This is a genomic window from Streptococcus sp. NSSLK0004 (assembly GCF_059039125.1).
The window spans coordinates 227,464-285,134 of record NZ_CM180142.1; the positions used below are offsets into that span (position 1 = coordinate 227,464).

Consider the following 57,671-nt stretch of genomic DNA (forward strand, 5'->3'; position numbering starts at 1 on the left):
AGCTGGATTAAAGCTGATGTTCGTCACTTTTTTATCTCCAGTGACAGCTACCTGTACTAAATCTTGAGCAGATTTTCCGTAGAAAGTTGTTGCTGCCAGCTCAGCCTGCTTACTTTCCATTTGTTTTTGCAACTTTTGAGCTTGTTTCATCATATTTTGCATATTCATCATAAGATTTTTTAGATTCCTTTCCTATCAAGGGTTTAGACCCTCTTGTTAAATTTTCCTTGCCTTATTATTAAAAATGACAAAGGCAGAGGCGGTTTCTTGTATAGTTTATATTATATCATGTTTAAAAAATAACTCAAAATTTGTCCAATTAAAAAAGTTAGGGCTCACTATCAAATTACATATATCAATCTATTTTTAATTTGACTTTATAAATGCTTTCTTGTATAATAAAATAAAAACTGGTTATAACCAGCAAGGAGGTCTCCTATGTTTCAGCTACCAAAGGAAAAATTAGAGAGTCTCGGTGCTATTATCACAGCGACTGAGATTTATCAACAGCCAGGATTATGGAAGGAAGCTTATCAGCTCTATCTAGATCAGCTATCAAAAATTGAAGAATTTTTAACAAGAATCCAACAGAAACATGAATTTGTCCATGTTATCTTCACAGGTGCAGGAACTTCGGACTTTGTTGGTCAGTCTATTGTCAATTATCTCAATCAAGTAAATGATTTAAAAGCTATTCGTTTTACAAGTGTTGGAACGGTTGAATTAGTTAGTCGTCCGTATGATTATCTGCAAGGAGATCTTCCAACTATCTTGGTATCCTTTGCTCGTTCAGGGAATTCTCCAGAAAGTTTGGCAGCGGTAGAAATTGCTAAGCAGCTGGTAGAGAATCTGTATCAGATTACCATTACTTGCGCAGCGGATGGTCAGTTAGCAGTGACTTCTGAAGGAGATGTAAATAATCTCTTGCTTCTCCAGCCAGCTGGCTCAAATGATAAGGGCTTTGCCATGACTGGTAGTTACACCTGTATGTCCTTGACTGCTCTACTGGTCTTTTCTCCAGCTAGCCAAGAAGAGAAGGCTACTTGGGTTGATATCATTGTTTGCTTAGGACAAGACGTTTTGGATCGCGAAGATTATGTTCAAGAGCTGGTAAATCTAGATTTTGAACGTGTAATCTATCTGGGTGCAGGTGGTTTTTATGGCTTGGCTCACGAAGCACAACTCAAGATTTTAGAGTTGACAGCAGGTAAGATTGCGACTATGTACGAATCACCTCTTGGTTTCCGTCATGGGCCTAAATCTCTCATTAACGAAAAAACCATTGTCATTCTCTTTGCGTCAAATGATGACTATACTCGTCAATATGATGTTGATTTGCTCAATGAAGTGCATGGAGATGGGATTGCAGAGCGAATCGTTGCCTTGTCTGCAGATCCACTAGCAGGAACAGAAGCACCAAACTTTGTTCTAACAACAGGTGGAGAAGATTTACCGGATGTCTTCTTGACCTTCCCTTACATCTTATTTGGACAAACCTTTGCGATTATGACAGCTATTAAGTGCAAAAACTTACCTGACACGCCGTCTCCAACAGGGACTGTGAACCGCGTAGTGCAAGGGGTGACCATTTATCCTTTAGATAAATAGATATTCAAAAACGAGTTGCAGATGCAGCTCGTTTTCATGTTTTACTGAATTGGAAGATGGATAGCAGATTGTTCCAAATCAACCGAAATGGTCCAGTCACTATTATCTCGAACAGTGCATTCAAAGTCAGTCGTGTAGAGAATGAGCTCTAGCACATCGCCTTTTTCCAATCGATAGATGGTTGGCTGTAGTTTCCAGCTCACATCCATCCATTTCTCAGGTACCACTTCTTCAATAGTCATCAGGTCCGTGCGGTTTTGAAGGTTCATAAAGCCCTTGGTGACCAAGCGTTGTGGCATATCTACATAAGGCAATTCCATCAGATTTTCTTGGGCATGGTAGCGACCATTATCTAGGCTCAATCGCGTTTTAGGTGCTGGGATTGGGGCCAGGCGTTTTTTGCTTCCCTTGTCCAATAGCTGAGCAGATAAGAGGCCTTTAGCCACACTTGAAGCGACACGGAGGTTGAGTGTGACTTGCCCATTAAGCAGGAGGTCCTCTGAGATAGGCAATTCAATGCTGATTTGGTTGGCCTTGCCTGCATAGAGGTCTTGGTGGAAACTTGGATAGGCCTTGCCGTAGCGGTCAAAATCTTCTTGGGCATACTGATTGGATATGGTTTGGTTTCCCGCTCCAAGTGGTAAAACAGTCTCCTTCTCACCACCAAACGTTTCAAGCGTTGTCCACGTTTGTTCACCGCTATTATCTTGCCAGATAACAGGAGGCAGTTGATAGTCGTTCTCATGACCAAGTAATTTCTGACTGAGCAAGGCGTTCATAGACTCGCGGAAGTCGATGGATTGCCAGTTGTTCATGTAAACGTGGGCACCGTTGTGGAAGAAGAGGTACTTCTGGATGTGGCTTGGAAGAGCATGGAACATATTCCAGACATGGATTGGCTTGACATTCCAGTCCTGAGATCCGTGGGTGAAGACCACTTCACATTTGACCTTGTCAGCGTGGAGCAGGTAGTTGCGGTCATGCCAGTATTGGTTGTAGTCGCCATTGGTACGGTCAAGGGCGGCACGTTCTGCGGTCAAGCCAGTTTCATAAATCTCTTTGTTGCGGAGGAAATCTCCTGCTTGTAGGCTCTTAGAATAGGTCAGGGCGGTCAAGCTGTCCAAGTCCTCGCCAGGATAGCCACCTGGGCTGGTTACCAGTCCGTTTTCACGGTAGTAGTCATACCAAGAGGAGATCCCTGCTTCTGCGATAACGACTTCTAATCCGTCCACGCCAGTTGTTGCCAAGGCATTGGACATGGTGCCAAGGTAAGAAAGTCCTGTCGTCGCCACCTTACCATTGGCCCAATCTGCCTTGACCTCTAGCGAGCGGGTGTGGTCTGTATAAGCCTTGGTGCGACCGTTAAGCCAGTCAATCACCGCTTTATAGCCTTCTACCTGCTGATAGTCGCCAGATGTCATGTAGCCAGTCGAGCCAAGTGTGCCGACACCAGAAATATGGAGGCTGGCGAAACCACGAGAGAGGAAGTAGTCATTGAGGGAGTAGGACGTGATGTGCCCTAGTTTTTCAGTAGCAGGGCTGATAGGTAGGTCCCGCTTATCCAATTCCAGTTTGTCAATGGTAGTCGATTGAACTTGAATCCTACCGACAGGTTTTTCAGCCAGTTCACCCTCCATTTTATGTAGAGCCTTATCGCTGGCTACATCATTAACACCTTGATGATAAGGGCTGTTGGTGATGACTGCAGGGATTTTTCCGTCAAAGTGAGGACGGAGAATGGAAACCTTGACCAAGTCTGTCTGACCACTTTTAGCTGTATCAACAGGGGTTTCGACATAGACTACTTCACGAATAAGGTTCTTGGTTGAAAAGGTTGCTAGAGACTTACCATTGAAGAAGTGGTATTGGTTATCTTCAGGAATCAGGTCATCGCTGACCAGCTGGTCAATCAAGGTATTGCCAGACTTGGTACGAGTGTTGAGGAGCTGGTAGAGATTTTCGATGATGTCTCCATAGACGATTGGAAAGTTAGTTTTTTCTACAAAGTCCATTACATCGGTGTAATCGACATTTGGCACAAAGCCCAGCAACTGAAAGGCAACCTGATAGAAAATCTGGTCAGTCAGTTCACGACCAGACTGGAAGAAGGTCAACAGGTCCGTATCCCAATCCGCAATCAAGTTGGATAGGACAAAGTTGGTGTTGGCTGTCAGGAAATGACACTTTCTAACAAATCGTTCAAGGGTATCGCGTGCTTGTTCTTGCTCATTTAAGAAAAAACCGATTGAATGGAGTTCTTCTACTTGCTTTTGAGAGTGGCTAGGGATATAGGAAAATTGATTAAAACGCATGGTTATCCTTTCTTCAGTAGCTATTTTTTCCATTATACCATAAGCTATTTTTTTCTGTTTTTACTAAGTGATTCTACGCAAAAATATTTGTCAAAAGTAGGGTTTTATAGTAAGATGGAAAGGTACGAAATGTGAGGAAACGAGATGCTTAGAGAAGAATGGATTGTACCTGTTTTGCGGATCAATAACCGATTCGTTAATCAGGAATTTTTGGAAAAAACAATCGGATTAAAAACACACCTAGAAGAAGGAGCCTTCGCCGAATTTACTGGTCATGGTTCTGGAGATGTCCGTCTGGTCTTGCAAGAGTCACCGAGTATGCGGACACGTGCTGTGAAGGGGCTGAAAAAGTTAAAGAAATTAGTTCTTAAGGTTGCTAATCCTAGAGAGGTTGAGGGGATCTTGGCCCGAGGTGGTCAGTTTACCAAGCTCTATAAAGGGAAACTTGGGTATGGATTTGAGGCAGTATCTCCAGAGGGAGATTGTTTCTTGATACATGGTGAATCATCACAGGCAGATCTTGTGGAGACTTTGCCACCTGTTGCCTTTGTGGCGCCAGAAGATTTTACCGGTTTAACTGAGTTTGTGGTGGAAGAAATTGTCATCCGAACCCCCCAAGTAGCAGTCAGCCAAGCTTTTTATCAGACTGTTTTACCAAATCAATCTGTCCTAGTCTTTGAAGAGGCAGAAGGAGTAGACCTACTGACCGCTGCGGAAGAGGTTTGGGACTTGGACAGTTTACGTGTTGCGGTAGAGGTAGATTATAACTGGGCAGACTTGGAAGATAGATTGCCGGCAGGCTATTTCAAGGATAAAAAGGATCGTTTTATCCAAACGGTTGATCCAAGCGGAATTGAATTGTGGTTTGAGAAATGAGACAAATAATTTTAGATAAGATTTCAGAGCAGATTGAACAGGGAGTTTACCCTGGTGCCAGTCTGGCTCTTTTTTCTAAGGGACAATGGCAGGAATATTATCTTGGAACACAAGATGGAGAGACTCCTGTTGAGGCAGGCCTGACTTATGATTTAGCTTCCGTTTCCAAGGTGGTCGGTGTTGGAACGGTCTTGATTAAGTTGATTCAGTCGGGGAAGGTCGAACTAGACAAGCCTTTGCAGGTCTATTATCCAGCATTTCAGGATGCCAGTGTGACCATTCGGGACTTGGTCACTCACACCTCTGGGATTGATCCCTATATTCCAAATCGGGATAGCTTGGACTTTGCGGGCTTAAAAGAGGCGATTCACCAGATAAGTGTTACGGATGACAAGGCCTTTCGTTATACAGATATTAATTTGATTTTGCTGGGCTTCATGCTTGAGGAACTCTATGGACAGGACTTGGACAAGATTTTAGATCAAGAAGTTTTTATACCTTGGGGATTGACCCAAACCAGTTTTGGTCCTGTGGTAGAGGCAGTCCCTACAGTCAAGGGAGAAGAGGCAGGTATGGTGCACGATCCCAAGGCCAAGGTGCTAGGGACACACACGGGTTCTGCGGGGCTTTTCTCGACCTTGTCAGACTTACAGGTCTTTTTAGAGTACTACCTGACAGATGATATTGCGGCAGACCTGACGGTTAATATCAGTTCGTCTAAGTCTCGTTCAATCGTCTGGAACTTAGAGGAGGGTGGTTGGCTAGACCATACAGGTTATACAGGTCCTTTTGTTTTGTTCAATCTTGACAAGCAGTTAGCGGCGGTTTTTTTGACCAATCGGACCTACTATGAGGATGATCGTCCCTTATGGATTGAGCGACGGCAGGACTTGTTTGCAGTCATCAAGTCTGCTCTGGAGGAAGAGGGAGGATACAGATGATGCGGTATGTTCTACTCTTGCGTGGCATCAATGTCGGCGGAAAAAACAAGGTGGTGATGAGCAAACTCAAGTTACTTCTGCAGGGGCTTGGCTATGAGCAGGTGACCAGCTACATCAATAGTGGCAATTTGTTTTTTACTAGCGACCGTAGTCAGATAGTCTTACAGGAGGAATTAGTGACCTTGTTTGCGGAGCACTATCCTTTTGTAGCAGCTTTTAGTCTGCTCAATCAGGAAGAATATGAGCAGGAAGTGGCTCATTTGCCAGCTTGGTGGCAGGAGGATATGGCTCGCAAAGATGTCCTCTTTTACACAGATAGAAGCCAGAAGGCTTTGATTGAGGACTGGGTGAAGCACTTGGACTTAGGTGAAGAAGTTATTCACTTTGGGCAAACCGCTCTCTTTTGGGGCAAGTGTAATGAGGGATCGTATTTGCAGACGGCCTATCATAAAAAGCTGGGCAATCAAGCTTTTTATAAGAGTCTGACCGTTCGCAATCATAAGACCTTTGCTAAGTTGGCAGAGTTTTTGAAGTAATTACTATTCTTCAAAAATCAAAATCATCTGTTTTCAGCTTGTATTGGTGAACCCTAGTTTTACATTGGGTTCTATAACACGAACAGCGGTTGTTTTATTTTCTATGATTTTCCAGATAACTGAAACTAGGTTAATTTTGATTATCATTGAATATAAGGAACCATCCCTGCTTGGCAGGGATTTTTTAATAGAGGGTGTAGCCTTTTTCTATTTTTATATAGCAAAAAGGACTTGCTACTGCAAATCCTTTTTTGTTTGATTAAGCTTGACCTGAAACTTCAGCAGCGTGGTCGTCCATTGAAAGAACTTCGTGGAAGACACGTTGAGTCAATTCAGTTTTTTGCTCTTTTGTGAGGTATTTAGTGTTTACGCAGTATCCAGAGATACGAACGATAACATCTTCACCTGCCATGATCTTATCATAAACATCGTTCAAGTCCATAACGTTCAAGTTAACGTGCTGGCCACCTTGCTCGAAGTATCCGTCAAGGATTGTTACCAAGTTGTTAACTTGCTCATCGAATGTTTTACCAAGTGCTTTAGGAGATACTTGAGTAGTCAATGAGATACCGTCATTGGCATGTTTGAAGTTAAGTTTAGAAAGTGTGTTCAAGTTTTGCAACCAACCACCACGAGATTTAGAAGTTGGGTTTGCACCTGGTGGGAAGAATTCAACTTTAGAAGTGTTTACAGAACCATCTTCGTTAAGGAATACACCGCGGTGAACTGGTGAGTTAGCTGTTTGTTTAGAGTAAGCAACGTTTGAAGTGATTGTCAAGATAGACACAGTTGCTTCAGCATTCTTATACAATTTATGCTTGTTCAAGCGAGAGAAGAATGCTTCCATGAGCCACTTAGCGATATCATCTACACGGTCATCGTCTTCACCGTAACGTGGGAAGTCACCTGTTACTTCGTAATCGTAGATGAAGCCATCTTCGTCACGGATAGGTTTAACTTGTGCGTACTTGATAGCTGACAATGAGTCAACAGTGTTTGCGAAACCACAGATACCGAAGCCCATGTTTGCACGAAGATGAGTTGGCAAGAAGGCCATTTGAACTGCTTCGTAGTTGTATTTGTCAGTCATGTAGTGGATGATGTTCATGGCATCGACATAAGTATCAGTCAACCAGTCAAGGGCTTTTTCAAAGTTAGCAATAACTTGATCGTAGTCAAAGATTTCAGAAGTGTTTGGTTCAACACCGTCAAATACTTTGTAATCTTTGTGAACATCGTCGTAACCGTTGTTCCAGCTTGAAAGAAGAGCTTTCAATACGTTTACACGCGCACCGAAGTATTGGATGTTGTGACGTTTGTCTTCGCTTTCTGGGTCAAGTGGAGATACACAGCAAGAGATACATGACATTTCACCGTATCCATCTTTCGCCATTGTTGTTACACCTTCATACTGGATAGAAGAGTGCTTGTGGCTCATTGCCATACAGTAGCGACGGAATGAATATGGAAGTTGATCAGACCAAAGAACTGTCAAGTTTGGTTCTGGTGAGTTACCGATATTGTCAAGAGTGTTCAAGAAACGGTAGTCCATCTTAGTAACACGGTGACGACCGTCGTTACCCATACCTGCCATAGATGTAGTCAAGAATGTTGGGTCACCAGAGTAGATTTCGTCGAAGGCTTTTGTACGAGCGAATTTCACTGTACGAAGTTTCAATACGAAGTCATCTACGAATTCTTGGATTTCAGATTCAGTAAATGTACCACGAGCTAAGTCACGTTCTGCGTAGATGTCAAGAACGATTGGCACACGACCAAGAGAAGTTGCGGCACCGTTGATAACACGACATACTGCCATGAAGGCGATGTTTGTCCATTGGATTGCTTCTTTGGTATTCATCGCAGGTTTGCGAACGTCAACACCGTAGTGATCACCTAAACGAACAACTTGTTGCAAGGCTTGGTACTGCATGTTGATTTCTTCGCGAAGACGGATTGATTCTTCGTCGATCTCAGTGATAGCGTTCCAATCAGCTACTTTTTCTTCCATCAAGTAGTCTGCCCCGTAAAGTGCCAAACGAGCGTACATACCGATGATACGACCACGTGAGTATGCATCTGGAAGACCAGAAACGTGGTGTGAGTGGCGAGCACGACGGATGTCAGCTGTATAGGCACGGAAGATACCGTCGTTTACAGTTGTAGTGTGTTTTGTGTAGATTTCATGAAGAAGTGGGTCAGGAGTATAGCCGTTTTCGATAAGAGTAGTTTCAGCCATACGAATACCACCACGTGGCATGAAGTTGAGTTTGAAGAGCTCATCGTTTTGAATACCGAAGATGACTTCGTTCTCTTTATCAATGAAACCTGCTGGAATATCAGCGATAGAAGTAGCACGATCTACGTCCATTGGGAAACGAGTGTCTTCGTAACCAGCTTTTGTTTCCTCAATGATTTTTTTGATATGAAGTGAACGCTCAGTTGGACCTGCAAGGAAGCTTTCATCTCCATCGTATGGAGTATAGTTGGCTTGAACGAAGCGAGTTACGCTTGCTTTATCTTGCCAGTCTGTACCTTTGAAGCCTTCCCAGGCTTGGGCGAAAATGTCTTCAGCAACATTTTTTGTTTTAACTTTTGTTGACATGAGGGTTCTCCTTTTATTCATTTGGCTTTCGCCTAGATAAGCATATTATACCACTTGCTGCCTCTTTCTACAAGGCAAAAAACCTTGAAAATAAATGAAAGGATTTTCTGGTACTTTCATCGCTTTCAAAATCTGTTTTCGAGAGAAAATAACTAGAAATTGATATAATAGAGTAAAGGAGACAAGATGCTGATATTTCCACTTATCAATGATACATCTCGAAAAATTATTCATATTGATATGGATGCCTTTTTTGCAGCCATTGAGGTCAGGGATAATCCTGATTTAAAAGGCAAACCTGTTGTTATAGGAGCAGATCCGAGGTTGTCCGGTGGTCGGGGAGTGGTGTCGACTTGTAGCTACGAGGCGCGTGCCTTTGGGATTCACTCGGCCATGTCTTCGAAAGAGGCTTATGAACGTTGTCCACAAGCCATCTTTATTTCTGGAAATTATGAAAAGTACCAGGAAGTGGGGCGACAAGTAAGAGAAATCTTCCATCGCTATACTGACTTGGTGGAGCCTATGTCGATTGACGAGGCTTACTTGGATGTGACAGAAAACAAGCTGGGCTTGACTTCGGCAGTCAAGATTGCTAAGCTCATTCAATACGATATCTGGAATGAACTTCATCTGACAGCCTCTGCGGGTGTTTCTTATAATAAATTTCTCGCCAAAATTGCCTCCGATATGGAAAAACCGCATGGTCTGACCTTGATTTTGCCAGAAGAGGCGGTCAGTGTTCTTGCTTCCTTGCCTGTTGAAAAATTTCACGGTGTGGGTAAGAAAACAGTGGAACGCTTGCATCATATGGGTGTTTATACTGGGCAGGATTTGCTGGAAATACCAGAGATGGTTTTGATTGATACGTTTGGACGCTTTGGCTATGATTTATATCGTAAGGCAAGGGGCATTTCAAATAGTCCAGTGAAACCTAATCGAGTGCGCAAGTCTATCGGTAAGGAAAGAACCTATCGCAAGCTTCTTTATCGTGATGAAGATGTGATGAAAGAGTTGGTCAGCCTTTGTCAGCGGGTGGCTGCTAGTTTGGAAAGAAATGAGAAAAAGGGTCGCACAGTTGTGCTGAAAGTTCGTTATGGTGATTTTTCTACCTTGACAAAACGCCATAGTCTAGATGAGTACACTGATCAAGTGGATGTGATTGAAAAAGAGGTTCGTCAGTTAATTGAAGAGATTGGACAGCTTGAAAAGGGTATTCGCTTGCTCGGTGTGACTGTGACCAATTTTCAAACTTGAGTTCTGATGAGGTCTGTGATAGACTGAAAAAAAGGAGAAAAAATGCAAATTTCAAGTCGATTTACCATTGCCAGTCATATCTTGGTGTTGCTGGCTCTAGAGGGAGAAAAAGAAAAACAGACCAGCACCAGCATTGCAGGCAGTGTCGGTGTTAATCCTGTCATTATTCGAAATATTTTGGCGCAGCTCAAACAGGCTAGATTGGTTCAAGTGGCGCGTGGTGTTGGTGGCGCTCGTTTGGCTCAAGCCCCAGAAGACATCACTCTCTTACAGGTTTATCAAGCAGTTGAGCTATTTGGAGAAAAAGGTCAACTCTTTGCCTTTCATGAACAGCCCAATCCGAAGTGTCAAGTAGGACGAAATATCCACCCTCTGTTAGATAATCGTTTAGAGGAGGCTCAGCATGCCTTGGAAAAGGAACTTGGCAAGACGACAATCGCTGATTTATTGGCGGAATTATAAACTGAGTATTCAAATAAAGTCATCTTTTTGATGATTTTTTTAAAAACTTCAGTTGTAATACTTGACATTACAACTGAATAAGGTTATACTGTCGTTGTAAACAAAATTATTACAACAAAAGTGAGGAAAAAATTATGAAATTAGCTATTATCGCAGCAAACGGTCAAGCAGGTCAATCCATTGCCAAAGAGGCAGTGAAACGCGGTCATCAAGTCACAGCCATTGTGCGTTCTGAAAACAAAAGTGCTGCTCAAGAAGTTCTTCAAAAAGACGCCTTTGCTTTGACTAAGGAAGATCTAGCAGGTTTTGATGTGGTCATTAACGCTTTTGGTGCATGGACACCAGAAACACTTCCAGATCACGCCCGTCTTGCTAGCCACCTAACAACTATCCTTGCTGATAGCCCAACTCGTCTTTTGGTGGTAGGTGGAGCAGGTAGCCTTTACCTTGATGAGAGCCAGACCGCTATGCTCAAGGATGCACCAGATTTCCCAGCAGACTATCTTCCAATCGCTGAGGCCATGGGTGCAGGTCTTGATATTTACCGTCAGGCGACAGCTGTCAACTGGACCTATATCAGCCCAGCAGCAGATTTTGATGCCCAAGGACCAAAAACTGGTAACTACACACTTGCTGGTGAAGTTTTCCAAGTCAATGCCCAAGGTGAAAGCCACATTAGTTATGTAGACTATGCTTTAGCCCTAGTAGATATTGTGGAAAAAGGTGGCTACCAACAAGAACGTATTTCCGTATTTGCATAATGATTGTAGAAAAGATAGTTCCTATTTGGAATTATCTTTTTTATCCCATCAAAAAATGATATAATAACATATATAAAACAAAAAACAGGAGAAGAAATATGATTCACTTGATTTGCCCAAATCCAGCCTTGGACCGTACCTTGCTGATCGATAAGATTGAAAAAAACATTCCCCTACGTCCGACGGAGGTCAAAGATTATCCTGGTGGGAAGAGTTTTAACGTTGCCTATGCTCTGCGTGAAAATGGGGTGACCGACTACACTATTCATACCATTTTAGGTGGACAGATTGGTCGCTACATCCAAGACCTCAATGCTGAGAAAGGAAATGCCTTGCAGGTCCTTGAAAATAGTCAGAACACGCGGACTTGCAACATTTATGTAGAAACCAGTACAGGCGATGTCGTGCTTTTCTATGAAAAAGGGTTTGAATTAACACCTGAGCTATTGGAGCAATTCACAAAACAGATAGAAAATAGCCTACAAGCAGGGGATATCTTGGTCTTCTCAGGTAGCCTGATGAAAGGCATGCCAGATGATTATATAAAAAGCTTTATTGAAAAATATCCAGAGGTCATGACTATTGTTGATACCAGTGGACCAGCTTTACAGGCAGCCTATCAAGCTAGGCCAGCCCTTATTAAAATCAATAATGAAGAGCTCAAAGACATTTATCCAGACTTAGATGAAGAAAGTCCAGAGGATATTTTACGGATACTGAAAGAAGTTACACCGCATGAAAATATCATTATTACTATGGGAGGAAAAGGCAGCTTAGCCAAGAGCGGTCAGCGTTTCTTCCGTATTCAATCCCCTAAGAAAGAAACACGCAATCCAATTGCGGCAGGGGATTTTTATCTGGGGTTGCTAGTAAAAGGAATCAGCCAAGGGCAAGAGCCAGAAATTTTCTTGAAGGAAGCGGCAGCCTTTGCGACAGCTAATTGTTTGAATTATTTTCCAGAGGTCCAAGCAGAACAGTTTGAGGAGATTTTTGGAAAAGTGGAGCTAGAGGAGCTTTAGTTTTATTCACTTTCTTGACCCTCGGATTGTTAGCATAGTGAAAAATGAGGAAAAGTAAATGAGCCGTGGTTGATGATAAAAGAGTAAAAACCAGCAAATCTACTCTGACTTGCTGGTTTCTATGTTTTAAAAAATTCTTCAATATCTTCCTGACGAATTCCTATCATAGGGTCTATGGTCAACAGGTTGTCTACAGTCAAAATGTATTCTGTGGGTTGCTTATTTGTTGTTTCTGGCTCATCTTGGTCAAGAAGGGAGAGTTGTTGGCCGTTTTCTTCAGCAGGTTTAACTTGTTTTTTACTTTCTGGCTGAGAAGCGGTCTTGGTTGGGCTAGGTTGAATTGTTTTGCTTTCCAAATCATCAACCACTTGTTTTTCGCTACCTTGCTCTGCCATTTCCCCTTGGAAACGTGGAACCAGGTAAGTTTTTCGGATAGTCCCAGCGTTTTTGACAGCGTAGTCGAAGGCGGAGATTTCGCCTAGGAGAATGAGCTTGCTCTTGGAGCGGGTGATGGCTGTGTAAACCAAATTGCGCTGGAGCATGCGATGGCTGGAACGAGTGATGGGGAGGATGACCACCTGAAACTCACTACCTTGAGATTTGTGGATGGACATAGCATAGGCCAAAGTAATCTTGTACCATTCGTTGCGGGGGTAGGTCACCTCGCTACCGTCAAAGTTGATGGTAATTTCGTCCTGTTTAGAGTCGGTGTACTTGGCAGGGAGAAGGTCGGTGATGTAGCCCAAGTCGCCGTTAAAGACATTGGCTTCAGCATCGTTAACTAGATGGATAACACGGTCACCTTGGCGAAGGGCTTGCTCGTTGTGTAGGAACTCTAGTTCGCCATCTTCTAGAGGATTGAGCAGGGCTTGGGTCATGGTGTTGAGTTGGTCAATGCCTGCGGCCCCTCGGTACATGGGAGCGAGGATTTGTACCTCGTTTGCAGGGATACCTGATTTGATAGCTGCGCCGACAATACGTTCAATCATGGTTGGAATTTGTTCGTTTTGAGCTTCAAAATAGGAGCGGTCAGCCTTTTTCTCACGGAAATCGCTTGGCAAAGCCCCTTGACGAATCTGGCTAGCTAGAGTGACAATTGTCGAATCATCGGATTGGCGATAGATGCGTTCTAAGGTAATGCTAGGTAGTTTATCAATCTTTAAGAGGTCAGCTAGGACTTGTCCAGGACTGACAGAAGGTAATTGCTCAGCATCTCCAACGATGAGAACTTGGGTTTGTGAAGAGATGTTCTGGAAAAGTTGATTAGCAAGCCAAGTATCCACCATGGAAAATTCATCCACGATGATAAAATCAGCTTCCAAATAATCATCTCGGTAGGATTCTTCCTGTCCTTCTACCAGACCAAGATGGCGGTGGATGGTGGCAGAAGGTAACCCAGTCAATTCATTCATGCGTCTGGCTGCTCGACCTGTTGGAGCAGCAAGGAGAACGGGGCATTCTTCACGGTTTCGTGTCAGGTCAATCTTATGCAAGATGGCATAAACAGCGATAATGCCATTGATAACCGTTGTTTTGCCTGTACCAGGCCCACCTGTTAGGATAAAGAGGGGATTGGTGATGGCTTGTACAATGGCTTCTTTTTGGATGTCATCATAGGTCAGGGAGGACCTGCTTTCCAGCTCTGCTATGGCAGCCTCGACGTCTGCGCGTGGAAAGGGTTTGAAACCGTTTTTCCCCATCAGGCGTGTTAAGTTTGTATGAATGCCTTGCTCGGCAAAGTAGAGGCTGTTGTCGAAAATTTTCGTTCCTTCCTGCTGGACCTTGCCATCTTCTATCAGACCAGTCAATTCTTGGGCGACAGCAGCAGGGTCTAACTCAAGATGGCGGGATTTTTCCAGCAGTTCAAGGGTAGCCTCCAGCAAATCTCTGGCCTCCACATAGGTATCACCTGTTTCCATGGAGCGATGAATGAGGCTAAAGAGCATGCCAGCCCTGAAACGCTGGGGCGAGTCGCTAGCAATTCCTAGGTTCTCAGCAATCCTATCGGCAATAGTAAAGCCAAGCCCTTGGACATCCTCGACTAGTTGGTAGGGATTTTCCTCGATGATTTGGAGTGTTTTTTCCTTATATTGGTCTTGGATTTGAAAGGCTAGTTTATTGGGAATGCCGTATTCGGCCAGCTTGGCTAGTATCAATTCTGTTCCATAATTCAGACGGAGTTTTTCAACGAAAGCCTGCATGTTTTTGCTGGAAAGACCTGTGATTTGGGTCAATTTTTCAGGCTCGGCTAAAATCTTGTCAATGGTGTCCTCACCATAGAGATCGACGATTTTCTCAGCAGTTTTTCGACCAATTCCCTTGAAATGGTCACTGGAGAAATACTTGACTAGACCAGCGGAGGTAGGCTTGCTGCGTTCGTAACGGATAATTTGCAGTTGCTGGCCGTATTTGGGATGGGTGACAAGGTTACCATAAAAACGATAATCCTCTCCCTCAATGACATCGGCAATAGTCCCAGTTACAATGATTTCATAGTCGTCATAGTCGGCGTTAGTTTCCTCTATTTCTAGGAGGAGAATTTTATAGAAATTACTAGGATTTTCAAAAATAATCCGGTCAATGGTACCAGTAAAATAAACTTCGTTCATAGAAAATAGTTCCTAAAATAGTGAAAAAATAAGTTTGGAACGGACTTGCTCCAAACTTAGAACCTGTATTAGTCGACAGTTCCGATACGGTTAAGGGGCCATATACGGAAGAGGATTTCTCCTTTGATTGCATCAGCTTTAAAGTTACCGACATAGCGACTATCTTTGGATACGAGACGGTCATCTCCGATCAAGAAATATTCTCCTTCAGCTACGGTTACAGAAAAACTAGCGTTTCCAGCTGCGTCAATTGTAAAAGCACTGGCTTTGGATGCGATTTCTTGAAATTGTTTATTGTAGGAATAGGTAGATTGGAGTTTGTCTTTTTGAAATGCGGCTAGATATTCATCTAAGTAGGGTTCGTCTACTTCTTTGTCATTGACATAGAGAACATCGTTTTCATATCGGATGGTATCACCTGGCATGCCGATGACGCGCTTAACAATCAGTTTTTCTGTGCCGTTTTCATCTGTTTCACTGGCGACAACAATATCGAAACGTTGAATAGAGCTCGTCTTAATCATGAGAAGTTTTTCCTGATCTTGAAGAGTAGGATCCATGGAGTGTCCATCAACAGAGACAGGACTCCAAATGTAGATACGAGATAAGAGAAAGGCAGTGATGAAGAAGATGAAGAGTCCCCATTCGGCTAAGAAGGTGAAGAGGAAAAATTTTCCATTTGATTCGTTTGACATAGAGTTAGAAACCTCGTTTTTAGTTTACAATTTTTGGGCTTTTTGTGTATTGGCAAAGTGGAGTTTGGCAGTCTCATTGAGGCCAGCCATACCATATTGTTTTAAAATACGTGCTGCGACTTGGTCTGACTTACTACCAGCACCGGATGGTAGTGTCAATCCAACTACTTGTCCTAGTTGTTCCAAATTCTCCAGAAACATGCTTCTTGCAATGATGGATGAAACGGCAACAGCTAGATATTTCCCTTCGGCTTTTTCTTCCAGAGTAACCGGGTTGGTAAATTGATTTGCCTCATTCTTCAAATATTTTTTATAATTTTGGCTAGAAGTAAAGGCGTCAATGACAATTTTCTCAGGCCGAGCTCCTTTTTGTAGGAGGAGGTAGATAGCCTGATTGTGTAGGGCGACCTTGACTGACACTGCATTATAGCCCTGCTCGATAACCTCGTTATATTTTTTCGGGGACAATAGCAGAGCTTGGTGGAGGATTTTTTCTTTTAAGAGTGGTGCGATTTGGCAGATTTTTTGGTCTGTCATCTTTTTGGAATCATCCACACCAAGCGACTTGAGAAAGGCATGGTCTTCTGGACGGACAAAACTAGCAACGACTGCCAAACCTCCAAAATAAGACCCGTTTCCAACCTCATCGGTCCCAATCATGGGCAGGTTTTGACCAGGATTGGTCGTCTGTTCAGAGCCTTCTGGTTCATAGCCCCAGAGTCCTGCTTCCTGCTCTGCCATTTCCCCCTGAAAAACGACTTTTCCAGAAGTGTAGATGGACAGGCTGGCACCAGTCAGTTTGAAAAATGCTTCTATGTAAGGATTTTTGCTGGTCTGCCGATAGCGGTCATAGTGAGCCATCATGGCTTGTTTTTGCTGGCTAGATGCCTTTAGTACAACGGTATTCATGTTCTTATTGTAACACAAATGCTAGTTAGAGTGTGCAGAAAAGGGTGGAATTTACTATAATGGTAGAAGAAAGTGAGGTACACTATGGAAGTGCAAATGAAGTATAAATGGGCGACTCTGGGAACAGGTGTTATTGCTAATGAACTGGTTCAGGCTTTACAGGCTATGGGAGGAAATCTTTATTCGGTAGCCAACCGCACCTATGATAAGGGTGTGGAATTTGCACAGAAATACGGAATTGAGAAGGTCTATCAGGAAATCGATGAAGTGTTCGAGGATCCTGAGGTAGACATCATTTACATCTCTACGCCGCACAATACCCATATTAACTATTTACGCAAGGCTTTGGCAGCAGGCAAGCACGTTCTGTGTGAAAAATCGATTACGCTTAATGCAGAAGAATTGGCAGAAGCCATTCAGTTGGCAGAAGAAAATCAGGTGATCTTGGCAGAAGCCATGACTATTTTCCACATGCCAATTTATCGTCAGTTGAGCCAAGTGGTTGCCAGTGGCAAGCTTGGAGATTTGAAGATGATTCAGATGAACTTTGGCAGCTACAAGGAATACGACATGACCAACCGTTTTTTCAATAGGAACTTGGCAGGCGGGGCCCTCTTGGATATTGGTGTTTACGCTCTGTCCTTTGTCCGTTGGTTTATGACAGAAAAGCCTAGCCAGGTCTTGTCACAGGTTAAATTGGCTCCGACAGGTGTTGACGAACAGGTAGGTATCTTGCTCAGCAATGATGCAGGAGAAATGGCGACCATCGCTCTGACCCTTCATGCCAAACAGCCAAAACGGGGCACTATTGCCTACGACAAGGGCTACATCGAGCTTTACGAGTATCCTCGTGGGCAGAAAGCGGTGATTACCTACACAGAAGATGGTCATCAGGAAGTGATTGAGGCTGGCGAAACAGCCAAGGCCCTTGCCTATGAAGTGGCCGATATGGAAAAAGCTGTCGCGGGCATCGAAAACACTATGCACCTAGCATTTACCCAAGATGTCATGGAGATCATGACCCAACTCCGTAAAGAATGGGGCTTGGTTTATCCAGAGGAGATGTGAGCCGAATTGGCGTGTCTTCATAAGTTTATTTAAATTAGAAAAGAGGGAAAATGAAACTAATCATCCGTCCTGAGAATGCTGAAATTTTACAAAATAAGCTTCTTTTACCTAGTCTTATACATATGATAATGTTGAAACATTCGTCAATCACACAAAGGCCTCTTTATCAAGAACCGCTTATAGAAGATGATGCTATTTCCATACGGTTAGTCACAGAAAAAGAATTGTCCAGTGAACAAGATGAGGAAGTGAGAACGAAGATATTTAATCTACTGAACTACTTTTTTATCATGAGTGAGGAAAAAGTAGAGATTCTATGGGAGAATTGAATAGGGAAGGTTCAGTTTTGTTTAAGCAAACTGGCTTATACTATACCTATCCTAAAATTTTTCTTTTTCATAATCTCCTAGAAACATCTCCGATTTAGTCGGGGGTGTTTCGTTTTTATCTATTAGTCCTTCTCGTTTTCTAAGTAGGACCAAACTTACCATATTTTCTGGTGCTTTCCTGAGGATTGTTGTATACTGATGGTAGATTACAAATAGTTGGAGGTAGTTGCTATGTATTTTAAAAAAGAATATATATTATTTATGTCCCTTGTTTTAACTGGGGTCATGTTTCTCTGTACAAGTGCCATTCTATTTTATCTGACAAATATGCATATTATAGCGGACGATGTATTTGGATTTGTAGGTATTCTTATTTCATTGAGTTTTACGACTTTTCTACTACCTACACTATTTCTACTATCCGGAATTACAGTATTATACGCTTCAATCAAACTGTACAAAAAATATGACACTCTTTTTGGATGCTTTCATCTGACCAATGGATCTATCTAACCTTGGCATATTAGCTAGTTATCCCTTGTTTATCAGTTTCACCTTTTAGTTTTGTTTAAGCAAACAGGCTTATACTATACCTATCCTAAATTTTTCTTTTTCATTCTCTCCTAAAATAAGCCCTGATTTAATCAGGGCTTGTTTTGTTTTATAGTCTAGGTCACATGCCTATCTCCAAAACTTATCGTAACCCTTTTTTTCTTCCATATTAAAGGCGATGATAGAGCGGAGTAGGTCCCAGTTGACTTCTTGGTCTTCCTTAATTTTGAAGAGGTTGGAAGTTGCTTCGTAGCCTGCTTCCTTGATGTCCTTGGCAAAGGCCTCCATAGTAACCGTTTCAGGTGCGATAGAAATATGGGCCTTGGCTGCGGAGAAGCCGATGATAAAGGTCCCGTCCATGATGAACATGGGCTGGTTCCACTTAATCTCTGTTGTCAGGCTAGGAAATTCCTTCTGAATCTGCTGGAAGATGGTTTCTAGTTTATCTTGCAGGATCGGATTGTTGACCTTGTTCAAAAATTCTTGGAGCATAATTGTTTCCTTTACGATTTTTATTTTTATTCTATCATAAAAGAGGAGCGAACTCCTCTTTTGTTGATTATTTGACTAAAATCGCCAATGCTTGATAGGGCTTGAGGGTGATTTTCTTACCGAGTTTGTTATCAGGGTAGTTGCTGATGAGGACTTGGCCGTGGGCGTAGTCGTCTGCCAAATCTAGTTCAACCTCTTCTGCGAAGAAATTGTTGAGGACCAACAGTTTTTCGCCATTTAGCAAGCGTTCAAAGGCATAGACTTTCTGGCTATCCTTATAGGCTGCCTTGTAGTCCCCTTCTGAAATCAGAGGGAGTTCTTTCCGCAATCGGATCAGTTCTTGATAGAAGGTAAAGATTGGGCCTGTTTTTTCCTGTTCAACGTTAATGGTTGGATAGGATTTGCCAGCTTTCAGCCAAGGAGTTCCTGTTGAGAAGCCAGCATTTTCAGAAGCATCCCATTGCATCGGTGTGCGAGAGTTGTCGCGTGATTTAGCTTGAATAATTTTGAAAGCCTGTTCTGGTGTATGACCTTGATTCAAAAGCATTTGATAGGCATTGATTGACTCCACATCCACATAGTCTTCCATACTATCGTAGTCAGGGTCAATCATACCGATTTCCTCACCCATGTAGATGTAAGGTGTGCCACGAGAGAGGTGGATGGAAGCGGCTAGCATGGTTGCCCCTTCGTTGCGGAAGTTTTTAACATCAACAAAGCGGTTGAGGGCGCGTGGTTGGTCATGGTTGTTGTAGAATAGAGCATTCCAACCATTTCCGATAGACATTTCTTCCCCCCAAGTATGGAAGAGGCGTTTGAGTTCCTCAAAATCAAAGTCCATAATGGTCCATTTTTGACCGTCCTTGTAGTCGACTTTCAAATGGTGGAAGTTGAAAGCCATAGACAATTCTTCCCGTTCAGGAGCCGTATAGAGAATGCAGTTCTCAATAGTAGTAGCAGACATTTCCCCAACAGTCATGAATCCTTTTTCTGCTCCAAAAGTAGCATTGTTCATCATCTTGAGGTAGTCGTGAGTAATCGGACGGTCGGTATAGGCAGGCTTACCGTCGTTAATTGGACAGTCTTCCAAAACTTCATCCTTACCAATCAAGTTAATCACATCAAAGCGGAAGCCCTTGACTCCCTTGTCTTTCCAGAAGTTGACCACCTTGAACAGCTCTTCACGCACATGAGGATTACGCCAGTTGAGGTCAGCTTGGGTCACATCAAAGAGGTGGAGATAGTATTTCCCTGTGTCACCAAAAGGTGCCCAGGCATTGCCACCAAATTTGGATATCCAGTCTGTTGGTTGGTCACGCAAAATGAAGAAGTCTTGGTAATAGGTATCGCCAGCTAGGGCTTTTTGGAACCATTCGTGGTCTGTTGAGCAGTGGTTGAGAACCATATCCAACATGAAGTCGATACCCAATTCTTTGCCGACAGAGACCATTTCTTCAAAGTCTGCCATGGTACCGAAGTCAGGGTTGACCGCTGTATAGTTTGAAATGTCATAGCCGTTGTCACGCTGTGGACTTGGGTAGAAGGGATTGAGCCAAATCATATCAATGCCTAGCTCTTTTAGATAAGGGAGTTTTTCAATAATCCCACGAAGATCCCCTACTCCATTTCCGGTAGTGTCTTTGTAAGATTTAGGATAGATTTGATAAACAACTTTTCGTTTGTCGATGGTCATGGTTTTGTTACCAAGAATATTTATAAAAGACGAATGTCAATTAGTTATTCTAGTACCTTTCTATAGGATTTGTTTGTATCAATGGCAAAGAGTTGGGGTCACCAACTCTTTACTCTTATTTTGTTTTATGCTTTTGTTGCTGTTAAAATCGCTTGACCGCGTTCTACTGAGCGAGGAAGGTCGCCAATCACTTCTGTAGTGAAATCAGTTTGGTTGGTTACGATAACTGGAGTTTCAACGACAAGACCAGCTGCTTTGATGACTTCGATGTCAAAGCTAATCAATTTATCGCCAGCTTTGACCTTGTCACCTTGTTTGACATGGGCTGTGAAGCCTTTGCCTTCCAATCCAACTGTATCCATACCAATGTGCATAAGAAGTTCAACACCATTTGCAGCAGTGATACCAACGGCGTGGTGAGTAGGGAAGAGGACGGATACCTCACCGTCAACTGGAGCAACCAAGACACCTTCGCTCGGATCAATAAGGACACCCTGTCCCATGACACCTGATGCAAATACTGGGTCAGTAGCTTGTGACAATTCTTTGGCTTGACCAGTAAGTGGGCTGATCAATTCGATAGCAGAACCAGTTTCAACGATGGTTTCTGTTACTACGACAGTTTCTTCAACTACTTCTTCTTTTTTTGAAAATGCACCTGTACGTTTGAAAACAGCTGTCAACACCATTGGGACAACAATCGCAACTGCCATTGCAATTAAGAATGCACCCCAGTATTCAGCTTTGATAGACAAGATACCTGGAAGACCGCCGATACCGATAGAAGCAGCTTGAATGTTAAAGGTAACAGAGAGAAGGCCAGCAATACTTGAACCAATCATCGCAGCTACAAATGGGTAAACGTATTTAACGTTAACACCGAAGAGGGCTGGTTCAGTAACACCGAGATAAGCAGAAATAGTTGCAGGAAGTGAGACTTGAGCCTCTTTTTCATTGTGACGGTTCATAAGGAAGTAAGCAAATACTGCAGAGCCTTGAGCGATGTTTGAAAGAGCAATCATTGGCCATAGACCAGTACCACCAGCGTCCGCAATCAATTGTGTATCAATAGCGTTTGTCATGTGGTGAAGACCAGTGATAACGAATGGAGCGTAAAGGGCACCAAATACCGCACCGAAGAGCCATTTCAATGGACCAGTCAAACCAGCCAAGACAATTGTTGATAACCATTGGCCGATTGTCCAACCGATAGGACCAAGAACAGTGTGGGCCAAAATGATAGCTGGAAGAAGGGATAGGAATGGTACGAAAATCATGGATACCACTTCTGGAACAACCTTACGCCAGAAGATTTCTAGGTAAGAAAGGGTCAAACCTGCAAGGAGGGCAGGGATAACCTGCGCTTGGTAACCGATACGGGCAACGCTAAATGCACCGAAATTCCAAGACCATTCGCTAGCAATGGTTGCGGCGTCTGTACTTGGCACAGCGTAGGCATTGAGCAACTGCGGAGAAACCAAACAGATACCAAGTACGATACCAAGGATTTGTGAAGTTCCCATTTTACGAGATACAGACCAAGTGATACCTACTGGCAAGAAGTGGAAGATAGCCTCACCTGGCAACCAGAGGAAGTGGTTGACACCATTCCAGAATGGAGAAACCTGAACAATGGTATTCCATACAGGATTGCCCTCTTTATCAAAAACCAGCTTCCCATCTTCCATAGCTTGTCCAAGCCACTCCATCTGAACGCCTTCCAAGACGTTACGGAAACCGAGAATCAAACCGCCGACGATAAGAGCAGGAATGATTGGAGTGAAGATTTCCGCCAACATAGTCATGACACGCTGGATGGCATTTTGGTTGCTCTTAGCGGCAGATTTAGCAGCCTCTTTTGATACGCCTTCAATACCAGATACAGCTGTGAAGTCATTGTAGAAGATTGGCACATCGTTACCAATGATAACTTGGAATTGACCTGCGTTTGTAAAGGTTCCTTTTACAGCAGGAATGTCTTCAATGACCTTGACATTTGCTTTTTTCTCATCAGCGAGAACAAAGCGCATACGAGTCGCACAGTGCGTTACTGCATTGACGTTTTCTTTTCCGCCAATCGCGTCTAAGAGCTGTTTAGCTTCTTTTTCAAATTTTCCCATATATTTTTCCTTCTAGACGGCTTATGGAATCCGTCACCCTATATTTTATTTTTAGACATATCCCCGAAAGTATGTCTTTTTTAAAATTTGTACGTACAAATTTCGTTTGCGTTTTTATTGTATCCGATTTCAAAAAATAATGCAAGCCTTTTTTTAAATTTTTTAAAAAAATTGTTATAATAGTGATGTCGTAAGATAGAACGTAGTCAATAGATGAGGTTTTAGAATGAAAAAATACCAAGAAATATATAGTGATTTAAAAGATAAAATCCGTACAAATATTTATCCAGCAGGAAGTTCCTTACCAACGGAGATGGAATTGCGAAACCAATATGGTGTTAGTCGTGATACGATTCGAAAAGCACTGTCTCTGCTAACGGAGGCTGGTTTTATTCAAAAGGTGCAGGGGCGAGGTTCGCTGGTGCTCAAACAAGAGCTCCTTAACTTTCCAATTTCTGGCCTGACATCTTATCACGAATTATCTCAAGCTCTCCATTTGTCGAGTCAGACACAAGTTGTCAGCTTAGAGAAAATTGTAATGAATAGTAATTTATCTCAGCTAACTGGTTTTGAGACTTATAGTCAGGTTTGGAAGGTTGTTAGGACTCGGTCTATTAACGGAAAGGTATCCGTACTTGATACAGACTACCTTTCCTGTGAACTGGTTCCTGATTTGATGTTGGCCATAGCGGAGCGGTCCATTTATGAATATCTAGAAAATGAGTTAGGTCTTGATATTGCATATGCTCAAAAAGAAATTACAGTTGAACCTACTAGTCGAGAAGAACGAGAGTTGATGCAGATTCAAGATGATTTCTTGGTGCTAATCAAATCGAAAGTCTACTTGGGAGATACACGACAGTTCCAATACACAGAAAGTAGACATAAGATTGATAAATTCCGTTTTGTTGATTTTGCCCGTCGTAAGCATTCGCTCTAAATGGTCAAATTTCATATTTTAGGGTATAATAGGAAACGAGGTATATTTTAATTATGGCAAACTTAAATCGATATAAATTTACATTTGGCGAGAAGCAATTGACATTAACAACAGAACATGACAATCTTTTTATGGAAGAGATTGAGCGTGTAGCCCAGGAAAAGTATCAGGCATTACAAGAAAAAATGCCGACAGCAGATTCAGAAACCTTGGCTTTACTTTTAGCTATCAATGCACTGTCTGTACAATTGACACGAGAACAGGTCTTTGAGAAGACAGAAATTGAGCTAGCTGGTATGAAGGAAAAAGTTTTGAAGAAGAATCTGACGTTGGTCGATTTGGACGAGCTTGAGGATTAGGCTATGGTATCATTAATCATTCTTATCATCTTAGCTTGGTCTTTCTACATCGGTTATAGTCGTGGGTTAGTCTTGCAAGTTTATTACACTTTCTCAAGTATTTTAGCCTTAATTGTCGCGACGATGTCGTATAAGAATCTGGCGGGTCTACTCTATCTTTGGGTTCCGTTTGCTAATGCAACGGAGGGAGCAGAGAATTATTTCTTTGCTGAAAACTATTTGTTTGATTTAGATAGTATTTTTTATGCTGGCTTAGCTTTTCTAGTTCTTTATATAGTTGTCTATATTGTGATGCGCTTTATAGGTATCTTTGTCCACCTTTTAGAATTTGCTAATCCAGACAGTCAAATGACAAATCTGATTAGTGGGGGACTGTCGGTCCTTGTAACTTTGATTTCAATTCAGATTGTACTGACAATTTTCGCAACTATTCCAATATCAACTGTCCAGAATGTATTACACGATAGTTTTTTGGCCAATGCCATTATTCAGTACACACCAATTACCAGTAGCTTTTACAAGCAACTTTGGATTGCAAATATTAGTGGGTAAGGTTAAACCTTACTCTTTTTGATAGGAAAAATATGAATAATAAAATTATTGAAACCCTTGAATTTCACAAGGTTAGACAAAAAATTGAGCCCTATCTCCTAACAGAGCAGGGCTTAGAAGAGTTGCGGCAGTTGGAGCCCATGGTGGAGGTTCACCGTATCCAACAGGCTTTTGATGAATTGACAGATATAGCGCAGATTTTTGTAGAAAATCCTTATTTTAGTTTGTCTGCTACCACTGACATCAATCCAGCCATGCGCCGCTTGGAATTGGATACAGACCTCAATATCACGGAGCTATTAGCAGTGAAAAAGGTCTTGGAAGTGTCTAAATCACTCTTGGATTTTTATGGGAATCTGGAAAATGTCAGCCTTAGTCAGCTAGACAAACTATTTGAGAAAATTGAACTTTTCCCTCACTTACAGGGTTCTCTTCAGTCCATCAATGATGCTGGTTTTGTAGAGGACTTTGCTTCTGAAAAACTGGCTCGTATTCGTAGAAAAATCCGTGAGGCCGAAGACCAAGTTCGTCAGGTCATGCAGGATATTTTGAAGAACAAGAGCGATATGTTGTCGGATAGCATTTTGGCTAGTCGTAATGGGCGCAATGTCCTTCCTGTCAAAAATACTTATCGCAATAAAATTGCAGGTGTTGTCCATGATATTTCATCGTCTGGTTCGACTGTTTATATCGAGCCTCGTGCTGTGGTGGCCTTGAACGAGGAAATCAGTCACCTGCGTGCGGAAGAACGCCATGAACTCAATCGTATTTTGCAGGAATTGTCAGATATGCTCCGTCCACATAGTGGTGTGATTCGTAACAACGCTTGGATTATTGGACATTTGGATTTTGTCCGTGCTAAACATCTTTTTGCGCGTGACCATCAAGCAGTTGTGCCAAAACTATCTGAGAAGCAGGATATTGCTTTGCTCAATGTTCGCCATCCTCTGATTGCTCAGCCTGTTCCAAACGACCTCTATTTCGGTAGCCAGTTGACGGCTATTGTGATCACAGGTCCCAACACGGGTGGTAAGACTATCATGCTTAAAACCTTGGGGCTCACCCATTTGATGGCTCAATCTGGCTTGCCAATCTTAGCAGACAAGGGCAGTCGAGTTGCTATTTTCAAGGAAATTTTTGCAGATATTGGTGATGAGCAATCCATTGAACAGAGCTTGTCCACCTTCTCTAGTCACATGACCCATACGGTGCAGATTTTAGCGGAAGCAGATCAAGATTCTCTCATTCTCTTTGACGAGTTGGGGGCTGGTACCGATCCTCAGGAGGGGGCGTCATTGGCGATGGCGATTTTAGACGACCTTCGTTTGCGGGGAATCAAGACCATGGCAACCACCCACTATCCAGAGCTCAAGGCTTACGGGATAGAAACCTCTGGTATTGAAAATGCCAGCATGGAATTTGATACCAATAGCCTGCGTCCAACCTATAAGTTCATGCAGGGAGTTCCAGGTCGCTCAAACGCCTTTGAAATAGCACGACGACTCGGTCTGTCAGACCTCATCATCCAGTCTGCACAGTCTTGGACGGATACAGATGGTGATGTCAATCGCATTATCGAGAAGTTGGAACATCAAACGGTAGAAAGTCGCCGTCGCCTAGATAACATTCGAGAGGTGGAACAAGAGAATTTCAAGATGAACCGAGCTTTACGCAAGCTTTATGATGAGCTTAATCGTGAGCGAGAAAACGAGCTCAACAAGGCACGCTTGGAAGCTAAGGAAATTGTTGATATGGCATTGGCTGAAAGCGAGGACATTCTCAAAAATCTCCATGCCGCTGCTAGTCTAAAACCCCACCAGATTATTGAAGCCAAGGCAGAACTGAAAAAACTGGCACCTGAAGTGGTGGACTTGTCTAAAAATAAGGTTCTGAAGAAGGCCAAAATTCAGCGGGAGGCCAAGGTGGGCGATGATATTATCGTTACAGCTTATGGGCAACGTGGTACCTTGACTAATCAGCTTAAGGACGGTCGTTGGGAAGCTCAGGTTGGTTTGATTAAGATGACCTTGGCTAAAGATGAGTTTGAATTGGTCAAGGCGGACAAGGCAGAGCAACCTAAGAAACGCCAGGTTCACACGGTCAAACGTGCCAATGTAAGAGGTCCAAAAGCCCGCTTAGATCTCCGTGGCAAACGCTATGAAGAAGCTATGATGGAACTGGATGAATTTATCGACCAAGCTCTTCTCAACAATTTGGCGCAAGTAGATATTGTCCATGGTATCGGTACAGGGGTCATTCGTGAAGGAGTGACCAAGTACCTTCGCCGCAACAAGCAGGTCAAAGAGTTTGGCTATGCGCCACAAAATGCAGGTGGCTCAGGCTGTACCATTGTGACCTTTAAGTAAAATGAAGCTAAAAGAGGTTGATATGATTATCAGAAAATACCAAGAGAGCGATGAAAAGGGGTGGGTTTACTGCAAGGCACTTAGCTACCTCTTTTCTCCCTTCTTTGATGACCGAGAAACTGAAAAACCAGACCTACTGACAGACATTTATGACTACCGTGTGGAGTGGGTAGCAGAAGTAGACGGACAAATTGTAGGGTTGATTGATATCGATGTTTACACAGAAGAATGTAGTCAGTCCTACATTTACGCACCAAGTACGCGAACAGCTTACTTTACCAATCTAGCGGTTCACCCGGATTATCAAGGACAAGGCATTGCTCAGGCTTTATTTGAAAAAGCAGAGCAGGAATTACGTGAGCAGGCTGTTGAGAAATTGGCTATCTTTACTAGAGAGGGAGATGCAGCCAATCATTTGTATCGAAAATGGGGTGGGCAGTTGGTTTGTTCAGATTATCTAGTAGTTGGTGCGCCAAAAGATAGTCCCATCCTCCGTTTCGGAATTGATTTAGATCGCGGACGATTGACATTTTCAGATGAAACAGGACAGCCTATTCCTTACTATCTCAGAGAAGGTGTCTATGTGGTCAGCGAAGAAGCGGACTTGGATTTATTTGACATAGAGGATGTCTATCAAGAATTAACCTACGTGGTGGATTTGACAGGAAGAACCATCACCTAGCCCGCACCCGTATCCCAGCGGACCAGTTTGGCTTATCTTAGCTACATTTCAAATGGAAATTTTCACAGGATTATCTATCTTGTATTTCATCCCGTAGCAAACATTCGGTAAGCTTGTCCCCTTGCTACAAGTGAGTTTGACAAGAGAATCAACTTCCTGGTCCATACTCGCTCACTGCGAACTGGTTTGGCTTGACCAATACGTTTTTCGGGTCACCATTTTCTTAGCATACCTATCGCCTCTCCTATTACGTAGCAAATATTCGCATTCTCTTTTCTTTTGGTGTAGAATGAAGGTAGAAAACAGAAAAGGAGACAGATATGGTACAAGTAGTAACAGATGCAAACTTTGAAGTAGAAACACAAGAAGGTGTTGTTCTTGTTGATTTTTGGGCACCTTGGTGTGGCCCTTGCCGCATGCAAGCTCCAATCTTGGAACAGTTGGCAGAGGAAGTGGACGAAGATGAGCTTCGTATCTACAAAATGGATGTAGATGAGAACCCAAATATAGCCCGTCAATTCGGCATCATGTCTATCCCAACCCTCTTGTTCAAAAAAGACGGACAAGTGGTCAAGCAAGTAGCAGGTGTGCATACTAAAGACCAACTTAAAGCAATCTTGGCAGAAATAGCCTAGGATACCAAGACAGGTTGAGGTCATACTCAGCCTTTTTCTGTACAGAAAGGAAGAAATATGAAAGAGATATACTTGGCAGGAGGCTGCTTCTGGGGATTAGAGGGGTATTTTTCTCAGATTGAAGGCATTCTCGAAACAAGTGTTGGCTATGCTAATGGACAGGTGGAGACGACCAACTACCAATTACTTAAACAAACAGACCATGCGGAGACAGTCTATTTAGCCTATGATGAAAACCTGGTTACCCTTCGTGACGTTCTCCTCTATTATTTCCGTGTCATTGATCCCCTTTCGATTAATCAACAGGGTCCTGACAAAGGTCGCCAATATCGGACGGGTATTTACTATACAGATCCAGCTGATTTGCCGACCATTGAGACAGTTATGACCGAGCAGAGCCGGCTCTTTGGCGGACGCCCCCTAGCCGTTGAAGTAGAGCCTCTTGCCCACTACATCCCCGCCGAAGACTACCATCAGGACTATCTTAAGAAAAATCCCCAAGGTTACTGCCATATTGATCTTGGACAGGCCAAGGTTCCTCTTATTGATGTCACTGACTACCAAAAGCCAGACCAGCAAGTCTTGAAAGACAGCTTGACCGACCTCCAGTATCAAGTTACTCAGGAGGCGGCGACGGAAAGACCCTTCGAGAATGAGTTTTGGAATAGCGATCAAGCTGGGATCTACGTCGATATTACGACTGGTGAACCGCTCTTTCTCTCCACAGATAAGTTTGACTCAGGTTGCGGTTGGCCGTCCTTTACCAAACCAATCAGTAAGGAAGTTGCCACCTATTTTCAAGATAATTCCCACGGTATGAACCGTATCGAGGTCCGCAGTCGGACTGGTCATGCTCATTTAGGTCATGTCTTTGATGATGGACCGCGTGATAAAGGCGGTCTCCGCTACTGCATCAACTCAGCAGCCCTCCACTTCATCCCACGAGAAGAAATGGAAGAAGCAGGATATGGATTGTTTTTGGGACTTTTGTCATAATTTTCAGAAAATGCACTTGATTTTTTAGGAAAATTAGGCTAGAATAGAGACAGATAAAACTGAATAACCGGTTGATATTGGGCAGAAAGATAGCTGACTGTTCAAGGGACGGAACTCTGGAGAGACCATGAGGCACCGAAGGGGCAAGGTAGTTCTGCTTGGAAAAGTAAAACTACTGAAACTCTCAGGTAAAAGGACAGAGCGATTAGAAGATAAGGGATTATCCTTTGTTTTTCGCATTGATTCTAGAGGTTGAAGCTATTCAACCTCTTTTGTTTTTTGCAGTTTTATCTAGAAATTAGGAATAATGTAGGAGAAAATGATGTTAGGATTACTACAAGCCATTAATAATTTTGTCTGGGGACCACCGCTTTTAATCTTGTTAGTGGGAACAGGGGTTTATTTTACCTTACGTTTGAGAGTTTTTCAGATTGGTAAATTGCCGACGGCCTTTCGTTTAATTTTTGCCAGTGACCAGTCAGGTCAGGGGGATGTGTCTAGTTTTGCGGCCCTTTGTACCGCCTTGGCAGCCACTGTCGGTACTGGCAATATCGTTGGGGTGGCAACTGCTATAACAACAGGAGGTCCGGGGGCACTTTTTTGGATGTGGGTGGCAGCCTTCTTTGGAATGGCAACAAAGTATGCAGAAGGGTTTCTAGCGATTAAATATCGGACCAAAGATGCCAATGGCCAAGTGGCTGGTGGCCCCATGCATTATATCACCTTGGGGATGGGACAAAAATGGAAACCCTTGGCTATCTTTTTTGCGGTTTCAGGTGTTCTAGTCGCTCTTTTGGGAATCGGAACATTCTCACAAGTTAATTCGATTACCTCATCATTAGAAAGTAGCTTTGGTTTATCTCCTCAGTTAGTCAGCTTGCTTCTTGCGGTTTTGGTAGCAGTTGTTATTTTTGGAGGAATCGAAACGATTTCGCAAGTATCCACCAAGGTTGTACCTTTTATGGCGATACTCTATATTGTAGCGACAGTTTGCATCTTGGCAGTTCATGTGGACCAAATCTTACCAGCCTTAAAACTAGTCTTCGCCTCTGCCTTTACTCCTGCTGCAGCAGTTGGTGGTTTTGTAGGAGCGACGGTAAAAGAAGCTATTCAACGTGGGATTGCTCGTGGAGTCTTTTCAAATGAATCTGGTTTAGGTTCGGCTCCTATCGCAGCAGCGGCAGCCAAATCAGATAATCCTGTGGAGCAGGGATTGATTTCCATGACAGGTACCTTTATCGATACGCTGATTATCTGCAGTCTGACAGGGCTTTCTATTTTGGTGACGGGTCAGTGGACAACAGAAGGATTAGCTGGAGCCCCTCTAACTCAGGCAGCTTTCGCAAGTGTTTTTGGGAATCCTGGAGCCATTGCTCTGACAGTCAGTCTCGTCCTCTTTGCTTTTACAACAATTTTGGGCTGGTCTTATTACGGGGAACGCTGTATTGAATTCTTATTTGGGACCAAGTCTATCTTACCTTATCGTTTGGTCTTTGTAGCCATGGTTGGCTTAGGAGGCTTTCTCAAGTTGGATATTATTTGGATTTTGGCTGATATTGTAAATGGTCTGATGGCTTTGCCAAACTTGATTGCTTTATTGGCCTTATCTCCTGTTATTGTTAGAGAGACACATCGGTATTTTTCGAAAAATAAGTAAGGAGAGGTGGTGATAAACACTACCTCTTTTCTTAAAATTTGGTATAATGGAGAGGATAGAAAGGAGCTTTATGTCGCAATTTTTTCAGAAATACTTGGCGCAGTTTAATCTAGACAACATTCTGACAGAATTACTCAATAAAGGTTTATCGCTATTCCTTCTTTTTATAGCCTTTTTGATAGTAAAGAAGCTAGTACTTTTATCTGTAAAAAAAGTGCTAGTTCCGTCCTTAAAAATATCCACGCAAGATATTGGACGACAAAAAACCATCAGTCGCTTGGTTGAGAGTGGCCTTTCCTACTGTTTATATTTCTTGCTAATATACTGTATACTAGCAGTTCTAGGACTTCCTGTATCTAGCCTTTTTGCTGGAGCTGGAATTGCTGGAGTTGTCATCGGTCTAGGGGCGCAAGGCTTCCTGTCAGACCTGGTCAATGGATTTTTCATCCTATTAGAGAGACAGTTTGATGTAGGAGATATAGTTCGCTTGACTAATGGACCGATTACTATCGCAGGGACCATTGTTAGTGTAGGCATTCGAACAACCCAAGTAAGGGATGCAGATGGGACTCTTCATTTTATCCCTAACCGAAATATTTTGGTTGTCAGCAACCAATCACGTGGCGATATGAGAGCTCAGATTGATATTCCTCTTAGCCTGACTGCTGATTTGGAGAAGGTTTACCAAGTCATTGAAAAGGTCAATGCTAAAGAAATTTCAAAGTATGAGGCGATTAAAGGAGTAACCATATTGGGACCACAGACAACGCAGACAGGCCAATTTTCTTTCCGCGTCAATCTCTTTGTGACCAGTGGTCAGCAAGGAAAAATCTATCACCAGTTCTACGGTCTCTATCAGGAAGCCCTCTTGCAAGCTGGGATTGATTTGCCCACCCAAATGATATGAAAAAGGAGTATATTATGTTTCCAAAGGATTTTATTGTTGAAGAAGGTATTGTTTACTATCGAAAAAAACCATTATATAAACAGCCCCTATTTTGGACAACGGTAGCTGGCGTGGTTATGACATTTATTTTAGGTGTTACCTGTTTCTTCCTATTGATTGCGCTCGGTGTTAGTGAGTCTACTTCAGATGATTCTGTTTACTATTCAGACAGTTATGATAGCTATGATAGCTCGGATATTTATACCGACTATGATTTTGGTGAAACAGCAACAGGTTATTTTTCAGAAATGGATGTAACTGTTTTATCCATCGAAAAGGATAAAAGTATTGATTTGGTGGATGATTACTATTCTACAGCTATAGTGGTTACATTAGAGATAGAAAATACAACTGATGATGATTACTATTTTGATGAATATTCTTTTAGCTTAGTAGACACAACTTATGAAGATTATTATTATGTAGACGATCGAACTTTTGACGCTGATATTCCACAAAAAATAAAAGCCGGTGAGAAGGCTAAAATCAAACTTATTTATGGTGCAGATGATGTCGATAGCGTTTCCTTCCGATTTGAGGATGCTGAATGGTTCCAGACATTTGAAGACAGTTATTAATAGTGAAATAACGGTCGCAGTAATTCTAAATATGTTTAATAGGCTTGGTTCGGTACTATACTGGGCTAAGTCCTTTTTATTTATCTCTTTGCTAAGTAATACTCTTTGAAAATCAAAAACAGACCTTGTTGACTTGACTTGATGACAGGGAGTGGGAAAGAATTTGACTATTCATAGAAGAGTTCGTCAACAAGTCTTAATTTCAAGTTGTTGAGCTGAAACAGTCTATTCCTAGACTGTGAATGATGTGAACTGACTACCGTCAGTCTATATCTCCTAGCTCCAAAGGTCTCCCAGATCTTTGGAGCTAGTCTGTTTTTGGTTTTCATTGAGTATAATAATGGACTATTCTGCTTTCTTCCATTATATTGGATAAATGAGTTTCTTATTTATTTTGGAGGATAAACTCAAAGTATGTCAATCGTAAAGTACAAAAAATACCCTAACGGATAGATGTGGAATCTAACCATTGGGGTATTTTTTATTTCTCGGATTATACTAAACCTTGAGCAATCATGCTATCCGCAACTTGTTCAAAGGCTGCGATGTTGGCACCTGCAAGGTAATCTGTACCAAGGTCGTATTTCTCAGCTGTTTCTTTAGCTGTGTTGAAGATGTTTGCCATGATGTCTTTAAGACGGCCGTCAACTTCTTCACGAGTCCATGACAAGCGAAGGCTGTTTTGGCTCATTTCAAGAGCAGATACAGCTACACCACCGGCATTGGCTGCTTTAGCAAGACCGTAAAGAACACCATTTTCTTTATAGACTTTGATAGCGTCAAGGTCAGATGGCATGTTGGCACCTTCTGCCACACAGTAAACGCCATTTTTTACAAGGGCAGCAGCCTGCTCACCGTTGATTTCGTTTTGAGTCGCACATGGAAGGGCAATGTCAGCCTTGCCGTCGTAGTTCCATACAGAACCTTCGAAGTACTTAGCAGTTGCTTTTTCTGCAGCGTATTCTGTCAAACGAGCGCGGCGTTTTTCTTTGATGTCCACCAAGAGGTCAAAGTCAATACCTGTTTCGTCAATGATGTAACCATTTGAATCTGAAACAGAGATGACTTTCGCACCAAGTTCAGTCGCTTTTTGAACAGCGTATTGAGCAACGTTACCAGAACCTGAGATAAGGACTGTTTGGTCTTTGAAGGATTTACCGTTGGCTGCCAACATGTTGTCAGTGAAGTAAACCAAACCGTAACCGGTTGCTTCTGGACGAATCAATGAACCACCGAAACCAAGAGGTTTACCAGTCAAGACACCTGAATCAAATTGACGAAGGCGTTTGTACTGACCGTACATGTAACCAATTTCACGACCACCGACACCGATGTCACCAGCTGGGACGTCAAGTGAAGGACCAATATGTTTTTGCAATTCAGTCATGAAGCTTTGGCAGAAACGCATGATTTCAGCATCAGTTTTTCCTTTAGGGTCAAAGTCAGAACCACCTTTACCACCGCCGATTGGAAGACCAGTCAAGACGTTTTTGAAGATTTGTTCAAAACCGAGGAATTTCAAGATAGACTGGTTTACAGTTGGGTGGAAACGAAGACCGCCCTTGTAAGGACCAACAGCTGAGTTGAATTGTACACGGTAGCCACGGTTGACTTGTACGTTTCCGTCCTTGTCAGTCCATGGCACACGGAAGCTAATCACACGCTCAGGCTCAACGATACGAGCAAGGATATTTTCTTCGATATATTCTGGATGAGCTTCAAAAACAGGCTCAAGTGTAGAGAAGAGTTCTTCTACAGCTTGGAGGAATTCTGTTTCGTGTGGATTACGAGCTTTAACAGCTTCAAAAGATGCTTGGATATAAGCTTTTGCATTTGACATATAGGTCACCTGATTTCTTTTTTTATTTATTAAATTGTCTGACAATTTAATTTATCTGATAATTATTATAGCACCATGATTTTTAAATGTAAAGTAGAAAATAACAAATTTTCTAAATTTTCTGTACTATAGTAAATATTTCGTCTCTCTACGAATGATTCGTAGAATCGGACACTTCTACAGAATAAGACGATTTCTGTTAGAAAATAAAAATAGGATTTTAGGTGGAAAATGGAATGTGAAGAGGAGATATTTCGCACAGAAAAAAATAATTACAGAAAGAATAATGATTATTTGGATTCAAAACTCTTGCATATATTATTTTTTTTTTTATAATAGATTTGATAGTTAAAATATTTTAATTCAATTCATATTTTTTGAGGTAATTTAGATGAATAGGAAAAGTATCTTTTCGAAAGTTGCAGAAGCAGAAGGAAGACAACGGATGATACAAACGAAAGCTTATGGGCTGGTTTGTACGGTTACGCTTACCGGAGCTTTAGGTTTTTTAGGTCTTCCAAGTGTTGAAGCTGCTGAAATCAAATCTGGTCTTCAAAATACGCCGATTAATCGTGTGGCGCTAGATTCTCTATCAGATGAACAAAAGTCTCAAGTCGTTGAAGGACAGATTACAGATGTACCAATGTCATGGATTAATGATGAGACAGGGAATGTGGAGTGGATTACTGGCTTTACTCTTGTTTACAAACAAAAAGGAGAGATAGTGCCAGTCCCAGTTGAACCAGGTACAATCATTCCGCCGAAAAACGATGCCCCATCTCAAAAAGTGAGTCACATTCTTCCAAAGACAGGTACAGTAGCCTCAACAGTGCTTTCTATCGCAGGAATTGGACTTGCTAGTTTTGCAGGTTGGATAGCCTTTAGAAATAAAAAGACAAGAAAAACACTACTAATTTCTTTATTTGTAGTTGGTGGTTTAGCAAGCTCCCTAACTACTTTAGCAGCAGAAGTCGACTTTTTGTCTGTCGTTGACACGGTTTCAATTGAGCTATCCTCTCGTTTTTCACATACTGCAGCTACACATGAAGACTGGGAGTATGTGGGCTATATTCCTATTATCACTGAGGAATCAGAAACGGAAACCTCTACCACAGGTAATGTCAACATTAAATATGTGGATACAGACGGTAATGAGATTAAAGATCTTTACAACTTGGTAGCAAACGGAGTAGTGTCTACTACAACGACTACTACAACGACTATTGATGGCGTTGCAAGCTCCAAAGAAGAAACAATTGCCTCAGGTCTGACATATGATGCTACAACCCAAAAACCAACGACCATCACCTATGATGGCAAAGTATATGAGTTTGTCCAAGTCAAAGATGGCGATGTAGAGCAAGGTCTTGTTAAAGAAGGTACAACAACCGTTACTTACATCTACAAACATGTACCGCAAGTGACGACAAAAGTTAGTGAGTCAAATGTGACTGGTAGTGTCAATGTCAGGTATGTGGATACAGACGGTAATGAGATTAAAGATCTTTACAACTTGGTAGCAAACGGAGTAGTGTCTACTACAACGACTACTACAACGACTATTGATGGCGTTGCTAGCTCCAAAGAAGAAACAATTGCCTCAGGTCTGACGTATGATGCTACAACCCAAAAACCAAATCTCATCAGCTACAATGGTCAATACTATGAGTTTGTCCAAGTTCAAGATGGTGATGTAGAGCAAGGTCTTGTTAAAGAAGGTACAACGACTGTCACTTATATTTACAAACTTGCTCCAAACACGACGGAAACGACTTCCACGCCTGTAACAGGTACTGTCATCACTCGCTACGTGGATATTGATACGGGTGAAGAGATTGTTTCTGGATCAACAATCGTGGACAATGGTGTAGTTGCTAATCGGACTACAACAATTGTGCGTGATGCGGCAGGTGAAGTAGTATCTGAGACAACAGAGACTGTACCGACCGGTTTGACCTACGATACAACAGCTGATAAAACAGCGAAGAATGCAGAGATTGCTTTGATACGGCTTCCGGTTTTAGAAATGATTGATTATAATGGAAATCTCGTTACTCCGGATGCGGATGGATATGTGACTGTAACGGAAACTAAAACATGGAGTGGAGGCACAATAACAACTTCAGACTATCAAACGGTCTATGATTTTGTGGAATACCATTATATGCAGAATGTGAACCCAACGAAACTTTCTATAAAGAGTCTTGTTATTACTCCTGAAGGGGATTACTATTCTGTTACTGCTGTTGTTGAATACACATATTATATAGGAAGTAAAACAGTCGGTTATTCCTTTGTTAGCGTGGATGAGGCTGAAGAAGGTGCGGTGGAAGAAGGAACTAAAAAAATCACCTACTACTATCGTCGCCAAGCCTATGAGGCAGAAGCAACAACTGGAATAGCGATGACTATTAGGCCAGCAGAAATGACGACCTCGATGCCAGAGTAATCCAGTACTGAACCCCAAAAGCGAACAAGAGTGCCTTTTGTTATCAGAAGAGCGAACTTGTTCGCTTTTTCTACAGGAAATGAAAACAATAGACTTTAATAGAAAGTGGGAGAAGTAATGACAGTCTATACCGTCAGACGATTTATGTCGCCTAAAATATTTGGTTATGAATCCACCCAAACCTACCGGCATGCCATACTAAGAAAGCACGGCATCGCCAATAAATTTCTCATAACCACCCCCTTTGTGCTAGAGCATAGTTACCAGCGCTTGCAGTTCATGGGCTTTGATCCAGAAGATGTCGTTAACCTTCCGAGCACCTACTCGGATATGGATGTGAGGACCTTTACCTATACCCTTGCAGACTTCGAGCAGACCTTAGAGGTGGGAGCTGAGCTATTACAGGAAGGGCCTCAATATAAAATCTATAAGGTGTCCGATGGCTTCCTTGATGTTGATACTAATCCAGATGGTTTTGTAGTTGGTATCTTGCATCGCAACACCAACTTAGAAATTGTTTCGACTACCTTTTGTTCCCAAGGTCCCTATTTTACTGCCTATGGGAATCAAGAACAATCCTTTGAGTACTATAATAGAGATGGTTCTATCGCTATTTCTGGCGATTATAAGGGCCCAACGGAAAATCAAGCAGCCTCCTATTATCTGGATGGGGAAGAACTAAAAGAAGAGGACTTGGTTATGCGTTATCTGGATGAGCATGGGACTGAGAAGGATGTTATCATAAAAGATCAGCTGCAATCTCACTTTCCTGGCCTGATAGACTATGCTGAGGAGAGGGGGATTATCTATCGAGATGTCTTACACTATAACCACTATCATGGACTGGAAAACACCAGTAGCTATCATATGGATCTTCCAACTAAGCTACTGACGGCCAGTCCCTATCTCAATCAGCGACTGGTAGAAGATGGGTATGACGCTACATTTATCCATCCGGTAGGTGTGGCGGTTTCCTCTCAGCCGCCAATGGGATTGTCCTCTAACAAAGTCTTTCTTTCAAGCCACTTTAACAAGATTAAGCGGGTCGAGATGGCTATTGAAGCCTTTCGTCAGGTGCCGGAATTAGAGTTGCACATCTACGGTGGAATGGCAAATGAAGTTGAAAAGTTTAAGAAAAGTCATCAGATTCCTGACAACGTTATTCTGAAGGGCTTTGTAGATACAGCCCTTATCCCACGCCATACCTATGCGGCCTACCTTTCTTGTTCTATCAGTGAAGTGTATGCCAATGCTATGGTCGAAAGCTTGGGAGTTGGTTTGATTCCCCTTCTTTCAAAGATTGACTATGGCCATAATCAAGTTTTGGAGAAATTAGACTATGGAACGGGTTTTGATACGGTTGAAGAGTTAGTAGAACTATTGAGAAAATTTGCGACTTGGCAAGTGGACTACCGCAAGGAAATCTCAAAAAAGGTACTAGAAATCGCTCAGGAGTTTTCTCATGAAGAGGCTGAAAGAGCCTTGCTCAACTGGCTAAAATCGGTCGGCTCCAGAGATGTAAGTTGAAGACACTTTCTTTGTGAGAAGGCTTAAGCCGTTACGGTCTAACGTGTTTTTCCTTGAATATGGAATTTTTGGCAGACTGGATTAAAGAACGGGATTTTGATGAAAAAATAGATGAGGAATAGCATTGAGAAATTTAATATTTTGCCAATCTCCCTTTCAGCTTAAGGTTGCATTGGCAGTCATGCAGTTACAACCGGAGGATACCTGGGATTTGGCTATCTTCAAGAATCAGCTAGTTGCAATCAAGTGGACGCCTTTGTTGGAACAACTTCCACCAAGTGTGCAATTACACTTACTCGACCACAGTACAGATGATACATTATATCAAGGAGTTTCTTCCCTGCCGTCGGCAGTCGACTATCTCTATTTGGCTTCGCTTGATTCCGTACCGGTTTCGATTTATCTCGAATTACACCCTGATACCAAGATTAAAACCTTTGATGATGGGACAGCTTCTGTTTTAAAGTCTGGAGTTTTTGGAACTCCTGGCCAAATCGATACATTTAAGCACTTGCATCCATCTTGGAATCAAGAGCGTATAAAGGCTTCGTCCGTAGAACATTACACCGTATTTGATATTCCAAGCATTATCCCTGCACCAGTGCTTACCAAACTATCTCTAGCTTTTGAGGTGGGGGATGGAAGCGATGAGAAAAAGCCTTTGGCTCGTGTCTTCATTGGTCAAGAAATCCAAGATTCCAGAATAGATACTGCTAGCTATACTCAGGCTGCCTGTTTGCAGTTGGGGATTGATTTTTATCTAAAACATCCAAGGAGGCCGATGGATATTTCCTATGTCAATCAAGTGGAGACAGAACTTCTGGCAGAGGATTTTGTTGTTGGCCTGTTAGCTGACTACGAACGGGTGGAAGTCTATCATTATTATTCCACTACAGCCTTGTTGCTAAAAGATCTACCCAATGTGGAAATACGAGGGATTATGGTATCGGGCGCAAAGCTATTGCAAGACGAACTGGCAACTTTTGGGTTAACATTTAATAAGCTCGCCTACTATGTTTCGCTAGTAAAAGAGCAAGGGGAGAATGATGAAGCTTGAATAACTGAATGATTAGAGTTATATGAGATGTAGTGGCATTGTTGAGATTGGAGGTAAAGTGTGAGGGTAGCAATTATTCCAATGCGGTCTGGTTCCAAAGGGGTAGTACATAAAAATATTAGAACGATAGGTGGTAAGCCCTTAGTGTGTCATACGATAGATTTGGTTTTAGCCAGTCAACTGTTTGATGAAGTGGTGGTATCAACAGACTCTGAAAGCTACATGAGTCTATTGTCCTCCTATTATGGCGACAAGCTGATTTATATCAATCGTCCAAGTGAATTAGCGACAGATACTTCTCCGATGGCAGAGACCATACTGCATGTCTTTGCAGAAAGAAGTTATGCTTCGGATACAGTATTTATTGAATTTCAAGTGACATGTCCCTTGCGGTCTGTGGCTTATATTCAGGATTTTGCAAGGTCGTGGTCAGATATCTTTAGTGCCTGCATTACAGTCAAGCCATTTGATAGGAACGTATCCTTAGTAGCACCATTACTAGCAAATGGTCTATTTCACTTACCAAAGTTGGACAATATGAAAACCAATCGGCAGTCACAAGGGTTACTTTATTACCCTGATGGTTCCATGTGGATGTCTACTGTGGGTAAATTTTCTGAGAATCAGTCCTTTTACACCGCGTCTACGTTTGGTTATTTGTCACCTGGATGGTCACAGTATGATATTGATACAGAATTAGATTTCTTTGTAGTAGAGCAGTTGATGAGGAAAGTAGATGAATCGATTATCTCATAAACAATTGTCTATCATGTTTTTATATGATTTTGGTCGGTCATTGGCGGAGAATAGTTTGAAGTTAGTAACTGCTTTGCTTCTATCCCTCTATCCTGTAGCGGGGTATGCTAGTCACTATTTACCTTATGTTTCAGTGATTGATTCGCTATTGCCTTTTTTAGCTGTGACCTACACTATGGTGTGGGCGGCATTTACATCACAGTTTCCAAAGTATGTTGTGGAGCACGCCAATCCCTACATTTTCATAAAAAATGCATTGTATCTTGTATACTTGTTTCTCTTGCCTTTAAGTCTTATTCTGTTGCTTGGTTCATCAGTCATTATCAAAAGTCTAGGGTTACCTTATGAGGAAGTTTTCCCCTACTATCTTGTCTATATCTTAAGTGTTCTACTGACCAATCCGATTGGTTTGCTGATTCCTACTTATTATCGGGTGAGTTTACAATCGGGGAAGGCGGTTCTCTTGTCGTGGATGATGTGTATCGTCACCATTGTTGGTTTATTTTTTGTCATCCTAATCAAGCCGCTTGGGATAGTCGCATTTCCGATTGTATCAGCAGTTGCCAATAGCATTCCATTCGGTTATTTCTTGATTGAAAATCCTCAATTTCTAAAAGGTTTTGATTTTAACTGGGAGTTGATAAAGACAATATTTCGGCAGGCAAAGTGGGAAGTCGTTCGTTTTCTTATCCCTCGAGTAGCTAATATGTTTATAACTGTTGGTCTGTATCAGATTTCTCCTTCCTTAGCTAGTGCCAAATATATTATATCGAGTGTATTATTGATTTTAGATGGATTTGTGTCATCGTCCAGTAACGTTTCGATGATTAACATTTCTCACAATTATGGGATTGGTCATAAGGATATTCAAGAGGGGAGAAGATTTATCTTATGGCTGAGTTGGGTTTCTTTAACAGTAACTTCTATGCTTGTGATTGGGTCATCTGGCTGGTGGTTACCATTTGTTAGTAAAGACTCGGGTGCGCTTTCATCTATTACACCGATGATATGGGGACTGGGAATCGCTGAAGTAGCTTTGCGGATTCGGTATTACAATCTTCTATCTATAACCAGAGTAGCTTATTCTAAACATAATGGAGTCCTGCAATCCATGTTTGGTTTCATATCAGCATTCGGGGCAACTTTCTTGATTCCAATTTTTGCAGGACGAGAGCTTTTAGGGGCTAGTTTAATCACTTTATCTATTATGTCCATTCAGTGGTTTATTTGCGAACTATATGTAAGGTATCAAAAAATAATATAAACCCATGTTAGAGGTGGTCGGCTGATTATTAAAATAAATGAATTTCTGGAAAATAGGGTTGAAGAAGGAGTTATAATAATCTTGACAATGGGATGACTCTTTTTCTCCTGGATGAAGAAAAAGATGAGCAAGACAAACCAAAACAGTAGGGTGGTTTAAATGTTCCCTTATATAAGAAGTACAGAAAAAGTCTTTCTTGCTTACTTCGTAAATTTTAGCACGATGAAAGGAGTCCGACAGGGACTCTCTTTTTAAAATACGAACATTGACAGTGCTTTGCCTGAACTCGGGAGAAGCTATGCTATAATAAAACAAATAAAAAAGACGCTCTTAATTGTGCAAGTCAGGAAAGCAATCGTTTTTTCCTTAGTTGACTAAAAATACTTGGCATATATTGAGCGAAAATAGGAGGAAAGATGGTTTCAACAGCGACAACACTGGGTGGATTTAACTTCGATAATTGTTTGATGAATGCAGCAGGGGTTTGGTGCATGACCAAGGAAGAGTTGGAAGCGATTAAGGATTCAGCGGCAGGAACTTTTGTAACCAAGACAGCAACTTTAGATTATCGTGCGGGTAATCCTGAGCCACGCTATCAAAATGTGCCACTAGGGTCGATTAATTCCATGGGCTTGCCAAATCAGGGCTTGACTTACTACTTGGATTATCTACTAGAATTACAGGAATCGGATCCAAATCGAACATTTGTTTTGTCCTTGGTGGGTATGTCACCTGATGAGACCCATGAGATTTTGAAAACTGTTCAAGCCAGTGATTTTAAGGGTTTGACAGAATTAAATCTTTCTTGTCCAAATGTCCCAGATAAGCCACAGATTGCTTATGATTTTGAAACGACAGAAACCATCTTACGTGAGGTTTTTAGCTATTTCACTAAACCGTTGGGAATCAAATTGCCACCATATTTTGATATTGTTCATTTTGATCAGGCAGCGGCGATTTTTAATCAATTTCCTCTAAAGTTTGTCAACTGTGTGAATTCGATTGGAAATGGACTGTATATTGAAGACGAATCAGTCGTTATCAAGCCTAAAAATGGGTTTGGCGGTATCGGTGGAGAATACATCAAACCAACAGCTTTGGCCAATGTTCATGCTTTTTACCAACGCTTAAAACCTGAAATTCAGATTGTTGGAACAGGTGGTGTTTTGACAGGGCGTGATGCCTTTGAGCATATTCTTTGTGGTGCTAGTATGGTTCAAATCGGAACAACTCTTCAAAAGGAAGGGGTAGCTGCTTTTGAGCGAATCACTGCCGAATTGCAAGCAATTATGGTTGAAAAAGGCTATGAAACTATTGAAGATTTTCGTGGGAAGTTACTCTATATTGAAGAATAGTGACCTAGGACTGGAATTACTCCAGTCTTTTATTTTTTCTAGATTTTCCTTTAAAAATAGACTATACTAGAATATGAAATAGATGGACAATTAGATGGAGGTTATAATGAAAAGAAGACGAAATCGAGTTGGGAGACGACATAAGAAAAAACAGTTACACTGGGTATATATCGTTTCAAGTATTGTACTCTTGTTGGGGATAACCATTTTTGCATTCGGATGGCTTCGTCAGACAGGAAAGCAGAGTCAGGTAGTACCGAGTTCTCAGTCGACTACTGGAGAAAGTCAGTCTGCATCCAATTCGGCGAATCCTGTTCAGACAGCTCGAATTATGGCCCATGGGGACTTGCTCTACCACGATATTCTTTACATGAGTGCGGAACAGTCGGATGGTTCTTACAATTTTTCTGAGAACTTTACTTATGTTAAGCCTTGGCTTGAACAAGCAGACCTGGCAATTGCAGACTTTGAAGGAACGATTTCGCCAGATTATGGCTTGGCAGGCTATCCTCTTTTCAATGCACCAGCTGCGGTAGCGACAGCTATGGCTGAGGCGGGTTATGATGTGGTGGACTTGGCCCACAATCATATCTTAGATTCGCAATTACCAGGCTTGATTTCAACCGTCAATACTTTTAAAGAAGTTGGAATCGACTCGATTGGTGTCTATTCCGAGGGAAATAGGAGTACAGCACCCCTCTATATTCGGGAAGTCAATGGGATTAAGATTGCTATTCTAGGTTATGCTTATGGATTTAATGGTATGGAAGGTAACCTGACTCAAGAGGAATATGACGCTTATCTGTCAGATTTTTCAAAGGAAAAAATGCAGGCAGAAATTGAACGTGCAGAGCAAGAGGCAGATATTACCATTGTGATGCCGCAAGCAGGTGTAGAATATCAATTGAATCCAACAGAAGAACAAACAACTCTCTATCATGAGATGATTGTGTGGGGAGCAGATATTGTTTTAGGGGGGCATCCTCACGTTGTCGAGCCTGCAGAAATTGTCGAAAAAGATGGTCAACGTAAGTTGATTGTCTATTCCATGGGGAACTTTCTCTCCAATCAACGGATTGAAACCATGGAAGGTGTAGTTAATGCCCAGTGGACAGAGCGAGGAGTGTTGATGGATATCACGCTGGAGAAGAAGGACGGGGTGACAACTATTCAGACGGCACAGGCTCAGCCTACTTGGGTTAGCAAGGTTTCTAAGGGAACCTATTCGAAAGAAGGTCACGAGCAATTCACCTACCAGACCTTAATCTTAGCTGATTTTATTGAAGGTGGTGTTCATAGGAATCAAATTGATGAAGAAACAAAACAACGTATCGACACCGCTTATCAAGAGATGACTGCTCTTATGAACTTGAGTTGGTAGGAAGATACATGGATATTCAGTTAATTGCGACCGATATGGACGGTACATTTTTAGATGAAAAGGGGCGAGTGGATCGCGAGCGGTTTGCTAGGCTTTTGGAAAAATTGGAGGTCAGGCAGATTCCTTTCGTCATCGCAAGTGGTAATGGCATGGATCGTCTGTTGCAACTCTGCAAAGAATTTGAGAATCGCTTGATTTTCGTAGCTGATAATGGTGCCCATATTTATCAATCGGGGCAGACGCGGGTTCGTAGGGTAATGACAGAGCAGGATTTGCGAGCAGTCTTGGATTTTTTTGAAGGGAAATGGGCAACCATATGCCTCATGCTTGCCAATGATGATGTGATTTACATGCAAACTGGTGCCAACCGACCCTTTTCGGACGCAGATTTGCCAATCGAAGAAGTCCAAATGCAAGCCTTTCTAGAGCGGGTTCGTTATGTAGAGGACTTGCGGCTACTAATAGACAAGGAAACGTTTTACAAATTAGGTTTCTGGGTACCTGAATGTCAAGTAGAGGAGTGGACTAGCTCCTTCAATCAAGCCTTTGCAGGACGCTTACAGGCGGTAACTAGTGGATATGGTTCAGTAGATATTCTGCCTACCGGCATTCACAAAGCTTGGGGATTGGAGCAGGTTTTGGCAGAACTCGGACTCTCTCCAGATGCTGTTCTGGCTTTCGGGGATTCGGATAATGACCTGGAAATGCTAGAATTGGTGGGCTATTCCTATGCTATGGAGAATGCGACGGACAAGGTCAAAGCAGTCGCCAAGTATATTGCACCTGCCCATGATCAAGCTGGCGTTTTCCAAGTGATAGAGGCTTATTTAGAACAAGAAGAGGACAAGTAGATGATTCGATTAGTAGCTTTTGATATGGACGGGACCTTCCTTAACTCCCAAAACGATTACGACCGCTCACGATTTGCGATGATTTTTACGGCCTTGCAGGAGAAAGGGGTGCGGGTGGCTGCGATTTCGGGCAACCAGTACCAGCAGATTCGTTCATTTTTTCCGCAACAAGCAGAGCAGATGACCATTGTATCGGAAGTCGGAGCTGTTATCGTTGAAAATGGTATCCGTATTCAACTCTGGCATTTTGACAAGGCGACCGTAGAAGTGTTGATAGACCTATTGGCGCAGAAGAACTTACTAGACCGCTGTTCTATCAGTGGTACCAAGGCGCTCTATTATGCAAAATCAGCTCCAGAAGATTTTAAGCGTGTGATTCAAAAACACAATGATATCTGTGTGGAGATTGATAGCCTACTTAACTTACCAGATGATGAGTTCACTATTTTGACCTTGGACCTGCCAGGTCAGGACATAGCAGAGCTGGTCAGTCAGTTGAATGCTGTCAGTCAAGGAAAGGCGCGTGCAGTATCGAGTGGTTTTAATTTCATCGATATTGTACACCCCGCAGTCAACAAGGGAGTAGCTTTAGATTTTCTGGCAAAACGCTGGAATATCTCACCCGATGAAATCATGACCTTTGGTGATAGTGGCAATGACCTTGAAATGTTGGAGTATGCCACCCATTCCTATGCCATGGAAGGCAGTCCAGAAGAAGTGATGCAGGCAGCTAAGTTTGTAGCACCCTCGAACGACCAATCCGGTGTACTAGAAGTCATTGAACAAGTCATTTTGGCTGAGAAATAAAAAAACAGCTTGATACTCTCTACGAGTATCAAGCTGTTTTGTTGTTGTGGGCCGAGTTAGCGTTTATCAGGCTTTTTCTTATTTCTAAGAAAATGAATGCCTTTTAGAATACCAAACAGTCTACTCTTAATAGGTAATAGTTTTGCCTGAAAAGAAGTGTTTATACTCTCTGTGTAAATAATAGAGAGCTGGCCTCCAATATGTCAGGTGATTGCAAGGACAGTCGACTACCGTCGACCTTTATTTCCAACTTAAAGAAGTCCCTCGGACTAATCCAAATGTTAGCTAGCTTTCGCTAGCTCTCATCTCCCACTTGAGCAAGTCTATCCGTAGACTTGCTCAACCACCTACACTCGTGAACTTGGTCATGCCGTAGCGGAAGAGTTTGTAATTAATCGCAAATAGGATGAGGACAACCAGCGGTAAAATCAGTCCCCACATGGATAAATCTAGGAAGTAGAGGGCTGGGAAATAGGCTGTAAAGGCATAAGGGAAGACAAAAATCAGTAAGATTTGAATGATTTTTGGGTAGATATTGAGAGGATATTGGGCCATCTGATTGAGGGCGAAGATGCCCATGGTCAGCGGAAAGGATTCTACAATCCAAAATGCCAAAGCAGTAGGCCCAAGTTGAATGGTTGCATACAGTAGACCAATACAAAGGCTGATAAAGACGAGTAGAAGTAGTTTTTCGATAGTCCATTCCAAGCCCAATTCATTGGAAGCTTGGATAAGAGCAATAGAGCCGATCAGAGTCGTTCCGATTCCTTGTGGCTGGATTCGTTCACAAATAAGCTGAAAGAGTGGATTGACTGGCATAAGGAGGAGTCGTTCAAACTCTCCTTGTCGGATATAGCGACTGCCGAACATCCAAAGATTATCAAAGAATATCAAGTGGATGGAGCGTCCGACGGTCGCAATACCATAGATAAAGAGCATTTGACCGTAGTTGAAACCAGCAATTTCCTTGATGTTTCCAAAGAGGATGTTCAGGAAAATCAGGTAGACAATTTGTTCAATCAAGGAAGAAAAGAGTCCAATGAAGAAATCTACTCGAAAAGACATTTGCGCCATCATGTAGACTTTAATATTATACAAATAAAGACTGATATATTTTCTCATCTTACCCTCCAAAAATCACAATGCGGCGTTTGGCTTGGGACCAAAGTAGGGCGATGAAGCAGGCAAGAATCGGTATCCAGAGAATCTGCAAACTCAGGGCTGTTAGATCGCTTTCCTGTCCCAATAAAATGGAAACTGGAATGTTAACTGCATAATTATAGGGCAAGACTTTCAAAAAGTTTTCCACAGCCTGTGGATAGAAGCTGAGCGGTAAGAGAGCACCCGAAGCTAGATTAAAGAGTCCAGTCCGTAGGAGCATGACACCCCAAGCGTTGACCGTAAAAAATGCTAAAAACCCAAATGCCATATCTAAGAGTTGAACGATGAACATGCCGAGGATGGAGCTGACTAGAAAGAGCAAAATAGTTTTCCCGTCAGGTAGATAAAAGTCTTGATGGACAAGTAGGATGCCGATAAATACCAAGGCAAATTTGAAGAGTTCTAAGAGCTTATTTCCCAGGTCTTTGAAAAACAGCGCTAGGATAAAGGAATAAGGTCTGAGAAATTCCCCAGCAATGCTTCCTTGCAAAATGCTATAGGATAAATCTTGACCAAGTGAGAAGGAATTTAAACTGGCTAGTAGATTGGCAAAGATGATGTAGGTAGTAAAGGTTTGGAGGGTGAAGCCATTGACTTCTGACTGGGTAAAGAAAATAGTCTTCCAAACATAGAGAGCCACCAAGATTTTCACTGCCAGTGAAACGAAGGTGGCCACAAAGAAGGCCTTATATTGTAAGGCAGTCATCATAATCAGGCGGGTCATATAGAAATATTTACGCATGAATACCCTCCTCATAAATTTGGCGGACCATGGTTTCAATTTCCAATTCTTTCATGGTAACATCTTCCACAGTAAAGTGATTGAAGACTTGCTCAATCACCTGAGCACTGGTCCAAACTTTACTTTGGTAGTGGATTTCAAAATGAAAGTCATCTATTCGTTCAAATTCCCAGCCTTCTAGTTGCAAGACTTTTTCAATCGGCTTTTCTGTGGAAAAGAGAATGGTCTTCACTGTGGAAAAGCGTTCTTTGAGGACGGTCAGTGAACCATCGTAGACTTTCTTGCCCTTATCAATGATAAAGATCCGCTCACAGAGGCTCTCGATGTCCTTCATATCATGGGAAGTAATCAAAAAGGTGGTCTGGTATTGCTGATTCATATAGCGGATGAAGGAGCGAATGGTCTCCTTGACACTAGCATCCAAGCCGATTGTCGGTTCATCTAAGAATACAACGGCAGGCTGGTGGATAAAGATAGCAGCAAACTCACACCGAACCCGTTGACCGAGTGAAAGGTTGCGGATGGGTTGTTTCATGATGTCTGCTAAATCCAATAAGTCAATCAAGACAGCCAGTCTTTCTTTGAAGACTTTATCTGGGACATCGTATATTTTAGCATGGAGAATAAAAGACTCCTGCACAGGCAAATTCCAATCTAGATGGGATTTTTGTCCAAAAAGTACGCCGATTTGTTTGTTGACCGCCTTGCGGTGTTCTTGCGGATTGAGTCCGTTGATTTTTACTTGCCCTTGGTCTGGAAAGAGGACCCCTGTCAGCATCTTAATCGTGGTAGATTTACCAGAACCGTTGGAGCCGATATAGCCAATAATTTCTCCTTTTTTAACTTGCAAAGAAATATCTTGGACAGCAGGAATTGATTTTTTCTTAGGTTTGAAAAAAGCCTTGATAGAGCCTTTTAACCCCACTTCCTTATCAATAATCGAATAGGTTTTTGAAAGATTCTCTGCTTGGATCATGTCTAACCTCCTTGTTGAAAACGTTTGCGTAGCAATGAGACTATTATACCACTTTTTATGAAAGGTGCTAGTAGAAAATGAGGGTTACGGTAACATTTTTATCAGAAAATCAGTCATAAATTGAGGCGATTCTTTTTTACCGTTTTTTATCCATGCTTGCATGATGCCAAAGAAGGCGTGTGAAAAATAGATGTTACGGTATTCTTTCTCAGATGGTGCTAAATCTTCTTTTCCAAGTCGTTCTGCTAAGTCATTTGCGATGAGCAGACGGACTTTATTGATAAGAAACTGTTGGATTTCCTGTGTACCATTGTGAGTCAGTAGGGCAGAAAGGAGTTTTTCGCGGTAGAGTAGTTCAAAAATCTCTAGGAAAAATGTTTGGCGATTTCCATCATAGTGGTCAAATATGGTCTCTAATTTATGAAAAAGACCTTGTTGGTAGGAATCGATTAATTCGTACTTATCCTTATAGTGGGTATAAAAACTGGAGCGACTGATCCCTGCTGTCTGAGCTAGATGAGTTGTTGTGATTTCGTTAAAACCCTGTGATTCTAGGCAGGTGACCATGGCTTCTAAAATGGCTTGACGTGTTCTTTCTTTTCGATTATCTGTTCCCATGTTTTCTCCTTTTGAACATTTTTAGACACATTGTCTAAAAATGAATCTTCTGACTTGATTTTGAAATCGAGACTTGTATAATATATTTTATCAGTTTTTGGACAGTATGTCTAAAGGAGTTGCTTATGTCAGAGAAAGTAAAGAATTTTTTCAAAAAACCAATGACCTTGATTACCATTCTTGGTATTGCTTGTGTCCCAGCCTTATATAATATTAGTTTTCTAACGTCTATGTGGGATCCATACGGTCGCCTAGACCAATTGCCTGTAGCAGTTGTTAACCAAGACCAGTCGGCGACCTTTCAAGATAAGACTTTGACCATTGGCGACGATATGGTGGATAGTATGAAAGAGAGTAAGAGTCTGGATTTCCATTTTGTATCAGAAGATAATGCGGAGAAGGGTTTGGCTGAAGGGGACTATTATATGGTCATCACTCTTCCAGAAGATCTATCAGAGAAAGCCTCAAGTCTCTTGACGGATCAGCCTGAGCCACTAACAATTTCTTACCAAACTTCTAAAGGACATAGTTTTGTGGCCTCCAAAATGGGCGAGTCGGCTATGGAGAAATTAAAGGAGTCTGTCTCAGAGACTATTACTGAAACCTATACGACAGCCGTTTTTGATAGTATGGGTGAGATTCAATCTGGGATGGTTGAAGCAGTAGATGGGAGTCAACAATTGGCAGATGGTGCTGGTCAATTAGAGACAGGAAGTCAGACGCTTTCAAGCGGGTTGTCTACTTTAACGTCTTCTGGGCAAACACTTGTCACAGGAGCCAATCAATTAGCCACAGGAATTGTTACTTATACTGACGGAGTGAATCAAGCTGCAACAGGGAGTCAGACGCTTTCAACTGGTCTAACGACTTATACAAACGGTGTGGCAAGTCTTGCTTCAGGTGCGGAGCAGTTAAATGCGAATTCTTCTCAGCTTATTGCTGGAGTAGGGCAACTTCAATCAGGAGCTAGTCAAGTCGAGCAGCTTGTTACAGGAGCCAATCAATTACAGGCAGGTCTGGAGCAATTAGCTAGTTCAACTAGTCTATCAGCTGAACAGTCAAGCCAGCTACAAGCGCTCTTGACAGGGCTTCCTCAGCTACAAACTGCTATCAATCAATTAAACGATAGCGTCTCAAGTCTGGGAGGAGTTGCTGTAGATACAAGCAGTCTATCGAATTTATTGACAGAGATGGAGGCTCAAGCTCAAGGGTTGTTGACTGCAGCCCAAGCTGATAAAACAGCCAGCATTGAAGCCTTGCAAGCAACAACCACTTATCAAAACTTGACTGCTGATCAGCAGGCTGAATTGGTTAGTGCCCTTCAAAATTCTCCTTCAACAACAGCAACAGCAGCTCAAACAATTTTAGGACAGCTGTCACAACTCAGTCAAGCCTTATCTAGTTTACAAAGTCTTTCTAGTCTTGGAACTCAAGTCAGCCAATTGCAAGTGGCGGTGGGACAGATCAACACGGCTGCCAATCAAGCTCTTCCAGGAGCAACAACAGCTATCGAAAACCTATCAAATGGCTTGAGTCAGGTCAACACAGCCTTGAACCAACAAGTCTTACCGGGAACTCAAGCACTAACGAGTGGTGTTGGTCAGCTGCAAACGCAACTGTCAAGTGGAGCAAATCAACTCATGTCAGGGGTTGAAGCCTACACAGCAGGGGTTTCCCAACTAGCGACAGGTGGAGCTCAGTTGGTTGCGAACAATACTAGTATTCAATCTGGCGGAAGCCAGTTGACATCAGGGTTAGCCACCTTGGCAGCAAACTCAAGTCAACTGGTCAGTGGATCAGGACAGCTTGCTTCAGGTAGTCAGCAATTGATTTCAGGGGCTGATCAACTTTATGGCGGAAGTCAAACCTTAACCAGTGGTATTTCAACCCTTCGTACAGGTAGTGAAACCCTGACACATTCACTCAGTGATGCCAGTCAACAATTATCAGTCGTTTCTGTAGATGAGAAAAACGCTCAGGCCGTTTCTCAACCAGTCACCTTGGAACACAGTGATAAAGATGATGTGAAGACCAACGGTGTCGGTATGGCTCCGTACATGGTGTCTGTTGCGCTAATGGTTGCAGCATTATCAGCGAATGTTATTTTCGTCAAACACATTGATAATCGTTCCTATAAAAATCGTTGGGATTGGGCCAAAGGAAAACTATTACTCAATGGTACGATTGCTAGTCTAGCAGCACTTATTCTTTATGGCGTTCTTCTACTGATTGGGGTAGATCCAGCTTATCCTCTAGCAACCTTGGGAATGATTTTCCTAGCTTCTTGGACCTTTATGGCGCTCGTCACAGCCTTGGTGGGTTGGAACAATCGTTTCGGTTCCTTTGCAAGTTTAATTATCTTGCTTTTACAACTCGGTTCAAGTGCAGGTACTTACCCAATCGAGCTCAGCCCACGTTTCTTCCAAGTTATTCAGCCATATTTGCCAATGACCTATTCTGTTTCAGGACTTCGTCAAACTATTTCTATGGTTGGAGATAGTGGTCATCAAGTAGGAATGCTCAGTCTCTTCTTGATTGGATTTATGAGCCTGGGACTGGTTATTTATCAGCCATCTAAAGAGTAGTATTTTTGGACAATAGCAGAGCAAGTTACTTGTTCTGTTATTTTTTGCTTTTTTTTCCGTGTGCTCTTTACATTGTATGAAAAAAAGTGTAAACTGATAGCAATAAATTTTAGGAGGTTAAGATGTTAGAAGTTCGTCACTTATGTAAAAGTTACGGGAACAAGGAAGTCTTGAAAGATATTTCTTTCACGATTCCGTCTGGAACGATTTGTGGCCTGGTAGGAAAAAACGGTGCAGGAAAAACTACTTTTTTCCATTCTCTACTTCGTTTTGTTAGCTACGAGGGAGGGATTCTTTTGGACCAAAAGTCTGTTACGCCAGCTTTGTTCAAAAAAATCGGTTACCTACCAGAAGAACGCAGTCTGATGCCGAAACTCACGGTCTTTGAGCAGGTTCGTTATTTAGCAAGTCTCAAGGGCATGACGAGTAAAGAAGTGGCAGAAAAACTACCAGTCTGGATGGAAAAGTTGGAAGTCAAGGGAAAGGTGACGGATAAGATTAAGAGTCTGTCCAAAGGAAATCAGCAAAAAGTCCAGCTGATTGTTACCTTGATTCATGAACCAGACTTGATTATCTTGGATGAGCCTTTTTCAGGACTAGACCCTGTCAATACAGCCCTTCTCAAGCGTGTGATTTTGGAGGAAAAAGAGCGGGGAGCGACCTTGATTTTCTCTGATCATGTCATGACTAATGTGGAGGAGTTGTGTGATCAGCTCTTGATGATTCAAGATGGGCAGCTGGTGCTTAATGGAGGCATTCAGGAAATTCGTCGTCAGTTTGGACGGACTCGCTTGTTTGTGTCATCGGATGTTCCAAGGGAACGCTTAGAGGACCTGCCTCACGTTCTATCTATCCAGATGACCAATCAGGACAAGTGGCGGTTGGTCTTGGATGATGAGGCTGCAGGACCAGAATTGTTCCACCTTATTAGTGGGGGAGACTATTTGGCAACCTTTGACCAACAAGCTCCAACCATTGATGAAATCTTCAAAATGAAATCGGGGGTGGCAGAATGAACTCATTATTTCTCGTTGCAAAAGAAACCTATCTCCGTCAGGTTAAATCTTGGTCCTTTGTCTTCATGGTTTTTGCTCCCTTTATTATGATTTTCTTCTCGCTGGGGATAGGATATTTGACAGGTTCTGGCATGGACCAAGCTGGTCAAGAGATTGCTCTGATTAGTTCAGACCAGTCTGCCCAGTCTGCATTTCAGGATATGGAGGGAATTATCCTAGACTATGCTGATGAAGCCAGTGCTAAAAAAGCCCTCGAGAGTGAGGACTTGCTGGGCTACTTGACAGTAGAAGTGGTAGATGGTCGGTACCAAGCGGTCTATCACGGAAATGACTTGCCAAGTACAGAAACAGAAACTGCTATCCAGCAAACTTTGGCAGACTTACAGACTCAAAGTAATATCCTATCAGCTAACTTGACACAAGAGCAAGTGGCGACTTTGGTACAGACAGCAGACTATCAGGTCCAGTTGGTTGAAAATAAGGGCTACGAAAAACTGGCTAAGTTCATCCTATTCTTTGCTTTGATTTTCTTGCTTTATGTATTGACCATGATTTATGCTTCAACAACGGCTCAGGAAGTGGCGAGTGAGAAGGGGACCAAAATCATGGAGGTTATCTTTTCTAGTGTGCCAGCTTCCACCTATTTCTACGGACGGATTCTGGGGATTTTTATGGTGATTGCAACCCATTTGGGAATCTATGCTCTGGGAGGTTTGGGTAGTTACCAGTTTGCTTCTATGGCTCTCATCGCCGTGCAGGATAATCCTTTGGTCCAGAGTATTTTATCGGGCTTTGACTGGTTCCTTCTCTTCTTTTCTCTCTTTGGTCTAGTCTTGATTGTTGTGATAGCAGCCTTGTGTGGCTCCTTGGTGGTCCGTCAGGAAGATGTCAATAAGGCAGTCCAACCTGTCATGTATCCGATTATTTTAGGATTTATTGGGGCTATGACCTTGGGGCAGCAGGCTCAGGAGCCGATCTTGCTCAAAGTGGGATCCTACATTCCTCTTCTTTCGACCTTCTTTATGCCAATTCGTATCATTAACGGTTGGGCAAGCAGTATGGAAGTTGGAATCTCGCTGATACTACTGATTGCTACAACGGTTGCTGCGATTTACTTTATCGGTAAATCCTATGCAGGTTTGATTCTGCAGACCGATGATATCGGCTTGTGGAAGAGTTTGAAGAAAGGTTTGTCTAGTAAATAAATAAGAAAGCAAACCAGCCTAGATATCTAAGCTGGTTTTTCTTTCTTATTCTGATAGACCGAGGTTGACAATCGCATTGGTGGCTTCAATAGTCAATTTATTCTTGCTGTTTTTGTTTTCCAAGGTCAATGTTTGCTTGTCATCTTCGGTTTTGACAGGTAATTTCGCATATTTATTGGCTGTGAAGATACCGAGGCTATCTAATTGCCTTTGTAAATATGTGTCTTGGTTGAACATCTCTTCCAAATCAGCCTCATCTTCGTAGTAGTATCCTTGGGCATCTGCCAATTTTTTCTTGTCTATCTGAAGGCTGATGGACAAGTTGCTATCTGCCAAGCTCTTGTCCGTTAGGTCTAGGTTTGTCGTAGAGGAATAGGTGTCAGATGGGGTGAAGCGATTGTCACCTAGAAGGGTTACTTGTTTGCTATCAAGCTGGGTGTAGCCCTCAATGGTCACCGCCTCCAAGCTGGTGTCAGTTAGACGGAGGCTACTTCCCTGAAGGCTGACCTGTGTATCTTTGAGCTTGGACTGTGTCGCTTGAAAATAGCCGGTTTCAATCTGACCGCTGTCAAGGATTACATTGTCAAGGTGGACACCGCCAGACAGGTCTGCCTCTTTGATGTGGATATTTTCAATCGTGAAACCGCCAAAATCATAGAAGTGAAGGCTGTGTCCCTCTAATTTATTAAGGATCTCTCCTTTTGGAACTTCAATAGTTACGGAGAAGACATTGATACGACGGTGGGCCAAACTTTCTCCCAAGAACTGCATGATTCCCTCAATGGCAAATTCTTGTTCTTGTACAGAGAGGGTTAAAACGCCGTCTTTCTCACTGAGTTTGAGAGGGGGTTGGATGTTGTTATCGGAGTTGGCATAGGTTACATGGTAGTCGCTATCGTTAGACTCCTTGATGTAAACACTGTGGGGGATAAAGTCAATTTTAATGGTATTCAGATCCGTGAAGGTCTTGTGAATTTCCGTCGGAGCAGCAACCTCTTCCAAGCGGGTCACACCTCCAGTGAAAAATCCAATACCGGCTAGGATTAAGCCAGCAATCAGGCAGACAAAGCCGATGATGATTGCAATTGTTACTTTCTTTTTCATGCTCGTTTACCTCGTTTCAAGATCCATTTGAAGCAAGTCTTGACCAGTCGCCAAGACCAGTAAGCGAAAAATCCAGTCAGGATATAGAGAAGAATAGCGCCGCCAATTAAGGACAGTCCTGCGCCAAGTCCCATGAGGAAGATGCTAACCCCCTCTGATAGAAGGCTACACCCTTCCCAAATCAAGTAGCCACCGCTGGTGATGAGGACGATTCCTAGAGCAAATCCGCCAAAGATGAAGGCAAGTAGCAGGAAAATCAAGCCCAACAAACCACCTAATAAGATGAGAAGTAACGGAAGGGTGACTGGTAGGGAAACTACTGCCAAAATGGCCAGCCAGAGTGTTCGTTTGGTTTGGCTAAAGGTGCGGAAGTAGCGACCGACCAAGAAGGCACCGATCATCAGGGTAATCAGTAGTGGGATAACACCGATAAACTCCCCCATGACAAAGAGGAGGAAGAAGGAGAAGAGGGCTACCATACTTAAGCCACCCAGTCCAGCCCAGTGTTTCCAGTTGAGTGGGGCTGGTTCTTGTTGCTCTTTGTCTTCTTGGATTTGCTTATCGAGCATATTATTAATTAGCTCGCTAGCGGCTTCTTTTGGTGAGCCTAGTTCTTCGATGATGTCAGCTTCCCGCTCAGGCCCTGCTTCGTCAAAATACTCCTTGAAGAAGTTAATGGCCTCGAAGTATTCCTTGTGGGGCAGTTTTTTCAGGTGCTTTTCCAACTGCTCCATGTACTCAGTTCTTGTCATGGCGAACGCTCCCTTCTATAATCCCGTTAATCGTCGTTGTGTAGATATCCCAATCATCTTTGAGCTGGACCAGCTCTTCATGGCCCAGCTGGGTCAGGCTATAATACTTTCGCATTCGGCCTTGGTATTCTTGGGAGTAGGTGGTCAAAAAGTCTTTCTGCTCTAGCTTTTTCAGGATAGGATAGAGGGCCGACTCCTTGATGTTGGCAATGAGTTTAATGGTCTGACAGATCTCATAGCCGTAGGAATCATCGGATTCCAGAATGGCCATGATGAGAAATTCTATCAGCACTGCGGGGACTGGAAAGTGCATAGGTTTCTCCTTTCTTCGTATGTTGAAATATATTATATATAAAATTTTATTATATACTAAATATACACCTATAGACATGGATTGTCAAGTATTTATACAACCTGAATTCTGATAAATTTTCTCGTGTAAACGTTTTATGACCTTGAAAAATATTTTCAGAGTAGTAAACTTATTGTCAGAAAGAAATACCCTATCACGATGTTACAGTTGTTAACGATTGGATAGAGCTCGGAAAATCTTGGAAATAGGTCGCTTTGGAGGAGCTATGAAGTTATATGTTCAGTTTATGATCATTCTGATATTTTCGTTTTTAGGAGAAGCTATTTCTAGCTTTTTTCATCTGCCCATCCCGGGTAGTATCATTGGATTGATCTTCCTGTTTCTAGCCTTAGAATTTAAGGTCATCCGCCTGCGTCATATCAATACGGTGGGGAATTTCCTATTAGCCAATATGACCATTCTCTTTCTCCCTACTGCTGTAGGAATTATGGAGCGATTTGATGCGATTAAGAATTTCTTACTTCCTATCGTTCTGATTATTTTTGGAGCCATTTTTCTGAATATCTTAGTGATTGGTCTGGTTGTCCAATTCGTTAAGAGACAGTTTGAGGGAGATTACGTTGATATAGAGGTGAAGCATGACTGAACTTTTTTCAAATCCAATTTTTGGAATTCTGCTCTCCATAGGGGCTTACTTACTGGGGATGTTGCTCCATAGGAGATTTCCCCATCCTATTACAACGCCACTTTTAGTTGCGACGGGCTTGATTATTCTATTTTTGAAGCTGACAGGCATCTCCTATACAGATTATTATGCCGGAGGAGCCTACCTCAACACACTTATCGTTCCTTCTACAGTTGCGCTTGGTATTCCTCTGTATCGTTCGTTTCATCTGATGAAACACCATATTCGCAGTATTCTCCTGGGGATTTTTGTGGCCTGTATCGTGAATACCAGCTTTACCGCGATTGTTGCCAAATTATTCGGAATGGATTATTTCCTAGCCATCTCTCTTTTTCCAAAGTCTGTTACGACGGCCATGGCTGTTGGGATTACGGATAAAATGCAAGGGATTGCAACGGTGACCTTGGTTGTTGTCGTTGCCACAGGGATTTTGACAAGCGCCCTTGGACCTGTTTTTCTGAAAGTATTAAACATCGCAGATCCTGTCGCAGTTGGTCTCGCTCTGGGTGGGACAGGGCATGCTATCGGAACAGGTACAGCGATAAAATACGGCCGTACCCAAGGAGCCATGGCGGGGTTGGCCATTGGGATTACAGGGGTTATGTATGTCGTGATTAGTCCGATTGTTGCACAAATTATACTAAAATAAAACACTACGATTGAAATGCAACCGCA

At 42.4% G+C, this 57,671-nt stretch carries 51 protein-coding genes and 1 riboswitch (1 of these 52 running past the window's edge); of the genes, 34 read left to right on the top strand and 17 right to left on the bottom strand.

Annotated features, from left to right (window positions below; translation table 11 throughout):
* Positions 1 to 171: the 5' portion of a YbaB/EbfC family nucleoid-associated protein gene (locus AC4CS8_RS01345; RefSeq protein WP_493893189.1), read on the bottom strand. 129 nt of this gene lie to the left of the window's left edge; only the first 171 of its 300 coding nucleotides appear in the window; the start codon lies at positions 169 to 171; its stop codon lies off the left edge, out of view.
* 267 nt (positions 172 to 438) lie between these two features.
* Here AC4CS8_RS01345 and AC4CS8_RS01350 point away from each other — a divergent pair, with 267 nt between their 5' ends.
* On the top strand, positions 439 to 1,608 hold the full coding sequence (locus AC4CS8_RS01350; RefSeq protein ID WP_493893190.1) for an SIS domain-containing protein: 1,170 nt from the start codon (positions 439 to 441) through the stop codon (positions 1,606 to 1,608).
* Between the two features lie 41 nt (positions 1,609 to 1,649).
* Here AC4CS8_RS01350 and AC4CS8_RS01355 read toward each other — a convergent pair whose 3' ends face one another.
* A complete protein-coding gene (locus tag AC4CS8_RS01355; protein WP_493893858.1) occupies positions 1,650 to 3,920 on the bottom strand; it encodes a Xaa-Pro dipeptidyl-peptidase in 2,271 nt (756 codons plus the stop codon).
* Positions 3,921 to 4,064: 144 nt separating this feature from the next.
* Between AC4CS8_RS01355 and AC4CS8_RS01360 the strand changes: the two genes are divergently transcribed.
* From AC4CS8_RS01360 to AC4CS8_RS01370, 3 genes are read left to right on the top strand one after another with little or no spacing between them, the layout of a single operon-like run.
* The gene (locus AC4CS8_RS01360; RefSeq protein ID WP_493893191.1) at positions 4,065 to 4,796 is read left to right on the top strand and encodes a CppA N-terminal domain-containing protein; all 732 of its coding nucleotides are present in this window, start codon (positions 4,065 to 4,067) and stop codon (positions 4,794 to 4,796) included.
* Entirely contained in the window at positions 4,793 to 5,737 is a 945-nt protein-coding gene (locus AC4CS8_RS01365) for a serine hydrolase domain-containing protein (protein ID WP_493893192.1), read from the top strand. Before AC4CS8_RS01360 ends, AC4CS8_RS01365 begins: the two co-directional genes overlap by 4 nt.
* Positions 5,734 to 6,273 (top strand): DUF1697 domain-containing protein, encoded by a 540-nt coding sequence (locus AC4CS8_RS01370; protein WP_493893193.1) that lies wholly within the window; start codon positions 5,734 to 5,736, stop codon positions 6,271 to 6,273. Before AC4CS8_RS01365 ends, AC4CS8_RS01370 begins: the two co-directional genes overlap by 4 nt.
* 259 nt (positions 6,274 to 6,532) lie before the next feature.
* Here the strand turns inward: AC4CS8_RS01370 and pflB are convergent, their stop codons facing one another.
* Entirely contained in the window at positions 6,533 to 8,878 is a 2,346-nt protein-coding gene (gene pflB, locus AC4CS8_RS01375) for a formate C-acetyltransferase (RefSeq protein ID WP_493893194.1), read from the bottom strand.
* A 186-nt stretch (positions 8,879 to 9,064) separates the two neighbouring features.
* Between pflB and dinB the strand changes: the two genes are divergently transcribed.
* The 4 genes from dinB to AC4CS8_RS01395 all read left to right on the top strand — a co-directional run bounded on the left by dinB (position 9,065) and on the right by AC4CS8_RS01395 (position 12,374).
* Positions 9,065 to 10,132: a DNA polymerase IV gene (gene dinB / locus AC4CS8_RS01380; protein ID WP_493893195.1), complete on the top strand. Its 1,068-nt coding sequence runs from the start codon at positions 9,065 to 9,067 to the stop codon at positions 10,130 to 10,132.
* A gap of 42 nt (positions 10,133 to 10,174) precedes the next feature.
* Positions 10,175 to 10,594: an Rrf2 family transcriptional regulator gene (locus AC4CS8_RS01385; protein WP_493893196.1), complete on the top strand. Its 420-nt coding sequence runs from the start codon at positions 10,175 to 10,177 to the stop codon at positions 10,592 to 10,594.
* Between the two features lie 134 nt (positions 10,595 to 10,728).
* Positions 10,729 to 11,355, top strand: a complete 627-nt coding sequence (locus AC4CS8_RS01390) for an NAD(P)-dependent oxidoreductase (protein ID WP_493893197.1) — start codon at positions 10,729 to 10,731, stop codon at positions 11,353 to 11,355.
* A 98-nt stretch (positions 11,356 to 11,453) separates the two neighbouring features.
* On the top strand, positions 11,454 to 12,374 hold the full coding sequence (locus tag AC4CS8_RS01395) for a 1-phosphofructokinase family hexose kinase (protein ID WP_493893198.1): 921 nt from the start codon (positions 11,454 to 11,456) through the stop codon (positions 12,372 to 12,374).
* 119 nt (positions 12,375 to 12,493) lie between these two features.
* Here AC4CS8_RS01395 and recD2 read toward each other — a convergent pair whose 3' ends face one another.
* The 3 genes from recD2 to rnhC all read right to left on the bottom strand — a co-directional run bounded on the left by recD2 (position 12,494) and on the right by rnhC (position 16,587).
* Positions 12,494 to 14,983 (bottom strand): SF1B family DNA helicase RecD2, encoded by a 2,490-nt coding sequence (gene recD2 / locus AC4CS8_RS01400; RefSeq protein ID WP_493893199.1) that lies wholly within the window; start codon positions 14,981 to 14,983, stop codon positions 12,494 to 12,496.
* A gap of 68 nt (positions 14,984 to 15,051) precedes the next feature.
* Entirely contained in the window at positions 15,052 to 15,678 is a 627-nt protein-coding gene (gene lepB / locus AC4CS8_RS01405) for a signal peptidase I (RefSeq protein ID WP_493893200.1), read from the bottom strand.
* 24 nt (positions 15,679 to 15,702) lie between these two features.
* Positions 15,703 to 16,587, bottom strand: a complete 885-nt coding sequence (gene rnhC / locus AC4CS8_RS01410; RefSeq protein ID WP_493893201.1) for a ribonuclease HIII — start codon at positions 16,585 to 16,587, stop codon at positions 15,703 to 15,705.
* Between the two features lie 84 nt (positions 16,588 to 16,671).
* Here rnhC and AC4CS8_RS01415 point away from each other — a divergent pair, with 84 nt between their 5' ends.
* Both AC4CS8_RS01415 and AC4CS8_RS01420 read left to right on the top strand, forming a co-directional pair.
* Positions 16,672 to 17,655, top strand: a complete 984-nt coding sequence (locus tag AC4CS8_RS01415) for a Gfo/Idh/MocA family protein (RefSeq protein ID WP_493893202.1) — start codon at positions 16,672 to 16,674, stop codon at positions 17,653 to 17,655.
* A gap of 50 nt (positions 17,656 to 17,705) precedes the next feature.
* Positions 17,706 to 17,984: a hypothetical protein gene (locus AC4CS8_RS01420; protein ID WP_493893203.1), complete on the top strand. Its 279-nt coding sequence runs from the start codon at positions 17,706 to 17,708 to the stop codon at positions 17,982 to 17,984.
* Between the two features lie 681 nt (positions 17,985 to 18,665).
* On the opposite strand, the gene AC4CS8_RS01425 is transcribed toward AC4CS8_RS01420, so the two are convergent.
* The 3 genes from AC4CS8_RS01425 to treP form a co-directional block, all read right to left on the bottom strand.
* Positions 18,666 to 19,028, bottom strand: coding sequence for an iron chaperone (locus AC4CS8_RS01425; protein ID WP_493893204.1), 363 nt, complete (start codon positions 19,026 to 19,028; stop codon positions 18,666 to 18,668).
* Between the two features lie 67 nt (positions 19,029 to 19,095).
* Positions 19,096 to 20,721 (bottom strand): alpha,alpha-phosphotrehalase, encoded by a 1,626-nt coding sequence (treC, locus tag AC4CS8_RS01430; RefSeq protein ID WP_493893205.1) that lies wholly within the window; start codon positions 20,719 to 20,721, stop codon positions 19,096 to 19,098.
* A gap of 125 nt (positions 20,722 to 20,846) precedes the next feature.
* On the bottom strand, positions 20,847 to 22,841 hold the full coding sequence (gene treP / locus AC4CS8_RS01435) for a PTS system trehalose-specific EIIBC component (RefSeq protein WP_493893206.1): 1,995 nt from the start codon (positions 22,839 to 22,841) through the stop codon (positions 20,847 to 20,849).
* Positions 22,842 to 23,067: 226 nt separating this feature from the next.
* Here treP and treR point away from each other — a divergent pair, with 226 nt between their 5' ends.
* From treR to AC4CS8_RS01485, 10 genes are all read left to right on the top strand, one after another.
* The gene (treR, locus tag AC4CS8_RS01440; protein WP_493893207.1) at positions 23,068 to 23,781 is read left to right on the top strand and encodes a trehalose operon repressor; all 714 of its coding nucleotides are present in this window, start codon (positions 23,068 to 23,070) and stop codon (positions 23,779 to 23,781) included.
* A gap of 53 nt (positions 23,782 to 23,834) precedes the next feature.
* Positions 23,835 to 24,140, top strand: a complete 306-nt coding sequence (locus AC4CS8_RS01445) for a hypothetical protein (protein WP_493893208.1) — start codon at positions 23,835 to 23,837, stop codon at positions 24,138 to 24,140.
* Positions 24,141 to 24,143: 3 nt separating this feature from the next.
* Positions 24,144 to 24,692 (top strand): CvpA family protein, encoded by a 549-nt coding sequence (locus tag AC4CS8_RS01450; RefSeq protein WP_493893209.1) that lies wholly within the window; start codon positions 24,144 to 24,146, stop codon positions 24,690 to 24,692.
* Between the two features lie 32 nt (positions 24,693 to 24,724).
* A complete protein-coding gene (locus AC4CS8_RS01455; protein WP_493893210.1) occupies positions 24,725 to 27,058 on the top strand; it encodes an endonuclease MutS2 in 2,334 nt (777 codons plus the stop codon).
* Between the two features lie 22 nt (positions 27,059 to 27,080).
* Positions 27,081 to 27,740, top strand: a complete 660-nt coding sequence (locus AC4CS8_RS01460; protein ID WP_493893211.1) for a GNAT family N-acetyltransferase — start codon at positions 27,081 to 27,083, stop codon at positions 27,738 to 27,740.
* A gap of 320 nt (positions 27,741 to 28,060) precedes the next feature.
* A complete protein-coding gene (gene trxA, locus AC4CS8_RS01465; RefSeq protein WP_493893212.1) occupies positions 28,061 to 28,375 on the top strand; it encodes a thioredoxin in 315 nt (104 codons plus the stop codon).
* Between the two features lie 57 nt (positions 28,376 to 28,432).
* Entirely contained in the window at positions 28,433 to 29,371 is a 939-nt protein-coding gene (msrB, locus tag AC4CS8_RS01470; RefSeq protein ID WP_493893213.1) for a peptide-methionine (R)-S-oxide reductase MsrB, read from the top strand.
* A gap of 106 nt (positions 29,372 to 29,477) precedes the next feature.
* Positions 29,478 to 29,581: riboswitch (glycine riboswitch) on the top strand.
* 112 nt (positions 29,582 to 29,693) lie between these two features.
* Complete coding sequence (locus AC4CS8_RS01475) at positions 29,694 to 31,028, top strand: alanine/glycine:cation symporter family protein (RefSeq protein ID WP_493893214.1); 1,335 nt, start codon at positions 29,694 to 29,696, stop codon at positions 31,026 to 31,028.
* A 70-nt stretch (positions 31,029 to 31,098) separates the two neighbouring features.
* Positions 31,099 to 31,935 (top strand): mechanosensitive ion channel family protein, encoded by an 837-nt coding sequence (locus AC4CS8_RS01480; protein ID WP_493893215.1) that lies wholly within the window; start codon positions 31,099 to 31,101, stop codon positions 31,933 to 31,935.
* A gap of 14 nt (positions 31,936 to 31,949) precedes the next feature.
* Complete coding sequence (locus AC4CS8_RS01485; RefSeq protein WP_493893216.1) at positions 31,950 to 32,552, top strand: DUF4352 domain-containing protein; 603 nt, start codon at positions 31,950 to 31,952, stop codon at positions 32,550 to 32,552.
* 493 nt (positions 32,553 to 33,045) lie between these two features.
* Here AC4CS8_RS01485 and gdhA read toward each other — a convergent pair whose 3' ends face one another.
* Positions 33,046 to 34,392, bottom strand: coding sequence for an NADP-specific glutamate dehydrogenase (gdhA, locus tag AC4CS8_RS01490; protein ID WP_493893217.1), 1,347 nt, complete (start codon positions 34,390 to 34,392; stop codon positions 33,046 to 33,048).
* Between the two features lie 391 nt (positions 34,393 to 34,783).
* Between gdhA and AC4CS8_RS01495 the strand changes: the two genes are divergently transcribed.
* The 9 genes from AC4CS8_RS01495 (at position 34,784) to AC4CS8_RS01535 (ending at position 45,839) form a co-directional block, all read left to right on the top strand.
* Complete coding sequence (locus AC4CS8_RS01495) at positions 34,784 to 36,841, top strand: LPXTG cell wall anchor domain-containing protein (protein ID WP_493893218.1); 2,058 nt, start codon at positions 34,784 to 34,786, stop codon at positions 36,839 to 36,841.
* A 117-nt stretch (positions 36,842 to 36,958) separates the two neighbouring features.
* Positions 36,959 to 38,368, top strand: coding sequence for a glycosyltransferase (locus tag AC4CS8_RS01500; RefSeq protein ID WP_493893219.1), 1,410 nt, complete (start codon positions 36,959 to 36,961; stop codon positions 38,366 to 38,368).
* Positions 38,369 to 38,549: 181 nt separating this feature from the next.
* Positions 38,550 to 39,425, top strand: coding sequence for a glycosyltransferase family 52 (locus AC4CS8_RS01505; RefSeq protein ID WP_493893220.1), 876 nt, complete (start codon positions 38,550 to 38,552; stop codon positions 39,423 to 39,425).
* Between the two features lie 60 nt (positions 39,426 to 39,485).
* Positions 39,486 to 40,181, top strand: coding sequence for an acylneuraminate cytidylyltransferase family protein (locus tag AC4CS8_RS01510; protein WP_493893221.1), 696 nt, complete (start codon positions 39,486 to 39,488; stop codon positions 40,179 to 40,181).
* Entirely contained in the window at positions 40,162 to 41,445 is a 1,284-nt protein-coding gene (locus AC4CS8_RS01515; protein ID WP_493893222.1) for a hypothetical protein, read from the top strand. The genes AC4CS8_RS01510 and AC4CS8_RS01515 overlap by 20 nt, the downstream gene beginning before the upstream one ends.
* A 416-nt stretch (positions 41,446 to 41,861) precedes the next feature.
* A complete protein-coding gene (locus AC4CS8_RS01520; RefSeq protein ID WP_493893223.1) occupies positions 41,862 to 42,800 on the top strand; it encodes a dihydroorotate oxidase in 939 nt (312 codons plus the stop codon).
* Between the two features lie 106 nt (positions 42,801 to 42,906).
* Entirely contained in the window at positions 42,907 to 44,181 is a 1,275-nt protein-coding gene (locus AC4CS8_RS01525; protein ID WP_493893224.1) for a CapA family protein, read from the top strand.
* Positions 44,182 to 44,189: 8 nt separating this feature from the next.
* Positions 44,190 to 45,032, top strand: a complete 843-nt coding sequence (locus AC4CS8_RS01530) for a Cof-type HAD-IIB family hydrolase (RefSeq protein WP_493893225.1) — start codon at positions 44,190 to 44,192, stop codon at positions 45,030 to 45,032.
* A complete protein-coding gene (locus tag AC4CS8_RS01535) occupies positions 45,033 to 45,839 on the top strand; it encodes a Cof-type HAD-IIB family hydrolase (RefSeq protein WP_493893226.1) in 807 nt (268 codons plus the stop codon). It abuts the gene before it with no gap.
* Positions 45,840 to 46,178: 339 nt separating this feature from the next.
* On the opposite strand, the gene AC4CS8_RS01540 is transcribed toward AC4CS8_RS01535, so the two are convergent.
* From AC4CS8_RS01540 to AC4CS8_RS01555, 4 genes are all read right to left on the bottom strand, one after another.
* The gene (locus tag AC4CS8_RS01540; protein WP_493893227.1) at positions 46,179 to 46,961 is read right to left on the bottom strand and encodes an ABC transporter permease; all 783 of its coding nucleotides are present in this window, start codon (positions 46,959 to 46,961) and stop codon (positions 46,179 to 46,181) included.
* A 1-nt stretch (position 46,962) separates the two neighbouring features.
* Positions 46,963 to 47,742: an ABC transporter permease gene (locus AC4CS8_RS01545; RefSeq protein WP_493893228.1), complete on the bottom strand. Its 780-nt coding sequence runs from the start codon at positions 47,740 to 47,742 to the stop codon at positions 46,963 to 46,965.
* Positions 47,735 to 48,718: an ABC transporter ATP-binding protein gene (locus AC4CS8_RS01550; RefSeq protein ID WP_493893229.1), complete on the bottom strand. Its 984-nt coding sequence runs from the start codon at positions 48,716 to 48,718 to the stop codon at positions 47,735 to 47,737. Before AC4CS8_RS01550 ends, AC4CS8_RS01545 begins: the two co-directional genes overlap by 8 nt.
* An 84-nt stretch (positions 48,719 to 48,802) precedes the next feature.
* Positions 48,803 to 49,336 (bottom strand): TetR/AcrR family transcriptional regulator, encoded by a 534-nt coding sequence (locus AC4CS8_RS01555; RefSeq protein WP_493893230.1) that lies wholly within the window; start codon positions 49,334 to 49,336, stop codon positions 48,803 to 48,805.
* Positions 49,337 to 49,461: 125 nt separating this feature from the next.
* Between AC4CS8_RS01555 and AC4CS8_RS01560 the strand changes: the two genes are divergently transcribed.
* The 3 genes from AC4CS8_RS01560 (at position 49,462) to AC4CS8_RS01570 (ending at position 54,142) form a co-directional block, all read left to right on the top strand.
* Positions 49,462 to 51,921 carry a YhgE/Pip family protein gene (locus AC4CS8_RS01560; RefSeq protein ID WP_493893231.1) on the top strand — a complete coding sequence of 820 codons (2,460 nt, stop codon included), beginning with the start codon at positions 49,462 to 49,464 and terminating at the stop codon, positions 51,919 to 51,921.
* Positions 51,922 to 52,043: 122 nt separating this feature from the next.
* Positions 52,044 to 52,937 carry an ABC transporter ATP-binding protein gene (locus AC4CS8_RS01565; RefSeq protein ID WP_493893232.1) on the top strand — a complete coding sequence of 298 codons (894 nt, stop codon included), beginning with the start codon at positions 52,044 to 52,046 and terminating at the stop codon, positions 52,935 to 52,937.
* Positions 52,934 to 54,142 carry an ABC transporter permease gene (locus AC4CS8_RS01570; RefSeq protein WP_493893233.1) on the top strand — a complete coding sequence of 403 codons (1,209 nt, stop codon included), beginning with the start codon at positions 52,934 to 52,936 and terminating at the stop codon, positions 54,140 to 54,142. The genes AC4CS8_RS01565 and AC4CS8_RS01570 overlap by 4 nt, the downstream gene beginning before the upstream one ends.
* 45 nt (positions 54,143 to 54,187) lie before the next feature.
* Here AC4CS8_RS01570 and AC4CS8_RS01575 read toward each other — a convergent pair whose 3' ends face one another.
* The 3 genes from AC4CS8_RS01575 to AC4CS8_RS01585 are packed head-to-tail and all read right to left on the bottom strand — an operon-like array spanning position 54,188 to position 56,311.
* The gene (locus AC4CS8_RS01575; RefSeq protein ID WP_493893234.1) at positions 54,188 to 55,246 is read right to left on the bottom strand and encodes a DUF4097 family beta strand repeat-containing protein; all 1,059 of its coding nucleotides are present in this window, start codon (positions 55,244 to 55,246) and stop codon (positions 54,188 to 54,190) included.
* Positions 55,243 to 55,998 (bottom strand): DUF1700 domain-containing protein, encoded by a 756-nt coding sequence (locus AC4CS8_RS01580; RefSeq protein WP_493893235.1) that lies wholly within the window; start codon positions 55,996 to 55,998, stop codon positions 55,243 to 55,245. Before AC4CS8_RS01580 ends, AC4CS8_RS01575 begins: the two co-directional genes overlap by 4 nt.
* Positions 55,985 to 56,311: a PadR family transcriptional regulator gene (locus AC4CS8_RS01585; RefSeq protein ID WP_493893236.1), complete on the bottom strand. Its 327-nt coding sequence runs from the start codon at positions 56,309 to 56,311 to the stop codon at positions 55,985 to 55,987. Before AC4CS8_RS01585 ends, AC4CS8_RS01580 begins: the two co-directional genes overlap by 14 nt.
* Positions 56,312 to 56,576: 265 nt before the next feature.
* Between AC4CS8_RS01585 and AC4CS8_RS01590 the strand changes: the two genes are divergently transcribed.
* Positions 56,577 to 56,957, top strand: a complete 381-nt coding sequence (locus AC4CS8_RS01590; RefSeq protein ID WP_493893237.1) for a CidA/LrgA family protein — start codon at positions 56,577 to 56,579, stop codon at positions 56,955 to 56,957.
* Entirely contained in the window at positions 56,950 to 57,645 is a 696-nt protein-coding gene (locus AC4CS8_RS01595) for an LrgB family protein (protein WP_493893238.1), read from the top strand. Before AC4CS8_RS01590 ends, AC4CS8_RS01595 begins: the two co-directional genes overlap by 8 nt.
* The last annotated feature ends 26 nt before the right edge of the window (positions 57,646 to 57,671 follow it).

Excerpts from the sequence above, each read along its gene's own strand:
- AC4CS8_RS01350 (WP_493893190.1), top strand. The coding sequence starts at position 439 with ATGTTTCAGCTACCAAAGGAAAAATTAGAGAGTCTCGGTGCTATTATC.
- AC4CS8_RS01355 (WP_493893858.1), bottom strand. The coding sequence starts at position 3,920 with ATGCGTTTTAATCAATTTTCCTATATCCCTAGCCACTCTCAAAAGCAA.
- AC4CS8_RS01360 (WP_493893191.1), top strand. The coding sequence starts at position 4,065 with ATGCTTAGAGAAGAATGGATTGTACCTGTTTTGCGGATCAATAACCGA.
- AC4CS8_RS01365 (WP_493893192.1), top strand. The coding sequence starts at position 4,793 with ATGAGACAAATAATTTTAGATAAGATTTCAGAGCAGATTGAACAGGGA.
- AC4CS8_RS01370 (WP_493893193.1), top strand. The coding sequence starts at position 5,734 with ATGATGCGGTATGTTCTACTCTTGCGTGGCATCAATGTCGGCGGAAAA.
- pflB (WP_493893194.1), bottom strand. The coding sequence starts at position 8,878 with ATGTCAACAAAAGTTAAAACAAAAAATGTTGCTGAAGACATTTTCGCC.
- dinB (WP_493893195.1), top strand. The coding sequence starts at position 9,065 with ATGCTGATATTTCCACTTATCAATGATACATCTCGAAAAATTATTCAT.
- AC4CS8_RS01385 (WP_493893196.1), top strand. The coding sequence starts at position 10,175 with ATGCAAATTTCAAGTCGATTTACCATTGCCAGTCATATCTTGGTGTTG.
- AC4CS8_RS01390 (WP_493893197.1), top strand. The coding sequence starts at position 10,729 with ATGAAATTAGCTATTATCGCAGCAAACGGTCAAGCAGGTCAATCCATT.
- AC4CS8_RS01395 (WP_493893198.1), top strand. The coding sequence starts at position 11,454 with ATGATTCACTTGATTTGCCCAAATCCAGCCTTGGACCGTACCTTGCTG.
- recD2 (WP_493893199.1), bottom strand. The coding sequence starts at position 14,983 with ATGAACGAAGTTTATTTTACTGGTACCATTGACCGGATTATTTTTGAA.
- lepB (WP_493893200.1), bottom strand. The coding sequence starts at position 15,678 with ATGTCAAACGAATCAAATGGAAAATTTTTCCTCTTCACCTTCTTAGCC.
- rnhC (WP_493893201.1), bottom strand. The coding sequence starts at position 16,587 with ATGAATACCGTTGTACTAAAGGCATCTAGCCAGCAAAAACAAGCCATG.
- AC4CS8_RS01415 (WP_493893202.1), top strand. The coding sequence starts at position 16,672 with ATGGAAGTGCAAATGAAGTATAAATGGGCGACTCTGGGAACAGGTGTT.
- AC4CS8_RS01420 (WP_493893203.1), top strand. The coding sequence starts at position 17,706 with ATGAAACTAATCATCCGTCCTGAGAATGCTGAAATTTTACAAAATAAG.
- AC4CS8_RS01425 (WP_493893204.1), bottom strand. The coding sequence starts at position 19,028 with ATGCTCCAAGAATTTTTGAACAAGGTCAACAATCCGATCCTGCAAGAT.
- treC (WP_493893205.1), bottom strand. The coding sequence starts at position 20,721 with ATGACCATCGACAAACGAAAAGTTGTTTATCAAATCTATCCTAAATCT.
- treP (WP_493893206.1), bottom strand. The coding sequence starts at position 22,841 with ATGGGAAAATTTGAAAAAGAAGCTAAACAGCTCTTAGACGCGATTGGC.
- treR (WP_493893207.1), top strand. The coding sequence starts at position 23,068 with ATGAAAAAATACCAAGAAATATATAGTGATTTAAAAGATAAAATCCGT.
- AC4CS8_RS01445 (WP_493893208.1), top strand. The coding sequence starts at position 23,835 with ATGGCAAACTTAAATCGATATAAATTTACATTTGGCGAGAAGCAATTG.
- AC4CS8_RS01450 (WP_493893209.1), top strand. The coding sequence starts at position 24,144 with ATGGTATCATTAATCATTCTTATCATCTTAGCTTGGTCTTTCTACATC.
- AC4CS8_RS01455 (WP_493893210.1), top strand. The coding sequence starts at position 24,725 with ATGAATAATAAAATTATTGAAACCCTTGAATTTCACAAGGTTAGACAA.
- AC4CS8_RS01460 (WP_493893211.1), top strand. The coding sequence starts at position 27,081 with ATGATTATCAGAAAATACCAAGAGAGCGATGAAAAGGGGTGGGTTTAC.
- trxA (WP_493893212.1), top strand. The coding sequence starts at position 28,061 with ATGGTACAAGTAGTAACAGATGCAAACTTTGAAGTAGAAACACAAGAA.
- msrB (WP_493893213.1), top strand. The coding sequence starts at position 28,433 with ATGAAAGAGATATACTTGGCAGGAGGCTGCTTCTGGGGATTAGAGGGG.
- AC4CS8_RS01475 (WP_493893214.1), top strand. The coding sequence starts at position 29,694 with ATGTTAGGATTACTACAAGCCATTAATAATTTTGTCTGGGGACCACCG.
- AC4CS8_RS01480 (WP_493893215.1), top strand. The coding sequence starts at position 31,099 with ATGTCGCAATTTTTTCAGAAATACTTGGCGCAGTTTAATCTAGACAAC.
- AC4CS8_RS01485 (WP_493893216.1), top strand. The coding sequence starts at position 31,950 with ATGTTTCCAAAGGATTTTATTGTTGAAGAAGGTATTGTTTACTATCGA.
- gdhA (WP_493893217.1), bottom strand. The coding sequence starts at position 34,392 with ATGTCAAATGCAAAAGCTTATATCCAAGCATCTTTTGAAGCTGTTAAA.
- AC4CS8_RS01495 (WP_493893218.1), top strand. The coding sequence starts at position 34,784 with ATGAATAGGAAAAGTATCTTTTCGAAAGTTGCAGAAGCAGAAGGAAGA.
- AC4CS8_RS01500 (WP_493893219.1), top strand. The coding sequence starts at position 36,959 with ATGACAGTCTATACCGTCAGACGATTTATGTCGCCTAAAATATTTGGT.
- AC4CS8_RS01505 (WP_493893220.1), top strand. The coding sequence starts at position 38,550 with ATGCAGTTACAACCGGAGGATACCTGGGATTTGGCTATCTTCAAGAAT.
- AC4CS8_RS01515 (WP_493893222.1), top strand. The coding sequence starts at position 40,162 with ATGAATCGATTATCTCATAAACAATTGTCTATCATGTTTTTATATGAT.
- AC4CS8_RS01520 (WP_493893223.1), top strand. The coding sequence starts at position 41,862 with ATGGTTTCAACAGCGACAACACTGGGTGGATTTAACTTCGATAATTGT.
- AC4CS8_RS01525 (WP_493893224.1), top strand. The coding sequence starts at position 42,907 with ATGAAAAGAAGACGAAATCGAGTTGGGAGACGACATAAGAAAAAACAG.
- AC4CS8_RS01530 (WP_493893225.1), top strand. The coding sequence starts at position 44,190 with ATGGATATTCAGTTAATTGCGACCGATATGGACGGTACATTTTTAGAT.
- AC4CS8_RS01535 (WP_493893226.1), top strand. The coding sequence starts at position 45,033 with ATGATTCGATTAGTAGCTTTTGATATGGACGGGACCTTCCTTAACTCC.
- AC4CS8_RS01540 (WP_493893227.1), bottom strand. The coding sequence starts at position 46,961 with ATGAGAAAATATATCAGTCTTTATTTGTATAATATTAAAGTCTACATG.
- AC4CS8_RS01545 (WP_493893228.1), bottom strand. The coding sequence starts at position 47,742 with ATGCGTAAATATTTCTATATGACCCGCCTGATTATGATGACTGCCTTA.
- AC4CS8_RS01550 (WP_493893229.1), bottom strand. The coding sequence starts at position 48,718 with ATGATCCAAGCAGAGAATCTTTCAAAAACCTATTCGATTATTGATAAG.
- AC4CS8_RS01555 (WP_493893230.1), bottom strand. The coding sequence starts at position 49,336 with ATGGGAACAGATAATCGAAAAGAAAGAACACGTCAAGCCATTTTAGAA.
- AC4CS8_RS01560 (WP_493893231.1), top strand. The coding sequence starts at position 49,462 with ATGTCAGAGAAAGTAAAGAATTTTTTCAAAAAACCAATGACCTTGATT.
- AC4CS8_RS01565 (WP_493893232.1), top strand. The coding sequence starts at position 52,044 with ATGTTAGAAGTTCGTCACTTATGTAAAAGTTACGGGAACAAGGAAGTC.
- AC4CS8_RS01570 (WP_493893233.1), top strand. The coding sequence starts at position 52,934 with ATGAACTCATTATTTCTCGTTGCAAAAGAAACCTATCTCCGTCAGGTT.
- AC4CS8_RS01575 (WP_493893234.1), bottom strand. The coding sequence starts at position 55,246 with ATGAAAAAGAAAGTAACAATTGCAATCATCATCGGCTTTGTCTGCCTG.
- AC4CS8_RS01580 (WP_493893235.1), bottom strand. The coding sequence starts at position 55,998 with ATGACAAGAACTGAGTACATGGAGCAGTTGGAAAAGCACCTGAAAAAA.
- AC4CS8_RS01585 (WP_493893236.1), bottom strand. The coding sequence starts at position 56,311 with ATGCACTTTCCAGTCCCCGCAGTGCTGATAGAATTTCTCATCATGGCC.
- AC4CS8_RS01590 (WP_493893237.1), top strand. The coding sequence starts at position 56,577 with ATGAAGTTATATGTTCAGTTTATGATCATTCTGATATTTTCGTTTTTA.
- AC4CS8_RS01595 (WP_493893238.1), top strand. The coding sequence starts at position 56,950 with ATGACTGAACTTTTTTCAAATCCAATTTTTGGAATTCTGCTCTCCATA.